Genomic DNA, 45,385 nt, shown 5'->3' with positions numbered 1-45,385 from the left:
GGCCCTGGCGCCGGCGGTGGCCCGACCTGCTGACCGATCGCCGAGAGACCGGCGCGGACCTGCGCGACTTCCGCGGTGACGTGTGCGAGACGCGCATCGAGGTCGGAGAGAATTCGGTGCAGGTCGGGTTGCTGGGGATTCATCTCCGGATCATCTCTCACACGGGCCTCGACGTCCATGGACTCATCGCCGCGCGGGATCCGCGGGCAGGGGTGGCGACCAGACCCCAGGCTGGCGAGAATGGCATCAGCGCATTCAAATGTTCTTCGATCGAAGGAGTAGTGCGATGACCAGACTTGTCGTCTTTGGAGGAACCGGCTTCACCGGAAGTCACGTGATCACTGAAGCCGTGCGGCGCGGGATCGACGTCGTCGCGGTCGCCCGTCACGAACCGAAAACGCAGACAGAGGGCGTCACGGTAATCACCGGTGACGCCGGCGATCCGGAGGTGCGCGCCCAGGCCCTCGAGGGTGCTGACGCCGTTCTTCTGGCTATGTCCCCGGCCGGGGCCATGCTCGAGCAGCTGCGCGGACTCTACGCGGACATCGCAGATCAGGTGCCCCGCGAGGCCCGGGTCGTGGTCATGGGCGGCTGGAGCTCGCTGCACGGATCCGATGGGAAGCGACAGATTGAGAACTGGCCGGACGACGGCAGCACCGATCACCGCTCGTACGAGGTCCTGGGTGCGATCGCCGACGATCTCCAGGCCCGCGATGACGAGCTCGCGTGGACTTATCTCACGCCGCCGAACTGGTACGGCGCGAAGGTGCCTGATCAGCGGGTTGTCGGTTCGTACCGGCTCGGCGGTGAGACACCCCTGGCACCCCGAGATGGTGAGGACCACACCTGGATTTCCGGCGAGGACATGGCCCGGGCGATCCTCGACCAGTTCGACACCCGGGACACGGTCCGGTCAATGGTGAACGTCGCCGCCTGACCCGCCTGCTCACCCCCCGGCTCCCGCCGCGACTACTCAAGCGGCGGGAGCCGTGGACCCGGACGATGCGCCCGCGGGACTACCGGGCGTCGGCGAGAATGTCCTGGAGCCAGCTCGCATTGCCGATCTCCACGACCTCGCCGTTGTAGGCGACGGTCGGGGTGGACACATTGCTGGTGATCTCGCGGATGGAGTCCTGGGCATTATCAGCGGTGTCGGAGGCCTTATCCATACCCCCGTTGGTCTGAACGTTGCCGATGCACTCGACCGCGTCGCCGTCAGCACCGGCGGTGGCGGCGATGTCGGCAAGTTCCTTGGCGCTGAGGTCCCCCCCGCCCTCAGCGGGCTGCTGGGCGAAGAAGGCGTTCTTGACGTCCAGCAGCGTTGAGACCGACTCGTTGGCCGCCACGCACTGGATGGCGGCCAGTGCGCGCGTCGAGTACTCGCCCGAACCGGAGGACCGGTCGAGGAAGTTCAGAGTGTGGAATTCCGCCCTCAGCTGCCCGTCCTCGACAGCGGACGCGATCTCTTCGCCGTACTGAGCTTCAAAATTGCCACAGGCCGGGCACATGTAGTCCTCCCATACCTGAATCGTCGGGGCGGCCTGTTCACCCACGGCGATCACGCCGGTGCTCGTGATCTCGACCTGGGGGTCGGCTGTCTGCCCGAACGTGATCGGGTTCGATTCTCCACTGCTTTTGGCGTAGAAGATCACGCCGCCGAGGACCAGTACGGCTATCGCGACCAACGCGAGGATCGTGATGAGCATGCCCCGGTTGGACGAGGTCTGCAGGACCTTGGTGCTCTTGTGACCGGTGGATCGGTTACTCATGGGCGGAAAGGTCTCCTTTGGCGGCGATACGGTCGAGCGTCGGCCTCGAGCGGCCGCGGACGGAACTCACTTTACGGGTTCGGCGACAACAGGCAACGGGCCCCGAACCCGACAAGGTGCGGCAACCAGCCTGAAGGGGTCGAACCGCCCCCGGCAGACCGACGTCCGGGTCTAGGGCTGTGCCGGCCCCGCCACTATTTCCTCCCCCTGTTCGGCGGAGATCGCGACCCCGGTCGGCGCAGAGCCCTCGCCGGTGTAGTGCACCCCGTCGGACCCGCGGCCCAGGGCCTTGATCCCCTGGCGGACATCCCAGCGGCCCACCGCATCCGCGAGCTCGACAGACACCACCTCGTCACCGGAGGTGGTGATCGCACCGCCAACGGTCAACTCGCCCACCGAGCCACCGGGTTGGACGCTGAGAGCTATCGCTTTCAGGGTGGTCTGCACACCCTTGACCAGGCTCAGTCCCTCTCCGCCCCGCGTCGACAGGTCGCGCGAAATGGTGAGCTTGGGCAACGGGCGGGAGAGCTGCACCCCGATAGATCCGTCACCGTGGGTTTCGATCGACTCAAAGGTTGCCTCGCCGAGGGAGCCGTCGTAGAGGTTGAAACCGCGTGCGCCCTTCCCGTAGGTCTGAATCGATGCGCGGACCTCCAACGTGACGATATCGCTGAAGTTGACGAATCCGATACCACTGGGGCCGTGAGAGACGACCGGTTGGTGCGCGGTCCACGTGGTCACATCACCCCAGTTGTCGAGCACCATGTCGTTCTGCCCGAGCGTGGTGACAGGCCCGTAGTTATCAACGGTGTCCACGATCGCTCCGCTGATGACAAAGACACCGCCGCTGATGAGATCCGGGGTGCCTTCGGCGATGCCGCCGTCGGTGTAGATCTCACCTGTGGTCAGCGAAGTCAGCTTCAGGGTTCCACCGGAGGCCTTCCCGTCATCCGTCCCGTGGCCGCCGACAAAGACACCACTTCCCTGTATCGGAGTCCGCTCTGACCCCGCGGACACGTTCGAGATCTCCGCGGTGATCTCCACTGCCGGGTCTGATTGGCGAGTCCATACCGTCAACCCGCCCTGCATCGCCTCGACGCCGAACCCTCGCGGCCGGTCGACACGACCCCGCAGGTCAGCGGCCCGCACCGTGAGTCCGTCAATCTCGACATGTCCGGAACGGACCGCGTCCGTAGCGATGATCGCCACCTGCCCGACGGTGGTCACCCCACGCAGTGTCACGGTGCCCCAGTCCTGCTGGGTGGTGTCGGCGTAAATCGCCACCTCGTGCTCGGGAACCACCACCTGGACGTCCTCCAGAGTGTTGTCCCTGGTCAGCATCACCCCCTTTGACCCGAATTCGAGCCGCCCTCCTCTGAGGGTCACGCCGGGTGCGAGAACGATCCGTGGACTACCGGAGATGGCGCCTGAGATCTCGATGACGCGGGCGCCGTCGTCGATAGCGGCCTGAAGCTCCTGAGCGTCCTTGACGATTCGCGAGTCAGTCACTCCAACACCCTTTACTCGAGCAGATCGATAATTCGAACGCGACCGCGGCTCTACTCGACCCATGGGGCGAAGGGCGCGACCGGGAAGCAGGCCACCGGGGCGGGATCGCCGGGCTCGAGGGCGTTCAGCGCGAACCGCAAGGCGCGCTCGCTGTACAGGGTCGCCACATGCTCGGACATGTCTTCGGCGCAACCATCCTGCAGGTGGATGTTTGTCACATTGGGCCCTGCGTAGTACTGGCGGACGAAGGGGGTGACAACCTGGTCGTACTCGCTGACGATGCTGACCATCTCCACGCCCGGTATCCCCACCGCGCCGTCCGGGTACACCTGGCGCGCGACATCGGAGTCGAAAACCTGCTGGATCAGAGCCGGGGTGGTGCCTTCGATGCTCCCGTACACAGCTGGGCCGATGATCGGAATCAGCGACCGCAGGAACGCGATCGTGCTCAGAGTGGTGCCCGTCGATGGCGAGATACCGACTTTGGTGTGAACCTTCTCGGCTCCACCGAGGAATTTCAGATAGTAGTCAGGAGTGATTCCGCCGCCCTGGGAGTGCCCGACGAGATCCACTTCGGCTGCCCCGGTGGCCGCCAGAACCCGATCGACGGTGTCCGCCAGGGTCTGGGCACCGGCGGGGATGTCACCGAGAGCCTGCGCCGGGAAGTTCGGGTCGGGAGTGATGTTGCCGTAGTTGAAAGTGAACACGCAGTAGCCGGCGTTGCTCAGCAGTGGGGCGCCAGCCTGCCAGGCCAGAGCCTGTGTGGTGACAGTCGGATTAACCAACACAACCGGGCGAGGCCGCTCCGGGCTGGGCTTGCAGTCCCAGTCGTTCGCTCCCGGCGGCGGCTTCATGGGATCGAGGCTCGCAAGTACGCCCGCCTGGATGGAGAACGGGACGGGCAGGGGCCCCTGGGCGGGATCGGCTGCCGCGGGCGCGGCCGCGCCGAGTCCCAACATGACTGCCGAGGCTGTGGCCACCGCTGCTCGGATCGCACCGAGTCGTGAGCGACGCCGCGTCGAAGCACTACCGTCTCGCGAGTCTTCGTCCGAGCCTGGGTGATTGTCCTGAATCCTCGCGATAGCCATCGTGATCTCTTCTCGTAGTGAGTCCGGCGCGGCGGGCCGTTACTGCTAGGTGACGTGGCTACAGATGCTAATCGCCACCTCAGTTCGCGATGCTAAAACGCCCATATTTTTCTGCGTTTCCGCAACCTGGTCCGGGTCAGCGCCCTAGCCGGGCCTGCCCACTTGGCCCGATCGGACGGAATCGCAGCACCAGGACCACCCCGACCGCGCTGATGGCCATTCCTGCCACCGCCGGGACGGTGATCGGGACACCGAACATGAGCCACACCCAGACCATGGTCGTGGGCGGGGTGAGGTAGAGCAGCACGCTGGCGACGGTGGCGCCGCGCGTGCGGGTCACATAGACGAACAGGGCGTAGCCGCCAAGCGTAGAAAGGAATACCAGCCACAGCACCGCTACCCAGAAGTCGATCTCAACTGGGACCGCCGCCTGCCCGGCCACCACCGAGATCATGACCAAGGCGATAGCCGTGACCACCATCTGCATGGTGATGGATTGCAGCAGCGTCTCTGTGGGCCTGAGCCTCTGGGTGAGAACGGTGCCGGTGGTCAAACTGAGCATCCCGGCCGCCGGGAACAGATAGGCCCACCACTGCGCCGAGCCGTTGCCCAGGTCTCCCGAGACCACCACCGCCACGCCCGCGACACCGAGCACCATGCCGACCCACATGACCGGCGTGATCCGTTCACCCAAGATCTTCCCTGCCACCGTGGCCACCAGCAGGGGCTGAAGAGATGCGATGAGGGCCGCGGTCCCGCCATTGACGCCGCGGTTGACACCCTCGAAGATCAGGAACAGGAAGCTGGCTTGGCTGAGCAGCCCCAGTATCGCCTGCCGACCCCATGCCCGGCGATCCGTCAGATTTACTCTGAACACCATGCAGCCGGTCAGCAGCAGCACAGCCAGAACCGAGAAGCGCCAACTCAACAATTGTAGTGGAGTGCCTCCGGACCGGATTCCAAGCTCGGCCCCCACGAAGCCCGAACTCCACATGATGACCAGAGCCACCGACGCCAGATGGCTGCCGTTGCGGCGAAAGGCGTCTCGGGCCGGAGCGGGCATGTGCTGAGGCTACGAAGCGACCGACCTTGTCGTCGTCGTACCGGTCACCCCACCCCCGCACGGACCTCCGCACCCCGGAGGGCCTGGCCCTAGAGGACGTAACCGTACGAGTACCGGTCACTTTCGAGGTGGTTCCCTCAAGTGCTCGCACGCCCGGGTCGGCTGTGGTGAAGACTGACTCCGCCGCCTGCGCCAAGTGTCCTGCTTCGCCGCTACCGTGAGCCATATGCCGTTGCACCACGTCACCGTGGATCTGGATCCCGCGACCGTTGACGCGTTGATCGGCTCCCCCTACTTTCACGCCGGCTTTCGTGCCTTCGCCGATCCCGGGATCGCTGCCCGCTACCGACTGGCGCCGACACCGCCGCTACGCGCGGGAGACACCGTCCAGTGGCCGATCCGTTCCGCCCGGGTTCGTCGCTCCCGCAGCGAACCGTCGCCGAGCAACTTCAGTTCGTGGGCACGGTCCGAGATGCGGCGGCAGCGTCGTCACACCCGGCCAGCCCGCACCTACTCCGTTGTCGCCCGTCAGCCCCTGCGTCTTGAACTCCGCGACTCCCGTGGGGCCGAGGTGGCGATAGCAATTGAGCCCTACGGTTCCGACGAGGGTTCAGAGATCAGGATCGAATCCGATCTGCCGACCCGTACGACCGATCTCCTACTCGCCTACCTCGACGCTGAAGGCCGGGACTGGGCACACTTCCTACGCTGCGGTATCCACCCCCTCTCCAGTGACCCGCACAGCGATTGGGTCCGGGAGCACCGAGAGTTCGTCAACATGCCCACTGGCCCCGTCGCCAATACCGCCGGCCCAAAATCGGGAGGTTTTGAGGCATCGCTTCTGATTCGCCACCCAGGTCACACCGATACGCGAGCGGTTTCCTGGGACGAGGTCGCCAGAGCGAACGGCGTGGCGATATCGCCGTCGTCGATGTGGTGGGAAATCGCGGTCACAGACGCCAAAGCTCCACCCCAGGACCCGTTTGACGCCAGCGATGACCGCTTCGGGTGGCCCCGCGACGGCGCGGAAGGACTTGGAGAGCTCGGCCCTCTCTTCGAGGTTCTCGCCCGCAACACCTCGACACCGAATGTGGCGTTCGGAGCAATCTTCGATACCGGAAGCCTGGCCTGGGACTCATACGGGCCGGGCCCCGACCACTCCGTGACCTCTTACTCCACGGACCCGAGCGCGAGCTTCAATCCCGAACTCACCGTGGTCCCGGCTTCGCAGATCTGCTCGCCCGAGGTGACGGTCCTGCGCACCATGCCCGTGGTCCAGACGACGGTGGCAGGCGTTCCCGCCATGGCGGACCTCGCCTACGGGCGGGCGCACGGCGTCGACGCCCTCTGGCCGGACGGGCGGGAATGGCTCCTGACGACAGACATCGACTGGGGATTCTCGATGCTCGGCTGCAACCGGAGTACCGCCGAAGCGATCCTCGGCACCGGCGGGATCGAGGCCGTCGAATTGGGCTCGACGGTCGAGTAGGGCCGCCGAGTCGTTCAACTGGTTCCGAAACAGCGTGGACAATCCGCCGCCGACGGGCTCAGTTCCGGGCTAGCGGCGCGGTCGTCGTTGTCGTCGTCGTTGTCGTCGTCGTTGTCGTCGTCGTCGTACCGGTCACCCCCGCGATCAACGGGTTTTGTCGTCGCCACTGCGCAAAATTGATTGGAATTTCACGCTGGCAACGTCAAAACTCTCCGGCCCATAGGAACACGGTTCGAGAGCGCACTGAGGCCGGTGATCACGTTCCTGCGCGCGCAACCCGGATGCGCGAATGCGATTGATGATTCGCGACCGCGTGTCTCGATGCGGTGGTCGGGTCGATCGGCGCAGACGGCGCAGTCGGAGGACACTGGAACCATGAGCACACACGACCAGACCGACGCGCCGCCACTTCCCAAGTGGATCAGGAACCATCTCGACCAATACGCGGCCGACCCGGAGAAAGCGCGACTGTTCGACGCCAGCGCGGTCGGAGGGTACGAGAACACGCCCACCCTTCTGCTGACCACCCGCGGTCGCCGCACCGGCCGGACCCTCACCATGCCGCTGATCTACGGCGAGTTCGACGGCTCCTACGTGGTGATCGCCTCCAAGGGCGGAGCACCGACCCACCCAGGCTGGTTTCACAACCTCACGGCCGAGCCGAGCGTCGCGATCCAGGTGGGCTCCGAGCACATCGAGGTGACCGCGCGCGTGGCCGACGGCGATGAACGAGCGCGACTGTGGGCGGCGATGGCGGAGCTCTACCCTCCGTACCTCGAATACGAGAAGAGGACAGATCGGGTGATCCCGGTGGTGGTGCTGGAACGGCGCTGACGGACGCGGGCCGCGCCGCCCACTTCGACGCCGACGACGACCCCCGCCGCCGAGAAGACGAACGCCCCCACCGGACCCGGCGGGGGCATTCTACTGTGCGCCCGAAGGGATTCGAACCCCTAACCTCTTGATCCGTAGTCAAGTGCTCTATCCGTTGAGCTACGGGCGCATATTCATCTGTCGTGCCAGATCACCGGTCACCCGGATCTCCGACATGGCGGAGGCGAGAGGATTTGAACCTCCGGTCCCCTTTTAGGAGGACAACTCATTAGCAGTGAGTCCCATTCGGCCGCTCTGGCACGCCTCCTGGAGGCTCTGCTGAGCCAACGAGGGATAACAGTACACACTGCCCGAGCCAGTGCGCAAAACGGCCCGACACCCTTCGGTAATCCGCTGGTCCTAGTCTGTACTCATGTCCCCCGACGTGCGTACCGACCTCGACGACATCCCCGCCTACGTCCCCGGCGCGACCGTGCCCGGAGCGGTGAAGCTGGCGTCCAACGAGACCACCGCCGGACCACTGCCGAGCGTGGCGACCGCGATCGCCGAGGCCGCCGCCGGAGCCAACCGGTACCCGGACATCACGGCACGGGCGCTCGCGGAGAAGCTCGGTGAGTTCCTGGGCGTCGCCCCAGAGAACGTCACCTCCGGCTGCGGCTCCGTGGCCCTGTGCCAACAACTGGTGCAGGCGGTGTGCGCGCCCGGCGACGAGGTGATCTTTGGCTGGCGGTCGTTCGAGGCGTACCCGATCATCTCCCGCATCGCCCACGCCGTCCCCGTGCAGGTGCCCAACCGGACGGACGGGTCCCTGGACCTGGATGCGATCGCGGATTCCGTCACCGACCGGACACGTCTGATCTTTGTGTGCACGCCTAACAACCCGACGGGGCCGGCAATCAGTCGCACCGATCTGACTGCTTTCCTCGACCGCGTCCCCGAGCGGGTCACCGTGGCGCTGGACGAGGCGTACTTCGAGTACATGCGCTCGGAGGATCCCGTGGACGGGGTCGCCGAGGCGAGGGCTCGGCCCAACGTGGTCTCGCTGCGCACGTTCTCCAAGGCGTACGGCCTGGCCGGTCTGCGGGTGGGCTATCTGGTTGGCCCCAGCGAACTGGTTGTTCCGGTGGCCAAGATGACCGTCCCGTTCTCGGTGAGCTCCCTGGCCCAGTCCGCGGCCATCGCCTGCCTCGAGGCCGGCGACGAGCTGCGCACCCGGACCGACGCCGTGGTGGCCGAACGCCTCCGGGTACGCGACGCGCTGCTCGACCTCGGGCACACCGTTCCCGACACGCAGGCCAACTTCGTGTGGCTGCCGCTCGGCCAGGATTCCGATAGATTCGACGCGCACTGCCGCGAGCGATTGGTGATCATCCGTCGCTTCAGCGGCCAGGGGGTACGGGTATCCATAGGCAGTCCTGGCGAAAACGACCGCTTTTTAGCCGCGGCCAGGGAATTCGTGACCGTAATGTGACCCTCCCGGCGGGGTCCCGTGACCTCCCGAGGGCACCATGGGCGAGGTTCCGGGGAGCGCGCGTCGTCACGCCCCTCACCTAGTCGAGCCCGCCACCGGGCCGGCACATGAGGAGTCAGATTGCTTCAGCTGGGTTCAGCGCGTGAGGTGAACTCTGCGGCGGCCCACCCCCCGGGCCGCGATTCCCGCAGCGGGACATCTCGCCGAAACACCTGGACAGCCAGCCGCAACTCGCAGACCCGCACCTTTCCGAACCAGCTGTTCCGCCACGCCTCGCTTGTGACGTTTGTGCTGATAGCTGTGGGTGTCCTGATCCTCACTCTCGTCACCGCTCCCAGAGGTGCTGCCCAGACCGGCGAAACCGGCCGCCCATGGAGCCCCCCGGCAGAGACCAAGACTGTACGGATACTGGGCATCGGCGAATTCTCCGGTGCACTCGCCCGACCCGTGGGTTTCCAGGGCGAACTCCGCGACGGGTCAGGCAACGTGCGCCCGGCCGGTGGCGGACCGCACCTCGCCGCGACGATCGAGAAGCTCCGCGCGCAATCCAACGATTCCCTCCTCTTGGCCACCGGCGATTCGATCGGCGGGACCGCGCCCGAAACCGCCCTCCTGGGCGATCGTCCGACCATCGAGTTCTTCAACCGCCTGGGCGTGAGCGGCGCCGGCATCGGACGGCGCGAGCTCGAGAAAGGCGCGGACCACGTCCGCTCACTCGTGAGGCCCTCATGCCGGACCGAGCAGGAGTGTCGCGTCGACCCACCGCTCCCACCGTTCCGGGGCGCGGCCTTCCCGTTCCTGGCCTCCAACGTCATCCCGTCTCCCGACGCGACAGCCACGTTCCCGTTCGCCATTCACCGGGTCGATGACATCCGTGTGGGGGTGGTAGCGGTGACGCTGCCGTCAGATTCTTCCGCGGCGACCACCACCAGGCTGTCCGACCCGGCCCGCGCGATCGACGAGGCCGTCGACGCGCTGCAGTTCCTCGGCGTGGAGACGATCGTCGCGATGGTGCAGACCGAAGCCGTTCACGGCAACCTCGACCCCGGCGCCTGCCCCGAAGAGCTCACCGAGCTCGACCTGGTCAAGCGCATCAACCCGGAAGTGGACGCACTCATCGTGGGCGCATCCGGCGGACCCGCCACCTGCCGGGTCTTCGACTCCAACAGCGACGAACGGGTGGTGGTGGCTCCCGCCTCCCACGGCCGCTCGGTCACCGTGGTCGATCTCGCCGTGGACTCCTCCACCGGTGAGGTGATCCGCCCCCAGACCTCCGTGTTCAACCAGACCGTCAACCTCGATATCGAACCTGACCACGGCACTGAGGAGCTCCTTCGCCAGGCCCGGGCCGCCGCCGCTCCAAAGGCCCGCGAGACGGTCGGCTCCGCGGTTGAGCCTGTCCCGCTCACGATGGACGCCAACGGAGAATCGCCGCTGGCCAACCTTATCGCCGACGGCCAGCTCGCAACTGCCCGTGGCCGGGGCGCGCAGCTCGCATTATCCAATCCTGATTCGCTTCTCGTGGACCTGCCGCAAGGGCCGTTGGACTACGCGACCCTCCACAATGTCCAACCGTACGGGGACCGCCTCTACCTGGTCACGCTCACCGGCGAGCAGCTCTACGCTGCGTTCAACCACTTCGCTGACGACGTCGGCCGGAACGGTCCGGCCGTGTCCTCAAACGTGCTCTACACAGTGGACACCCGCCTCCCTGAGGGACGGCGGGTCACTGAGGTTCTGCTCGACGGCGCCCCCCTCGACCCGCAGCAGCAGTACACCGTTCTGGTCAACGAGTTCCTGTCCTCCCCCGAGTGGAACGGCTCCCCGTTCGCCGAGAACGGCGAACGCCGGGAGTCCGGAATGACCGATATCGACGCCCTGCTCCAATACGTCGCCGACGATGGTCCGCTGAGTTCTCCGGGCACCGGGCGTATCCGGGTGATCCGCTGACCACGCACACCGCTGGCACTGGCCGATGATCACTGTGGTGCTCACCCCCGCCCCAGCAGGCGGATTCCATTTTTTCCGTCGGCAAATTTAAGATCGACGTTGCATCATGCCGAGCGAGCATGATCAGCTTGGCTCCGGATCTCGTACGCAAACAGCTGTAGTTGACGGTCAAGTTGCCGAGGAGGTCATGCGCGTGGCGCAGCGGAGACCACTTTCACGCTCCGCCTCTGCCGGTCTCTCGCTGGCGATGGTCGCGGTAGTCACCTCGGGCTGCATCACCGGTGGCGCGGCGCCGGTCCGCATCACTGAGCCGGATAGGCCTGCCCGACTTGACGAAGTCACCGTTCAGCGGTTTGAGTACCCCACCCATGACGACGGCGACCCCGAGCACAACTGGGCCGACCTGTACCTGCCGGCAGGTGACCAGGACGTCGACTCCATCCCTCTGACAGTGCTCCTCCACGGAGGCGCGTGGGCGAGCAATGTGGACGCGGACACGTTCGCTCCGCTCGCCCGCGAGCTGGCTCATCGCGGGGTGGCGGTCTACAACATCGAATACCGCGGGATCGGCTCCGGTGCCGCCTGGCCCACCATGTACCTCGATGTCGCATCCGCCCTGGACCACGTGGTGGAAGTGGACAAGAAGTTTCCGCAGATCACCACCGAGGACGAGGTGGTGGTGGGCCACGGTGTCGGCGCGCAACTCGCCGTGTGGAGTGGCACCCGGCACCAGTTGGACGACGACGAGGTGGGCGCGAACCCCGAGTTCCGCCCGACCCGTGTCGTCAGTATTGCCGGACCCCTGGACCTGACATACGCGGCGACGCACGGCGACGGGCGCATAGCGACCGCCCTCGGCGGGACCCCGGAGGAGAAGTCGGATCGCTACACGATGGTCGATCCCATTCAGAACATCGATCCGAGTACTCCGGTGGTCGCGATTCACGGCACCAACGACACCACTGTCGCGCCAGAGAACTCCCGCCGCTACGTGGAAGCCGTGAACAGAGCCGGCGGCAAAGCGAAGTTGGTCGAGCTCGATGAGCAGGACCACGCGTCGATCGTCTCCAGCGACTCCCGCGCCTACCCACGTGTGCTCGAGATCATCCGCCACGTCGCCGCCGCCGCACTCAACGAGACCACCGCCGGCTGACCTCCCGGCGACACCCGGCCGCGCCCCGGCCCGCCCACCCACAGCCGCGCCCCAGGCCCGCCCACCCACAGCCGCGCCCTCCAGAATCATCTGGACGCGATATATCGGGGCCCGATGACTCTGAGCGGCGCGGCTGCGCAAGGGGACGCCACTGCAAACGAGTGATGTCCCGGACCGTCTGCAACCGACGATCCAGGACATCACATTGGCGGAAGTGGAGGGATTTGAACCCCCGGTGCTGTTTAGGCACGCTCGCTTTCAAGGCGAGTGCATTCGGCCGCTCTGCCACACTTCCCCACCGTCGACCGCGACACACGCGGCCGCGTGGTTCCACGTGGAACCACCCTGCACGGCGCAGCCCATGCTAGTTGACCCGCCGCTCGCACAACCAGTCCGGGCCGGGTCAGCCGAACCGGGACATCGTTCGCGGACACGCTCCTCCGTCGACGCGGCTACCGTCAGAAGGCATGAAGGCCATCGAGTACACCAACGGTCCCGACTCCCTCACCCTCACCGAGGTCGAGGATCCCATCCCCGGACACGGCGAGGTGGTGATCGACATCGCCGCGACCGCTGTCAACCGCGCAGACCTGCTGCAGACGAAGGGCCACTACCCACCGCCACCCGGCGCGTCGGAGGTCCTGGGCCTGGAGTGCTCGGGCCGCATCTCCGCTGTCGGCGAGGGCGTCGAGGGCCTGGCGATCGGTGACGAGGTGTGCGCCCTCCTCGCCGGCGGCGGGTACGCCGAGAAGGTCGCCGTGCCGACCGGACAGGTGATGCCGGTGCCCGTCGGGGTGTCGTTGCACGAGGCTGCGACGCTGCCTGAGGTGGCGTGCACCGTGTGGTCCAACCTCGTCATGACGGGCGGACTGGGACGCGGACCCCTCACCTCTGATGCCCACTGGGGCGACCTCGCTCTGGGCCCGCCGCGTGTCCTGATCCACGGCGGCGCGGGCGGGATCGGATCGCACGCGATCCAGGTGTGCCGCGCTCTCGGCGCCCGGGTCGCCACCACGTGCGGCGGTCCTGAGAAGGCGCAGAAGTGCCGGGACCTGGGCGCGGAACTGGTGATCGACTACCGGGAGGAGGACTTTGTCGAGCGTGTAGGAGAATGGACCGACGACGACGAGAGGGGCCGTGGCGTCGACCTGATCCTGGATGTGATTGGCGCGAAGTACCTCGAGCGGAATGTCGCGTCGCTGGCGGCGGACGGTCGCCTCATCGTGATCGGGCTCCAGGGCGGAGTGAAGGCCGAGCTCAACCTGGGCAGGCTTCTCCCCAAGAGGGCGGGCATCCTGGCCACGAACCTCCGGGCTCGACCCGAAGACGGTCCAGGCGGAAAGGCCGGCATCTGCAGGGAGGTCGTGGATAACGTCTGGCCGATGATCGCGGCCGGCGATGTGACCACGAGCGTTTCCCGCGAGATCCCGTTGGCCCGGGCTGCGCAGGCTCTGGCACACCTCGAGTCCGGGGATTCACACGGCAAGCTCCTGCTCACCGTCAGCTGAGCGGAGAGTTCCTTGCGGACGTCACCCGTCGGTTCAGAGCTCGTCGAGCGCCTCGAGGGTCGTGTCGCACCAGTCCAACCAGAGTCGCTCCCCTTCGATCCCGAGCGTGAGAACCCGGTGCTGGAGGATTGCGCGCGGGTCGGCGGGGTCGACGGCGTCGAAGTCCCGTCGCTCGATATCCAGGTACCTCTGGAGGATCTCCCGTCGACGCCGGCGATGGTGGTCGAGCGCCCGGCGAAGCTCGTTGGTCCTGCCCGTCACGGCCGCGGCTCGCACCCGGACGGCGAGGGTCGATCGCGTCGGCTCTGGCTCGTCGTCCTCGCCGATCCAGTTTTCGAGGAGTTCGCGGCCGCTCGCCGTCACCGCGAACCGCTTGGGTTGCCCTCGCTTCGGCGGACCCTCCTGTGGTAGCTCGCGGATCAGTTCCGCCGACGCCAGCCGGTCGAGCTCGCGGTAGATCTGCTGATGCGTGGCTGGCCAGAAGTACCCGATGGATTTGTCGAACCGCCGGGCAAGTTCGATGCCGGTCCCCGCACGCTCGCTGAGGGAGGTGAGGATCGCAAATTTCAGTGACACTGGAGACGCCTCAGCGCACGCCGACGGTGGCGGTCGACAGCGCCTCGGCCGCCTCACGGTACTCATCACGCAGGCGGTCGACCAACTCACGGACGGTGCACGTCGAGGTGACGGCGCCGACGCCCTGACCGGCGCCCCAGATGTCGCGCCAGGCCTTGGAGCTGGTCACGTCGCCGGAGCCGAAGTCCATCGCGGTGGGATCCGATTCGGGCAGCGCATCCGGGTTCAGGCCCGCGGCCTCGATGCTGCCTCGCAGGTAATTGCCGTGGATGCCGGTGAAGAGGTTGCTGTAGACGATGTCGGACGCGGAGCTGTCCACGATCATCTGCTTGTAGTCCTGCGGCGCACGCGACTCCTCGGTCGCGAGGAACGCCGAGCCCACGTAGGCCATGTCCGCGCCGGCCGCGCGCGCGGCGAGAACCGAGCGACCATGGGCGATCGCGCCCGAGAGCAGCAGAGGCCCGTCGAACCACTCGCGAATTTCCTGGGTCAGCGCGAACGGTGACTGGGTGCCCGCATGCCCACCGGCGCCGGCGGCAACGGCGACCAGCCCGTCGGCGCCCTTCTCGATGGCCTTGCGGGCAAATTTGTTGTTGATCACGTCGTGCAGCACGATCCCCCCGTACGAGTGGACGGCCTCGTTGACCTCTTCGCGGGCGCCGAGAGAGGTGATGACGATCGGCACCTCGTATTCGACGACCGTGGCCAGATCCTCGGCGAGCCGGTCGTTGGACCTGTGGACGATCAGATTCACGGCGAACGGCGCCACGAACCCGTCCGGGTTCGCCTCTGCGTAAGCCGCGTTGCTCCGGATGATCTGGTCGAGCCACTCCGCGAGCGCCGACTGCGGGCGGGCGTTGAGCGAGGGGAACGCGCCGATCACGCCAGCCTGACACTGCGCGGCCACGAGCTCGGGGCCGGAGTAGATGAACATGGGCGAGCCGAGCACCGGGACGGAGAACGGACCGGAGAGGGCGGAGGGGAGAGCCACGGCATTTCCTTTCGCAGGGATACCCCGACGGTACGTTCGCCGGACCGTTCATGCAACTAGTTGCACAGACGCCGCTTCGCCACGAAGAGGATTTCTCGCGCATCGGTCAAGTAGATCTGCGCGAAATCCTCTTGCCGGCAACGCGCGCGGGGTCGGCGCGAGCGGGAGGGCGGCGCGAGTCGGGGTCGGCGCGAGCGGGAGGGCGGCGCGAGTCGGGGTCGGCGCGAGCGGGAGGGCGGCAATCGTGCGCCCTCAGCGGGATCAGGCCGGGTAGAGCTCGTCCGCCATAACCTCGGCCGCGACGACCATCGAGGCCACGACCGCGGGAGGGAATCCGCCCGAAGTCGGCATCTCCGGGACGCCAGCGGCCCCGGAGAGGTCAGCCGCCGCGACGAGCGCCCACGGGGAGCCGGCGGCGGCCAGCGAGCCGTGCTTGACATCGTAGTAGTCGGAGCCCGTGCGGATCGCCACCCCGGAAGCGCCACGGGCAGCGGCGAACAGATGCGGGTGAAAGCGAGTGCTCAGCCAGACCTGGCCCGCCCGGGCTGGCAATCCGGTAGCCCACAATTCTTGAAACGGCACGAAGCGAGCGGCGGGCAAGTCGAGTTCTGCCAGTGCGCGGCCGAGGTCGTCGTCGTGGTTCCCAGAACCCCCATCGCCAGCGGCGTCACCTCCGGTTGCGGCGCGAGCCCGCGCACACAGCAGGTCCCAGACCACCCGATCGCCGCCCGGGATGGACTCCACCACGGTCATCCGCTCCCCCGGCACCGCCCACGCAACGACGACCCGCGCCATCGCCTCGGCCAGTGTCACCGGGTCCACGAGGTCCGACTGCGCGCACAACACCAGGTCGCGGCAGGTGTCAGGGTCGAGCGAATAGACGGGATGGTCGGCAGGAACTGCCAGGTCGGCCCCGGCGAGGGCGAGCCAGCCATCGTCGCCGGCCAGGCTCACGGGAACGCCGGTCTCGGCCAGGAGGTCGCGGGACTCTGCGTCGCGGACGATTACCCGATCGAAGTCACGTAAGGCGTCGGCGAGCAGGTCGACCCGGCCCGAGGGCATCAGCCCCTGGCCCGTCGCCACCACGCGCGCACCGGACAGCCGCCCGGCCTCGCCCGCTCCGGCGGCCACGCCCAGATGATGCGGCCACTGTTCATTGACGTAACCTCCGCCAATCAGATGCACCACCGCTGCACCCCGCAGCAGGTCCACACCCGAGGCCAGCGCGGGCCGCACCCCGAGGTCAGACACCCCTCGGCGGCAGAAATCGATAGCCTCGGCGGCAGCGAAGTGCTCACCGGCCAGCCGCCACAGCGTGTCCGTGAAGACGACATCAGGGTGCTCGGCATCGTGCAGGACCGCTGCCTGTCCCGGAGTGTGACAGTCCACCACCACCGGCGTGCCCGGCAATCGATGCCGCAGGTAGCGCAGCCATCCGGCCAGCAATTGCTCGTCGCCGTGATTCGGATGCCCGGCCGGCGCCACCAGGTACACCGGCCGCTGCTCCGCACCGGGGCGACCCCAACGGGCATCCGCGGCCGCGCGGGTCCCATCCACACGCTGCCGTGCCCGGCGCCGCATCCCCGCTACCAGTCGGCCCGGCAACGACCCGGCGGACGCCCCGACGGTCGTGGTCACAGCCGGAGGTGCGCTGGGATGGGCGGCGACCGGATCCGTTGGCGCGTCTTGATGCGGCGGCGTCATGCATCCAGAGTGCCCCACCCCACCCTGCCTCGGCGCGCCCGGGTGCGGGGCCGGTGCGCGGCGGCCCGTCCGGGCATACGACGGTGGTTCGAGAGCCGGGTGGCGGGTCAGATCTTGACGACCATCTTGCCGGTGTTGGCGCCCTTCATCATGTCGAGGAATGCGTCGGCCGCGTTGTCGATCCCCTCCACCACCGTCTCGTCGTACACCAGGTCGCCGGAGGCCACCCAGGGCCCGATCTTCGAGGCGAAATCCTTGAAGTGGTCCATGTATCCGCCGACGGTGAAACCCTGCAGCGTCAGCCCCCGGGTGATGGCGTTCGACAGGTTGTCCGGCCCTGCGGACCGTTCGGTGGCGTTGTACGCGCTGATGGCACCACACAAGGCCAGACGCCCGCCGTCGTTCATCAGATCGAGTGCGGCTTCCAGATGGTCGCCGCCCACGTTGTCGAAGTAGACGTCGATCCCCTCACCGTTCTGCGTGCCGAAGTGCTCGCGCAGCATCGAGCGGACGGGGCCGTCCTTGTAATTGACGGCGGCATCGAACCCGTACCGCTCGGTCACGGTCGTGACCTTCTCCGCGGAGCCGGCCGACCCGACGACCTTGGAAGCGCCCTCGAGCCGTGCGATCTGCCCGACCACTGACCCGACCGCGCCCGCCGCGCCCGAGACGAACACCGACTCCCCGGACGTGAAACCCCCGATGTGCATCAGACCCACGTACGCCGTGAATCCGGTGAGTCCCAACACCCCGAGGTACGCGGAGGCCGGGACACCCTCGACCTCGTCGACAACCCGAAACTGCCCGCCGTCATCCTGGGCTACGTCGCGCCACCCCAGATCGTGCAACACCAGGGAGCCGACGGGGTGCGCGTCGGAACGCGACTCCACCACCCGGCCGACGGCGCCGCCGGTCATCGTCTCGCCCACCGCAAACGGTTGGACGTAGGAACGGCCCTCGCTCATCCGGCCGCGCATGTACGGGTCCACCGAGAGGAACTCGTTGGCCACTCGGACCTCGCCTTCGCCCAGGCTGGGCAATTCGACCTTCTCGGTGCGGAAATTCTCGTGTGTGGGCCAGCCCTTCGGGCGTGCCGCGAGCTGAATCTGTGTACTTGTCGTCATCACTCATGTGTACGCTCCCTCGCGGCGGGGCTGCCACCACGCCGACCTCTAGTAGGCTTCGCCCTCGTGCAGGACCAGCCCTTTCCCGATCCCACCGCGGCGACGCTCCCCGACGAGCGTGTGCGCGGTGAGATCGTCAACGACTCCCACACCTTCCGCCGGGCCGTGGCCGACCTGCGGCAGGGCCTGAACCAACGTGAACTGTGGCTCTCGCTGGGCTGGCAGGACATCAAGCAGCGTTACCGCCGCTCCACACTGGGCCCGCTGTGGATCACCATCGCCACCGGCGTTATGGCCGTGGCCCTGGGCCTGCTGTACTCGATCCTCTTCCAGATCCCGCTGGCCGAGTTCCTCCCCCACGTCACCGTGGGCCTCATCATGTGGGGGTTCATCTCCGGCTGCATCAAGGAGGGCTCGGAGGTCTTCATCGCCAACGAGGGCCTGATCAAGCAACTCCCCAGTGCGCTGAGCGTGCACGTCTACCGGCTGGTGTGGCGACAGTTCCTGTTCCTGCTGCACAATCTGGTTATCTGGGTGGTGCTCATGGTGGTCTTCCCGCGCCCGCTGGGTTGGGAACTGCTGCTCTCGGCCCTCGGGCTGGCAGTGCTCATGGTCAACGGCGTATGGGTGGCCATGCTGTTCGGCATCCTCGCCACCCGCTTCCGTGACATCGCCCCGCTGCTCGACTCGATGGTCCAACTGCTCTTTTACATGACCCCCATCGTGTGGACCACGCAGACGCTGTACGAGCAGGGCGGCGACATCGCCGACCGAGCCCGCATCGCCGAACTCAACCCGCTCTACCATTACCTGGAGATCGTGCGCGCGCCCATGATCGGAGAGCCCGTCGCCGCCTATCACTGGTGGATCGTCCTGGGCTGCACCGGCGTGGGCCTGCTGCTGGCCTTCCTCGTCCTGCGCCAGTTCCGCGCCCGAGTCCCCTACTGGGTGTAGGAGGTACATCCCATGAGCTCCGCTGCACCCACTCCGGGAGGCCCGTCCATCGACTGCGTCGACGCATGCGTGGACTTCCCCATCTTCGACGCCAAATCGCGCTCCCTGAAGAAAGCAGTTCTCGGATCCGCGGGAGGCGCCATCGGGCGGAATGCGTCCAACGTCGTCGTCGTCGAGGCACTTAAAGACATCACCCTCTCTCTCCGGGAAGGCGACCGCATCGGCCTGGTCGGGCATAACGGCGCCGGCAAGTCCACGCTGCTGCGCCTGCTGTCCGGCATCTACGAACCCACCCGCGGCGCCGCACGGATCCGCGGGCGCGTGGCCCCCGTGTTCGACCTCGGCGTGGGCATGGATCCGGAGATCACCGGCTACGAGAACATCATCATCCGCGGCCTGTTCCTCGGTCAGACGCGCAAGCAGATGAAGGCCAAAGTCGAGGAGATCGCCGACTTCACCGAGCTCGGCGACTACCTCGACATGCCGCTGCGCACTTACTCCACCGGCATGCGGGTGCGCTTGGCGATGGGCGTGGTGACCTCGATCGATCCCGAGATCCTGCTGCTCGACGAGGGTATCGGCGCCGTGGACGCGGAGTTCATGAAGAAGGCGCGCGTGAAGCTGGCCGAGCTGGTCTCCCGCTCCGGCATCCTGGTGTTCGCCTCGCACTCCAACGAGTTCCTGGCCCAGCTGTGCGACTCCGCCATGTGGATCGACCACGGCCGCATCCGCCAGCACGGCGGAATCGAGGAGATCGTCACCGCCTACGAGGGGCCGCAGGCCGGCAAGTCGATCGCCGCGTACATGGACAGGATGGCAAGTGAAGGCTGAGCCCGCGCAGCCCCGGCGCGTCGTCGCCGTGGTGGTGACGCACCGCCGCCTCGAGCAGCTCCGCGAATCGCTGGACGTGGTGTGTGGCCAGACCCGACCGATCGATCATCTGGTGGTGGTGGACAATGCCGACCAGCCCGAAGTCCGCGCCCTGGTCGAGTCCCAGCCGGTCGAGGTCACCTACATCGGCTCCCGGCACAACCTGGGCGGCGCGGGCGGGTTCGCGCTCGGCATGCTGCACGCCCTGGCCACCGGCGCCGACCTCGTGTGGTGTGCCGACGATGACGGCCGCCCCGAGGGTCCCGAGGTCCTGGCCACGCTGCTGAGCTGCATGGACCGTCATGGCCTGGCACAGGTGTCGCCGGTGGTGTGCGATCTCGACGACCCCGACCGCCTGGCTTTCCCCCTCCGCCGCGGCCTCGTCTGGCGCCGGCTACGCAGCGAGTTATTTGCTGACGGCGAGTCAGTGGGCACCGCTGACTCCCTGCTGCCCGGCATCGCGTCCCTGTTCAACGGCGCCCTGTTCACCGCCGACTGCCTGGACCTGGTGGGCGTGCCCGACCTGCGGCTGTTCATCCGTGGCGACGAGGTGGAGGTCCACCGCCGCCTGGTGCGTTCCGGACTGCCCTTTGGCACCTGCCTCACCACCGCGTACCTGCACCCGCAGGGCTCCGACGAGTTCAAGCCGATCCTCGGCGGTCGCATGCACACGCAGTTTCCGGACGACCCGGTCAAGCGCCATTTCACCTATCGCAACCGCGGGTACCTGCTCACCCAGCCGGGCATGCGCAGGCTCATCCCGCAGGAGGTCGTGCGCTTCGGCTGGTACTTCTTGATCTCGCGGCGCGATCCGGCGGGCTTCCGAGAGTGGCTGCGACTGCAGCGCATGGGCGCCGGCGAGCACTTCGACAAGCCCTGACCGGGGGGCGCATGATGGGCGTATGACCGACTGGATCGTGATGCAGGACCGCGCCGCCGAGCTCTACACCCGTCTACTGCCCGCCATCGCAGACTGGGACGCGCCGTCGCCGTGCAGCGAGTGGACAGCGCGTGAGGTGCTGGCGCATGTGGTGGACGAACAGCTATGGGTCCCGGGCCTGCTCGCGGGCGGCACGGTGGACGAGGTGACCGACGATCTTGCGGACCGCCTCCGCCGCCTGCGCGACGCTTCCGGCCCTGAGCTCGTAGGGGAATGGGAGGCACTGCGCGCTCCGGTCGCGGCGGCGTGGCGTGGGACCCCCGACGACGACGACGTCAACCTCTCCTACGGAACCGCGCCGGTGCGGCATTATCTCGCGCAGCAGACTTTTGATCTGGCGGTTCATGCCTGGGATCTGGCCGCGTCGCAGGGCGTGGAGCTGCGGTGGGGCGATGAGCTTGCGCGGGCCGTGGTGGAGTTCGTGCGGTCCGATCTCTCGGATGACCCGGCGCCTGACCTGTTCGATCCGCCCGTGCCCGGTTTCGACGACCCCGCTGCCTCCGACCAGGACGAAGCACTGGCGCTGACCGGCCGTGATCCGTCTGCATGGCCGACGACCCGCCCGTAGCGCCAGCGTCAGCACCAGCGCCAGCACCAGCCCCAGCCCCAGCGCCAGCACCAGCCCCAGCGCCAGCCACGAGACCCATCGGATTGCGGCGCACCTATGGGATCCTATGGGTCTGGCGCAATCCGATAGGTCTCGCGAACGCCTAAGATAGCCATTACTCGAAAATCCGAGCCGCACGCGTCGGGAGCAGTAGTTCAGGCCCGTTGGCGGAGCCTCACCAGCCAAAAGCAGTGTCCCCGCCGCGGCGGGGCGTCCACATTCCGTGCGGATCGTCGATTGGCCCGGTGCGCACCGGCGGGTACACATCCGTCCGCGACCACCGGCTACGCAACGCCGACGCCGCGCGTTCGCTCACCGAATCCTCGACAAGTGCGGACCGGGTCAGCTCGCCGCCTGCATCCGCTCCCGCGCCTGCCACTGTCTCTGTCTCTGTCGCAAATGCTGCGAGAGACGCGGTCGCTGTACCGTCCGCAGTTACTGCGGACGCTGCTGCTGTCGCAGTCGAGGTCGCGGCCGCCGTCGCGGACTCAGTCCCAGCGGTGTGGCCTGCACCTGTGATTCGAGTGCTGGCGGATTCGCGGACAACGATCACCGTCCAGCCGGCCCGACGCAGCTGCATGCGACTGCGGCCGGGAGCTGCCCAGCCAAGCGGTGTGGGGCCCCCACCCGGTGTGAGCACCACGCAGCGGGCTACCGGATCCGCCAACGGAAGCTCGAGTGTGCACTTGCCCAGTCGAATCGTGTAGCCGTGGCGGAAATCGCCACAACGCGCCGCGGCCAGCGCGAGACGGGCTCGGGTCGACGCGGTCGACCCAGATCGCAGATCCACCGCCGCCGCAACCCGAATCAGTTCCCGAGCCCCCCGACCGGCCGGATGCTCCGCGACCGCGGCGAGCTGCGCCGGCAACTCAGGAACCGTCGCGCAGAGCCGCTCCACCGAGACCACTGCGTCATCGAACTCCAGATCTCGTGCCAGGTCCCGGCAGGTGCGCAGTGGAGTGGTGACACGCAGTCCATCCACCTCTGTCACGGCGGACGGGGGCATCGACCCGTAGCGGTAGATGCGCCCCTCACGGGTTTTGCGGGTCCGCGGCAACCAGATCTCCGGCAGGGCCTCATCTGGAGCTGAATCGTCGCCCCAGAAAAGCGCTGCACTGCGCCCCCGCAGAACGCCTTCGGGCCATACGCGGGCGAGTGCACGACTGCGCAAGCCCAGTTCGTCAGACTGATCCGCGCGGCGGTACATGCCGTGCCAGATCCTGCGATAGTGCGTGCGACCCGGCGCATCCGGCACGGCCGCGGCCAATTCGGCTGTCGTCATCGGCCCGGGCGGCAAGCCTGCGGGAATCTCGTTCGTATCGGCCGCCACCTCGCGCCGCAACTGTGTCGGGGACGTCCGGTTCAGAGCAGGTGAATTCATGCCGCCTACTCTGCGTCACCGACGCCTCCGTCCCACCGCGAACCAGAGGCCGTCGAGCGCGAACTGTGGATAACTCCGAAATGTGGAATTCTCGTGCTCCGGTCCGCAACCGCCTCGCCGCCGAACAGAGGATTTCGAGCAATCGCACTCGGTCGATGCGGCCATTTTCCTCTTCGCGGCGGATGAGGGAGCGGCGGAGGAGGGAGCGGCGGGAGCCGCGGGATCAGAGTCCGTAGAGGCGGGCCCAGTTCTCGCGCGTGGTGAGCCGGTTCTGCGCCCGCCGCCACTGCTCCTGCGCTGCCGGGGCCTCGCGGACGAACCGCGCCAGCAGTGCGACCAACCGCTTATGCAGCTCGGTCACACGAGCCGGGTCCACCTTGCGGTAATGCACTCCGGTCTGGGAGGCATCGGTCACGTAGACCTCGTCGAACAGCGAGACATGCCACCAGGCGGCGTCCTCATACGGGATCGCCACCACGCCACGGCGCTGTCGTCCGAGCTTCTGGACCAGCAGTCGCTTTGCGAGAACTTGGTCCTCGCGGTCCTCGCGTGGGATGCCGATCTTGCGCTCGACAGTGATCCCGGCGGGCAGCGCTTCCACTCCGAGCTTGACCGTCTCCGGATATCCAGAGCGCTCCTCGCGGACAGCTGCGAGGGCCTGCTGACCGCCATCGCCCACGCCGTTGGGTCCGTCGGGTCCGTCGAGGAATGCCTCGATACCCCGCATCCGGGTGGCGGCCAGGCCGTACTGCATGGCCACGATCGCCCGCAGGATGCTCCGGCACAGCTTCTTCGCCATGTCCCCGGCATCGATGCCCTGCCGGATTGCGGCGGTGGCCAGGGCGTTGCGGTGAGAGAAGAACTGGCCGAAGTCGTCGCCGTCCTTCCAGTAGAAGTCGGCGTGCCACACGGCCGCGCCCTGCAGGGTGCACGTGGGCATTCCGGCCTGACGGCAGCGTAGGCCGTACTCGATGTCGTCCCACTGGAAAAAGTACGGCATCGGCAGGCCGACCTTCTCCACGACCTCGCCGGGGATGAGACAGGACCACCACGCGTTGTACTCGGCGTCGATCCGTCGCTCTTGCCTGTTCTCCACCACCGACTGGTCGCGCAGCGCCCACCCGTCGGCGTCGAGACCGCCCTGCAACTCGCTCAGGTTCGTCCGCTCGGCCGACACCAGCAGGTAGTCCGGGTTGAACAGGTACAGCATCTGCGCACCCACCAGCATCGGCTCACGCGTCACGGCGGCGAAGGCGAACAGCCGTAGGACCGTTTCCGGCTCCACACGCACATCGTCGTCCATGAGCAACACGTCCACCGGGCCGGTGGAGCCCGGAGCGGTGGCCTCGAACATCCCGCGGCTGAAACCACCGGCTCCGCCGAGGTTGGGCTGACGCAGGTAGTGCAGACGATCGCCGAACTCCCCGGCCGCGTGCTGGAACTGTTCGCGCGTCTCCACGAGATCGGTGCCCTGGTCCGTCACGTAGAGGTCGTCGATCAGGTCCGCGACGAGGGGGTCGGAGGCGAGCGAGTCAACAGTGGCCGCGCAGTCATCAGCCCGGTTGAACGTGCAGATAGCCACTGTGGCGCGGCGGGCGGGCCTCGTCGTCGTTGTACTCCACGTGACCTCAGAGACGGTGGCCACGGCGTCCACGGCGTGGAATTCCACCCACATGGCGCCGCCGTCCGTGAACGCGTCCACCGGCACGTCCAGCACAGCCATCCCGTCACCGTGGTGGTGGACCACATCTACCGTCCGCACGTGCGACCCGATATCGGAGGCCCGCACGAGCACGTCCACCCGGCCGGCCGACTCCACGGACACCCGCACCGTCAGCCCGGTCACGAAGGTCCACCGTTGCCAGTAGGAGGCCTCGAACCGACCGAAGTAGGTGTTGGTGTCGACGATCGCGCCGGCGTCCAGGTGCAGCTCCGAACGGGTGCGGCGCACTACACCCCGCACGATTCGCGAGTAGAGATCGTCGTTGACCCACCGCTGCGGGCCGGAGAACAGACTGCGCTGGAGCAGCAGGTCGCGGTCGGGCCGGGCGGCTCCGGAGTCGGTGTCTTCGGCGGTCACGGTGGTGGCGTCCATGGGACGATGCGCTCCTGGGAGTCGGTTATGCGGTGGCGTCCAGGCTAGTCGCAGGGTCCGACGGTGCCGCCTCGACGACCGGCGAGTCGGTGTTCGGTGGTTGCCCGGATGGCGTCACCGCAGGGATCCCGGGCGGGGGCAGCACCGGTGGATGATCCGCAGGCACCGGCAGGACCTCATACAGGCGCGCGCCGGGGTTGGCCTCCACCAGACGCAGATTCGGATTGAGGTGCAGCCCGATGAACCCACCCGGACGACCCGGCCCGCCCACCGACCCGGTTCCGACGATCACCCAGCGCACGTCCTGCCGCACCATCTCCCGGGTCACGATCGGATCGAAGCCATAGCGGTTGACCGAGGTGTACAGGACCATCCGGTCGGCCCCTACCTGCGCGACAGGGTCGTCGGCGAGCGGCGCTCCGAACACCACCGGCACACCGTGCAGCGCGTACACCCAGGCGGTGCCGTCGAACGGGTCGCCAAGAACCACCCCGCCGTCGTACCTCTCCCCCAGTCCGTCCAAGACGACCCGCTCATCGGCGGTGACCGCCGGCCCGTCTCCATAGCCCCACACACGCATGTCGCGGGCGAGTACGCCGTGTCCGGACGCTGTGAGCAGCGCGAGCACCGCTACCACCGCGACCGCCGGCCGGGCCGCCGGTCTGCGCACCGAACCGCGCGGGACGAGCGCCCGTACGCCCGCGCCCGCGAGCACCGCGGAGGGTAGGACGAGTAGTGAGGCGAACCGGTTGACGTCGTCCCACCAGAAGCCGGTGGCCTGCCGGACCCAGTCGCCCTGCACCGCGGCCGCCAGCACGTACAGCACGCCAAAGACCAGCAGCGCGGTGAAGGGTGCGGCCAGCGGTCGACGACGACGTGGGTCGGTCACGGCCGCCACGAGCCCGACGAGCACCGCCACCGCCATGCCCATCGAGGCCACCGCCGTCGGTCCGAGGTCCAACACCCCGGCCACCGCACGCCCCACACCCACCTCGCGCGGCCACGAGAAGCTGGCGAGCGATTCGGTGGTCCCCGCCGTCACCATGCGCACCGACCAGCCCACATACGCCCCCGCCGGCAGCGCGGCCAGGACGAACCCGCCCACCACCACCAGTCGCGAGCGCAGCCCGGGAGCGGTGACCAGCCCCGCGACCGCCTGCGCGGAAAGGGGAATCACCGCCGCCAGCGCCACCGACGGGTGCACCGACCACGCCCCCGCCATCCCCGCGCCCAGCAGCAGCGCGTGCGCCGGCATCCGTGGTCGCCGCGCGGCGAGCTGCTCGCCCAGCAGTATCAACCCCGGGATCACGGCCACGCCGAGCGCGTAGGGCAACAGCGGTCCGTGTGCCAGTGCCAGGTACGGGAATGTCCACGCCGACGCCGCGACCACCGCGGAGGCCACCGCCGCGAGCCGGGAACCGCCGCAGAGCCTGCCCGTGAGGACGGCGACGCCCAGGACAAACACGACCCCGGTCGCCGCGGAGACAGCGTTCAGAGCCTCCGGCAGCGCGCCCCCTGGTAGACCGACCAGCAACGCCGCGAAGGCGTGGTAGGTATCCGGGTAGAAGAAATGCGGATTGGCGGGCTGGCTCACCGGGGCCAGGTCAGTGACCCCGGCCCGCCCGGTCTCGGCGATGAACCGGGTGGCACCGCCGTGAAAGATGGCGTCCCAATTCTGGGGGATGGCCGTCAGACCGTGGGTGGCGATGAGGACCTGGATCGCGGGGACCGCGGCCAGTACGACGACGACGAGGTCGATCACCCCAGGGCCCGGCCCGCCACTGCGGGGTTCGTCGTCGTCGTCCCTCCCCTCGCCACGCCGCCACGTCCCTCGGTCGGTGGCCCGGGCGGCGATACCCACCATGCCGGCGGCGGTCAGGGCGGCGAGCGCGGTCAGCCCGGCCGAGAGGAGGCCCCATCGCAGGTCCGCCGCGGCGGTGACCGCGCTGCCCACCGCGACCACGGCCAGAGTCAGCGCTGGTCCGGCCGCGACGGCGTCCCGCCACCGGATGCCGGCGGCCCGGCAGATCGCCGCGCCCGGCACGATCAGCAGCACCACCGCGGCGAGCAGGATCAGCGCGACCATCATCAGCTCAGCGCACGCGGAAGATCACGGTCCGCTGGACGATGAAGTTGGTCACTGTCGCCACTCCCTGGGCGATCACATAACCGACGGTGCTGGCCCAGAACATGCCCCAGCCCATCCCCTCGAACCATGGCACCAACACCATGAACAGGCCCCACTGGACGCCGAACATCACCGCGTACAGCCCCATCGTGGCCACGAACCGGGCCCGGGACGGCTCCGCCTGGAACGTCCACCGTCGGTTGAGCGCGTACGCGGTGAGCGTGCCGGCGACGAACGAGAGCGCTTTGGCCGCGCCGTGGCCCATGCCGGCCAGCATGAACAGTTGCAGCAGGCCGTAGTCAACGACTGCCGACAGAACCCCGGTCAGAAAGAACCGGATGACCTGGGTCTTCAGATCGGAGGGCTGGTTCGGGTCGGTCTCGTGCCGCGATTCGAGCGGGTCAACGGCACCGCGCAGCGAATCGAGTACGGAGTCCTCCGGCTGGTCCGCCGACGCGTCGTGTGGGGGTCTGCCGTTGGATGTCGTCACGCGGCCAGCGTAGTGCGAGGGTCTAGGAATCGGGGGACGAGGGACGGCGGTATCCGCGGCGCAGCGCGGACGACGGTCGCGCGCCCCGGAAGTGGTGCGCGTCGCAGTCCTCCCAGTCGCGTGCCCACGAGGGGTCTTTTGCGCTGGCGAGCAGCTCGCCCTCGTCCAACCAGACGTACAGCTCCTCGTAGGTCATCACACGGGCCGGGTCGATCCTGCGTAATACGTGCTCGGGGCCCAGTTCGCCGAATGAGGTCAGACCCATCGAGGCGAGCATCCGCATCGCCGACCGCACGGTGGCCTGTTGATACCGCATCACCCGGGGCCCCTTGTCGGCCACGACCACGGCGCGGCTACGCCGCGGGTCCTGGGTGGCCACCCCACTAGGGCAGGTGTTTGTGTTGCACCGTTGAGCCTGGATGCAGCCGGTAGCCATCATCATCGCCCGCGCCGAACTGCAGAAGTCTGCCCCGAGAGCGATACGCCGGATGATGTCGTTGCCGCCGCTGATCTTGCCTGCGCAACCGATGGCCACGCGGTTGCGGAGACCGGTACCCACCAGCGCGTTGTGGACGATCACCAGGCCTTCTGTCAGCGGTGTGCCCACGTTGTCCTCGAACTCCACCGGAGCGGCCCCGGTGCCGCCCTCAGACCCGTCGACCATGATCCAGTCCGGAGTGACGCCCGTCTCGAGCATCCCCTTACACATCGCCAAAACTTCTCGGCGGTCCCCCACGCACAGCTTCAGGCCCACGGGCTTACCGCCGCTCAGCGACCTCAGCCTTGCTACGAACTCCATCATCTCCACGGGGGTGGAGAAGGCCGAGTGGGCTGCCGGACTGACACAGTCCTGCCCCTGCGGAACGTCGCGTGCTGCCGCGATCTCCGCGTTGACCTTGCTGGCGGGCAGCACCCCACCGACGCCGGGCTTGGCCCCCTGGCTGAGCTTGACGGCTATCCCCTTGACCTCGGGTCTGGCCGCCTTTTCGGCAAAGGTGTCGGGATCGAAGTGGCCGTCGGAGGTCCGGCAACCGAAGTAACCTGAGCCGAATTCCCAGATGATGTCGGCGCCGTGCTCGAGGTGGTACTTCGTCAGCCCACCTTCGCCGGTTTCCTGGGCGAAGCCGCCGTGCCGTGCGCCATAGTTCATCGCCACGACCGCATTAGCGGACAACGCGCCGAAGCTCATAGACGAGATGTTGAGCAGCGCGATGTCGTAGGGCTGCGTGCAATCAGGGCCACCGAGTCGCACCCTGGGCGGGACATCCGCGGGTTCGAGCGGATTGATCGAGTGCAGGATGTGGTCGTATCCGGCCGAGGTGACGTCCTTCTCCGTGCCGTACGCATCCTCGGCACTGATTCCCTTGGCCCGCTGGTAGATCATGGTGCGGGTGGTGCGGTCGAAGGGCCGGCCGTCGTCATCGCGCTCGATAAAGTACTGCTGGATCTCCGGACGAAGCGCCTCCATGGCGAAGCGGGCGTGGCCGATGACCGGATAATTGCGCAGCATCGAGTGTCGCTGCTGGAAGAAGTCGCGGACCCCGAGCGCGGCGACGGCGGCTGCTCCCGCGGCTGCCACGCCGAACCCCGCTCGTCCGGACAGATGGTGACGGTCCATGGATCCTCCGTTCCCACTTATTTCCGAGTCGGTGTGCCCTCGATGATCCATGAGAACACCGCACGGGTCCGTGCCACCACCGAACATCGCTCGTGCGCCCAACATCAGGCTTGTCCCGTAAACCATGACGTGCGATAGTTTGTCCATCGCGCGCACACCAGCGCGATTCTGGTCGAACCGTCCGCCGGCACATCCGCCGAGTGTGTTCGATTGTCGCGGTAGCGATCCGCTGCGGCCACCCCATCTCCCTTCGGCGTACACACCACATGGTCCGCGCCAACACCCCGGGTGCGTCGACATCGCCTCCACCAACGCATCTGAGCAGAGCCGGTCGGTGCACCGATGTCATTGACGCGCCGCCGTCCCTGCTCCTTCCGACCAGGAGGACCTCATGTCCAAGTTCACCGCCACCATCGAGACCGCGGCCGTTCTCGACACCACTGCCGTCGTGTTCTCATACACGCCCACCGGCCGGGCTGTCGCGGCCTCTGCCTCGCCGCGCACCCCGGCCCCGCGGACGGTCACCCCGTCGTGCACGCCCACCGGGCGCATCGTCTCGGCAACGTCTCCGGCACCTGTGGCCGCGCCCCACTCGGGCAGCGCTACCGTCGCTTCCTCCGGGGAGGCCGCCGCCTAGCGTTCTCGCACGGGCCCAGGTCGGAACCCGTCCGCGTCATCCGCGTCGCGGACGGGGCGGGTGTGTATACCGTGAGCGCATGAGGTCGCGGCGCCCCCTCCGTCCCGGTCGCGTGATGGTCGCGGCATCGCTTGCGCTGGTCTGCGTGTTCGCCGGCGCTCCTGCCGCCGGCGCGCAGTCCGCGGCGGCCCCGCCCGATGAACGCATTCCGGAGCGCTACCTGCCGAGTCCGTCGCCGGACCCGTGGTATTCGTCCCCACCTCCAGTCGACTCCGCGACCGCGCCCGGCACGATCCTGGACACCCGGCCGGTGACGATCCCGCCACACAACGTCCGCAACTTCGGCCGCGGCTGGCAGGTCCTCGTCCGGAGCAACAACTCGCACGATCGCCCGGAACAGATCATCTCGACGATCATCGAGCCCGCCACCCCGTGGCCCGGGCCCGGCCCGCGACCGCTGGTCTCGTTCAACGCCACGATCGACTCGCTCGGTCTGGAGTGCATGCCGTCACACGTGTTGCCGCACGAGTTCAGCCTCGAGATGCCTCCCTTCCTGCAGATCCTCGCCGACCGCGGCTACGGCCTGGTCGTGACGGACTTCGAGGGCCCGAAGGCCGCCTACGCCGCGGGTCGGGCCAACGGTCGCGCGGTCCTGGACGGCATCCGGGCGGCCCGGTCGTTCGTCGCCCCCGGCGATGCCGCGCCGCTGTTCGGCGACTCCCGAGTCGTGCAGGTCGGCTACTCCGGCGGCGGCATCGCCACCGGCTGGGCCGCCCAGCTCCAGCCGGTCTACGCACCCGAGCTCACCGGCGTTCTGGTGGGATCCTCGGTGGGCGGCGTGCCCGCCGACTACGCGGAACTGTTCGACACCATGGACGGGACCCTCGGTTCGGGTCTCTACCGCGCAGCGATACTCGGGCTCGCCCGGGAATACCCGGAGCTGTACCCACTGCTCAACGACACCGGCGACGTTCTGGCCCACCTGAGTCGTGATTCCTGCGCCGCCGCCAACACCGCCGCCGGAATCTTCCACACACCGCTGTCCCTGCTCACGAGCGTCGACCCACGGACCGACCCGACCGTGCTCCGGGTGCTCGCACGGAACCGTCTCGGCACCGCGAACCCCCGGAACGGGGTGGACCCCCGCGAGGTGCCCACCGGGCCGGTGCAGGTCTGGCACGGCGATTCGCTCGTCCCGATCGGCCCCGGCCCGGGCTCGGAGCAGGGGCCCGGCGACCTGTTCATCCCGGAGTGGACCGCCCGGCGTCTCGCCGACGAATGGTGTGCAGCCGGCGCGGACGTCCAATACACGCCCGTTGCCGGCGAACACGTCACGGCCGCGTACACCGCGGTGGGCCCGGCCCTGGACTGGGTGGACGACCGCGCCCGCGGCATTCCGTTCACAACAGGGTGCCGCTAGCAGCCGCCTCCGGATGATGGCCCGGCCTCACACCGCGGGATCGCCCGGCCGGTCGTCGCGACGCCGCCCCTGGACTACCCGGTGGGCCCAGCTGGGCAGAGAGCCATCGCAACCGCCTCCGGATGCGCTGGCTCTCGTGCTCGCGCTGGCTGACTGCACACCGGACCCAGGGGTGCGCTGCCGAAATGGACCACAGAGGGCGCGCAGGTCACAGCCGCAGCGCACCTGAGGCCGGAGGCGCTAGCCAGCTGCACGCACCTTCCGCGGCGGGCACTAGTGAGCGGCCGGGCAGGTCCTAGAGCGCCGGGGTGCAACGCCACTGCCGGGGTGACGTGACCGCATCGGGCGAGTCGGCCTGCCGGTGCCGTTCATGCACCCGGGTCTCCCCGAGCGGTAACCTCGACCACGTGAGCACCGTGCAGAACAACACCCCGGCCCCGTCCTCGCTGGATACCGAACTGAAGCGTCTCACCGGCTGGGGCCGTACCGCCCCGGCGATGAGTCATGTGCTCACGCCACGGTCGGTGGAGGAGATCTCGGCGGCCGTCGCGGCCGTCAACGATTCCAATGCCTCGGCCCCCGCACACCTGCAGCGCGGCGTGGTGGCGCGCGGGCTCGGCCGCTCGTACGGCGACAGCGCCCAGAACTCCGGCGGACTGGTCCTGGACATGAGCCGGTTCAAGCGCATCCACGAGCTCAATGCCGACTCCGCAACCGCAGTGGTCGACGCCGGCGTGAACCTGGATCAGCTCATGCGCGCGGCGTTGCCCTTCGGCCTATGGGTGCCTGTCCTCCCGGGCACCCGTCAGGTGACCGTCGGCGGTGCGATCGGCCACGACATCCACGGCAAGAACCACCACTCGGCCGGCTCATTCGGCAATCACGTCACCCGTATGGAACTGCTGGTCGCGGATGGCCGGATCCTCACCCTCGAGCCGGGCGGCACCTCCGACGACCCGCAGGGCACCCTCTTCTGGGCCACCGTCGGCGGCAACGGTCTGACGGGCGTGATCCTCAAGGTCTGGATCGCCATGACCCGCACCGAGACCGCGTTCTTCCTGGCGGACACGGACCAGACGGCCTCTCTCGACGAGACCATCGCGCTGCACACCGACGGTTCGGAGTCCAAGTACACCTACTCGTCGGCGTGGTTCGACGCGATCAGCGCGCCGCCCAAGATGGGCCGCGCCGCCGTCTCACGCGGATCGCTGGCCACGCTCGCGCAGCTGGAGGAGTACGCGCCCAAGCTCGCCAAGGATCCGTTGGCTATGAACGCCAAGCCGCTGCTGACGTTCCCGGACGTGTTTCCCAACGGCCTGGCCAACAAGTTCACGTTCATGCCGATCGGCGAGATCTACTACCGCATGGGCGGGACCAGCAGGAACCAGATCAAGTCGCTCCCGGCGTTTTATCACATGCTCGATCTGTTCGGAGAGTGGAACCGAGCCTTCGGCACCAAGGGTTTCCTGCAGTACCAGTTCATCGTCCCGCCCGGCGCCGTCGAGGGTTTCAAGGAGATCCTCGGCGACATCCAGCGCTCCGGCCATTACTCGTTCCTCAACGTATTCAAGCTGTTCGGCCCGGGCAACCAGGCGCCGCTGTCCTTCCCCATGGAGGGGTGGAACGTGTGCGTGGACTTCCCCATCAACGACCGTCTCAACGCGTTCGTCAATCATCTCGACGCCAAGGTCATGTCGATGGGCGGTCGTTTGTACACGGCCAAGGACTCGCGCGTCCCGGCCGACCGCTTCCACGCGATGTACCCGCAGATCGACTCGTGGATCTCCACCCGCCGGGAGATCGATCCCCACGGTGTCTTTGTCTCCGATATGGGACGCCGCCTCGAACTACTCTGACCCCACCGGACCCGCGTTCGGAGACCGTCACGCACGAGAGGGAACGAGATGGCACACGACGTCCGCATGATCATGCTCAGCACCGAGGACCTGGACGCGTCGATCGCGTTCTACGAGTCGGTGGGGATGACGGTGAAGTTCCGCGACGGCACGCACTTCGCCGCCCTGGACGGCGGCTCGATCACCCTCGCTCTGGCTACCAAGGTCGATCACCCGATACCGGGCCAGGTCGTGGTGGGAATCAAGACCGACGACGTCGACGCAGCGGCCCGCGACGTGGAGGCGGCGGGCGGGGTGATCGTGGCGCAGCCCCACGACGACGCCCATGAACGACGCGCCGTGGTCTACGACGTCTCCGGGAACGGTCTGGTGTTCTACAGCCCACTGCAGCGGTAGCGTCGGATGCCGTCGGTAGACTATCGCCCATGATCAATGCCGTCGGCGTCCCCCAGACCCTTCTCCTGCTTGGTGGAACCTCGGAGATCGGCCTGTCGATCTGCGCGGAGTACCTCCAGCAGGGCCCGATGCGCGTGATCTTGGCCTGCCTGCCGAACGATCCGTCGATCGAGGACGCGCGCGCCGAGATGACCGCCGCCGGTGCAACGTCGGTGCAGGTGGTGGACTTCGACGCTGCGGCCACAGAGACCCACCCGGCCGCGTTCGAGCAGATCTTTGCTGATGGGGACGTGGACGTGGCGATCGTCGCGTTCGGTCTGCTGGGCGAGAACGAAGAGCTGTGGTCCGACCAGCGCAAGGCCGTCCAAATCGCGCAGGTCAACTACACCGGCGCCGTCTCGGTGGGCGTGCTGCTGGCGGAGAAGATGAAGGTGCAGGGGTACGGCCGGATCATCGCCATGAGCTCGGCCGCCGGGCTGCGGGCCCGCCGCTCCAACTTCGTCTACGGCTCCACCAAGGCTGGACTGGACTCCTTCTACACGGGCCTCGGCTACGCGCTCTCCGAGTACGGGGTCGACGTCCTGGTCATCCGGCCCGGCCAGGTACGCACCCGCATGTCCGCGCACGTCGACGAGGCTCCGCTGACCGTCAACAAGGACGAGGTGGCCCGCATCGCGGTCAAATACTCGGGTCGCGACAAGGGCGCGGTCTTCGCCCCGGCCGCATTCGGCGGTGTCATGGCAGTGCTGACCCACGTGCCGCGCCCCATCTTCCGCAAGCTCCCCTTCTGACGATGCCGGTGGCGCTTCGAGGGCTCGGCCTGGCAGGTGCGGCGACGCTCCTGGCCGCCCTCGTCACCGGAGTCGTCCTCGTCGGCTTCTCGCTGGTCTCGTTTCCCGCCTACGGAAACTCCAACGTTCTGCGGGCGTTGACGGTGGTGGGCCAGGCCGCCGCGATCGCCCTGGTGGCGGTGGCGATCCTGTCCGCCCGCGCGGGCGAGCGACCGGCCCTGAGCAGCATGGCGAACACCGACATCGTCGCTGACGGCAGTGGGCGTGGGCGTCCGGCGCTGGTCCGCCTGGGCAAGCTGGCCGCACCCAGCGGCTCCGCGTTGCTGGTGGCCGTCACTCTGGGCATCCCGTTGGCCGCATCGCGACTCTACCTGCACGGCGTGAGCGTCGACCAGGAGTTCCGCACCCAGTTCCTCACCCGCTCCACCACGTCATTCGGCCTGCCTGACATGGCCTATGCCGACCTCCCGTCGTTCTACCCCTCGGGCTGGTTCTGGCTGGGCGGACGCTTCGCCAACCTCGCCGGCCTGCAGGGGTGGGCGGCATACAAACCATGGGCGATCCTCTCCCTGGCTGTCGCGGCGGCATTGGTCACCGTGCTGTGGACCCGTCTCCTGCGCACCGACCTCGGCGCCGTTGTGGGCCTGGTGTCCACGTCGGTGATGTTGGCCTATGCCAGCCCCGAGCCGTACGGGGCCGTCGTGGCGCTGTTCATCCCACCCGTGCTGATCCTGGCCTGGCACGCGGTTCACCCCACCTCGCGGGGGAGCGGTCGGGGCGCCACCCTGGCAACCATGCTGTTTCTCGGCGCCTCTGCCAGCACGTACACCCTGTACACGGGTCTCGCGGCGGGCACCGTGACGCTCATGGCGGTCGTCGCGACAGGTGCCGCCATGCTCGATCGCCGGCGCATCGCCCGAGCCGGGGGCGGGGGCGGAACCGGAGCTGAGGCCGGTGCCGGGCAGCCATCGATCCCGATCTGGCTGCCCGCGGCGCGTCTGGCGGTGATCGGCTTCGGGTCGAGCGCCATAGCACTGATCGTGTGGGCCCCCTACCTCGTCGCGACCCTGCGGGGCACGCCCACGGAGTCGGGCACCGCGATGCACTACCTCCCCGATTCCGGCGCCCGCCTGCCACTGCCCATGACCGCGGGCGGCCTCACCGGCTGGGTCTGCCTGGCCGGCCTCATCTGGATCGTGGCCCGCGCTTGGAACTCCCGTCGCGCGCAGGCACTGGGTCTGGGCGTGGTGGCCGTCTACCTCTGGTGCCTCGCCTCGATGGCGGTCACTGTCCTGGGCACCACCATGCTGGGATTCCGGCTGGAGCCGGTGCTCATCCTGCTGCTCGTTGTTGCCGGCGTGTTCGCGCTCGCCGAGATCGCGGGGCTGATCGTCCACGCCGCCGGCCGGCAGGCCGGTGCCGAGCGGCCGGCCGCGGAGGCTGCCCGGCTGCGTCGGGGTGCCACCGCCTCCGTGGGCGTGGTGGCCACGCTCGCCGCGCTCGCCCACGCGCAGGGCATCCCGGATCATCTGCACGAGGAGATCCGACTCGCCTACACGGACACCGACGGCGCCGGCGAACGCGCGGACCGCTACCCTCCCGGGCCCGAGTCCCATTACGCAGAGGTCGACTCGGTCATCCTGAAGGCGTTCCCCGGACGCGAGCGGACCGACCTCGTCGTCGTCAGCACCGCCGACGCCTTCCTGTCGTACCACCCGTACCTGGCCTATCAGGCGGTGACCTCGCACTACGCCAACCCCCTCGGCCACTACGCGGACCGCAACGCGGCCATGGTCGGCTGGGAGGAGGCCACGAGCGGCGAGGAACTATTCGCGATGATGTCCGACACCCCCTGGCGAGGCCCGGACGCGATCGTCGCCCGCTCCTCCGGCGATGGCTACACACTCCGCCTGGCCGAGGACACCTATCCCAACGACCCGAACGTCCGCCGCTTCGGGGTCACCATCCCCGCCGAGGCTGTGGAAGGCCCCCATTTCGAGGTCCACGACGTGGGTCCGTTCGCTGTGATCGTGGTCAGGTGATCGTGAGATGACGACACGAACCGCGGGGGACCGTGCACGGTCCGGCGACGACGACGAGGTCCACGACGCCGACCGTGAACGACCACTCGGACTACACCCCTACCCCGGCATGGACCGCGACCGCCGATGGGCGGTCATCACCGGGTTCCTCGGGGCGTTCCTGGCAATCCTGGCCGGCCTGCTCCCCGTCGAGCAGGACACGACCCGTGTGGACTGGACGGCCGGGCCCGACTACGCGTCGGTCACGGCACCGCTGGTCTCCGGCCGGCCACTCGATCTGACCATCACCGCGCCCTGCGGACCCCTGGCCGAGGTACCCGCCAACACCATCATCTTCTCGACGCTGCCCGACGGGGCACCCGGCCGGATCTCGGACGGGCTGGTCGTCCAGCGCGTCACCAACGCTGCCGGCGACTCGGTGCTCGAGGTGGCGGTCCGCAATATCACTCTGCTCTCGGTCCCGGTCTCCACGCTGCGCGACCCCGCCTGCGAAGCGCTGCGTGTGCGGGCCGAGACCGGCATCCTCACAGCCGAGTTCACCGGTCTCGAACCAGATCCCGACGGTGTGGAAGACCCGGTCAGCGCCGCCGTCCCCGGCACCATGCGTCCGCAGGTCACCGGCGTGTTCACCGACCTGACCCCCACCACCGCACCCGACGGCCTGGGCGAGTCGACGGTCGAGGTGACGGTCGACTCCCGCTACTCCTCCAGCCCCACCACGATCAAGCTGCTGCTGATGGTGATCGGCGTCCTGGCCACCCTCGCCTCCCTGGTGTTCCTGCACCGTCTCGACCGAATCGACGGACGCTCCGACCGGCGATTTGTTCCGCGTTCGTGGCTGCGACTGTCGGGGGTCGACGGCGTGGTGATCGGCGTCCTGGCGTTCTGGCACCTCGTCGGCGCCAACACCTCCGACGACGGCTACCTGCTCACCATGGCCCGCTCCGCCGGCCCCAGCGGGTACATGACCAACTACTACCGCTGGCTGGGCTCACCCGAATCCCCGGTCGGCTGGTACTACGAGATCCTCCGTCTGTTCGCCGAGGTCTCCACCGCCAGCCCGTGGATGCGACTGCCCACGCTGCTGTGCGGCATCTTCGCGTGGCTGATCATCAGCCGCGAGGTGGTGCCCCGACTCGGCCGCCTGGCCCGCACGTGGCGTGGACCGCGTTGGACCGGCGCCGCGGTGTTCCTCGCGTTCTGGATGGCGTTCAACAACGGACTGCGCCCCGAGCCCGTTATCGCCCTGGGTGCCCTGCTCACCTGGTCCCTGGTCGAGAGGTCCATCGCCACCCGCCGGCTCGTGCCCGGAGCCGCCGCGATCGGCGTGGCTGCGTTCTCCCTCGGTGCCGGGCCCACCGGCCTCATGTGCGTGGCCGCCCTGGCCGCGGGTGCCCGCGAGTTCATCGGCATGGTGCGCAAGCGTGCGCAGGTGGTGGGTTGGGCGCCGATCCTCGGTCCCGTCCTCGCCGTGGGTCTGGCGCTGCTCTACACGGTGTTCGCGGACCAGACGATGGCCGCCGTGCTCGAGGCCACCCGCATCCGCACCGAGCTCGGACCCAGCCTGCCCTGGTACGGGGAGAAGGAACGCTGGGAGGCACTGTTCGGGGTGTCCGCCGACGGTGGCGTGGCCCGCCGCTTCCCCGTTCTGCTCATGCTCATGTTCCTGGTGCTGGTCTCAGCGGTCATGCTGCGGCGCGGCAGGATCCCCGGCGCAGCGACCGGGCCGTCCCGGCGACTCGTCGGCGTTATCGCGGGATCGCTGCTGTTCCTCGTGTTCACCCCCACCAAGTGGACCCACCACTTCGGCGTCTTCGCCGGACTCGCGGGCGCACTGGCCGTCCTCGCCGTGATCGCCCTGCGTTCCTCGTCCGTATCCCTTGCGCGCAGTCGCTGGCTCGTGTGGGCGGCGCTGTGCCTCGTCGTGGGCCTGTCCACCGCCACCAACAACACCTGGTGGTACGTCTCCGACTACGGAATCCCCTACTCGGACTCCTTCCCCGCCGTCCTCGGGGTCCAGGTGCAGTACGTGGCGTTCATCGGCGGGTTCGTGTGCCTGCTCATCGCCGGGCTCATCCACTCCGGGGTCGTGCCCGACGAGCCCGGGGCAGCCCTCTGGCGTCGCCTCACCACGGTGGCGCCGTTCCTGCGCCGGTCGGCGGACACACCCGCGGCGCGCCTGCGAGATCAGGGCCGCACCTCGGCCGACGCCGTCGCTCTCTCGACTCCCGGCGGCCCGCACGGCCGGGTCCGGTCTCCCGACCGTAATCCCGGCATCGGCGGTGCCCCGTTGACGGCCGTGGCGTTCTCGGTGGTGATCTTCGAACTCGTCTCCGCCGTGACCGCGGTATTCGTCCAGACCCCCGCCTACACCGTCGGGCGCGCCAACATCCGGGCGTTGTCCGGCGAGCCGTGCTCGCTGGCGGATTCCGTGCTCGTCGAGGAGGACTCCAACGACGGACTGCTCCGGGCGGTCGGGGCGGGCCCCGACATCTCGCTGGGCGCCGGTGTGGTCAACGGGTTCGCGCCCAACGGCCTGCCCGACTCGATTACCGTCGACAGCACCGAGTCGTCCGGCTCCCTGGCCCAGTCCGACTCCGACGAACGCGACCCGGACGACGGTGTCGACGCGGGCACCACCGGCGGCCGCGGCGCGGTCACCGTCAACGGCTCGACCGTGGCACTGCCGTTCGGGCTCGACCCCGACACCACCCCGGTCCTCGGCTCCTACCGACGCGGCCCGCAGGTCGCCGCCGATCTCACCTCGGCCTGGTACGAGCTGCCCGCTCGAAGCCCCAACCGGCCGCTGCTCGTGATGGCCGCCGCCGGCCGTATCGGCCCCGACTCGCTACGGATCGAATATGGTCGCCCGGGCCGCGTGGGCGCCGCCGGCCCCACCGACTTCGAGGTGTTGGGTTCCATGGCCCCCGTCGACATCGGCCCCGCCCCCGCCTGGCGAAACCTGCGGATCCCGCTCGACCAGATCCCCGATGAGGCCCAGGTCGTGCGCGTGGTAGCGGAGGACGGGAGCCTCGACCCAGACCGCTGGCTCGCGGTGACCCCTCCACGGAACCCGCGTCTGAGGACCCTCCAGGAGGTCGTAGGTTCGGACGACCCCGTCCTGATCGACTGGGTCGTGGCGCTCGCCTTCCCCTGCCAGCGGCCGTTCATCCACAACGGTGGCGTCGCCGAGATCCCCCGCTATCGGATCCTCGCCGACCGCGAATCCTCGTCCGCCGCCAACTGGTGGCAGAGTGCCGGCGGCGGCGGCCCACTGCTCTGGACCACCCAGACGGTCGAGGCGGTCACCGTTCCCACATACCTCGACCACGACTGGTCCCGCGACTGGGGATCGCTCCAGCGGTTCGAGCCACTGGACCCGGACGCGACCCCCGCCGAGCTCGTTCGGGGAAGCGAGCGCCGCTGGGGCTGGGCCGCACCGGGGCCGATGAACTGATCGTGGCCTAGAATCGGCGGTCGTGTCAGACTCTCCCGCCGCCTCCGGCCCGGTCGCCGCCGACGCCCGTGTCGCGAGGCTCCGCCTCGTGGCCATCGTCAGTGGCCTTCTGGGCACCCTGTGCTTCCTGTCTCTGCCTTTTCTGCCGGTCTCCCAGACCACCTCGACCGTGCAGTGGCCGCAGAACGGAACGCTGAATTCCGTCACCGCGCCGCTCATGGCGCACTCCCCGCAGTCCGTCACCGCGACCGTGCCGTGCACGCTCGTCTCGGAGCTGCCCGAGAGCGGCGGGATCCTGCTCTCGACCGCCCCCGCGGGCGGTGAGGAGGCCGGGGAGCGAGCACTGTTCGTCCGCGCGTCCTCTGACACCGTGGACGTGGTCTCCCGCAACCGGGTGATCGTCTCCGCCCCGCGCGAGCAGGTTGCAGCCGGGGACTGCACGCAACTGCGGGTGATGGCCGGGCCGACCTTCGTCGAGGCGGACTTCGAAGGCATCGAGGGCGCCGCCCGTCGCGTCGACGCCAATGACCTGCGGCCGATGGTCGTGGGTGTCTACACCGACCTTGCCGCCGACACCGCCGCTCCCGCCGGCCTCGACGTGACCGTCGACGTGGATTCGCGCTTCACCACCGACCCCACGGCCCTGAAGTGGGCGGCCATCGTGATCGGCCTCCTGTCGACCGCCGTGGCCCTGTGGGCGCTGCACGGCCTCGACCAGACCGACGGTCGTCGATCCCTGCGCTTCCTCCCCCGCGGCTGGTTCCGAATCCGCCCGCCGGACGTCGCCGTGGTCGGCACCCTCGGTATCTGGCACTTCGTCGGTGGCAACACCTCAGACGACGGCTACATCCTGACCATGGCCCGAGCCGCCGACCCGGCCGGCTACATGGCCAACTACTACCGTTGGTACGGCGTGCCGGAGTCCCCGTTCGGCTCGCCCTACTACGACCTGCTGACACTGTTCTCACACGTCTCCACTGCCAGTCCGTGGATGCGCCTACCCGCGCTGATCGCAGCCATCCTCTGCTGGCTGGTCATCAGCCGCGAGGTCCTGCCCCGACTCGGCCGAGCCGCCCGCACCACCCCGGTGGCCGTGTGGAGTGCCGCCGCGGTGTTCCTGGCGTTCTGGATGGCGTTCAACAACGGCCTGCGCCCCGAGCCCGCCATCGCCTTGGGAGCACTGCTCACCTGGGTGTCCGTCGAACGCGCCATCGCCACCCGTCGAATGTTGCCGTTCGCGGTGGCCGTGATCATCGCCTCGTTCTCGCTCGCCACGGGCCCCACCGGACTCATGGCCGTTGCCGCCCTCATCATGGGGTTGCGTGCCGTCGTGCGCACCGTGGTGGTGCGTGGCCGCCAGGTGGGCTCGTACCTCGCCCTGGTGGCCCCGATCCTGGCCTCCGGGACGATGGTCTTCATCAGCGTCTTTGGCGTGCAGAGCCTCGCCTCGGTTCTCGAGGCCATCCGCGTCCGCGGCGAGATCGGCCCCAACCTGCAGTGGTTCGAGGAATTCGTCCGCTATTACTACCTGATGATCCCGACGGTCGACGGCTCGCTCGCCCGCCGTCTGCCCGTTCTGCTGGTGCTCCTGTGCCTGGCTCTGGTCATCGGCACCCTGTTGCGCCGCGGCAAGGTGCCCGGCGCCGCCTCCGGCCCGGTGTGGCGTCTCGTCGGTGTGGTGGTGGGCACCGCGTTCTTCATGATGTTCTCCCCCACCAAGTGGACGCACCACTTCGGTGTCTACGCAGGCATCGGCGCGGCAGTCGCCGCCCTCGGTGCACTCGCGATCTCGGCCTCCGCCGTCCGCACCGCCCGCAACCGCACGCTGTTCTTCGGTGTGATCCTCATGGTGTTGGCGGTGGCGTTCGCCGGCCCCAACGGCTGGTGGTACGTGTCGAGCTACGGACTCCCATGGTGGGACAAGGCCCCGAGCGTCCGAGGCGTCGACGCGGCCACCGTGCTCCTGGGGCTGGCGGTGCTCACCTTCGCCTACGCCGGGTGGCAGCACCTACGCCGCGACTACACCGGGGACCAGGCCCCCAGGACCTCTGAAGGCCGCCGCAGGATGCGGACGTTCGCGGCAGCGCCCATCGCCGTCGTCGCCGGTCTTCTCGTGGTGTTCTCCATCGCCTCCTTCGCGAAGGGCGTCCAGAAGCAGTTCCCCGCGTACACGGTCGGTGCGGGCAACCTCTCCGCACTCGCGGGTAATCCCTGCATGCTCGCCGACCGCGTCCTGGTGGAGCCCGACGCCAACGCCGGGATGCTCGACCCGCTCGACGCCACCCCTCTGCCCGACGGCAGCATCGACCCGCGGGACCGCGCAGCCGCAATCGACGCCGGGGAGAACACCGCCTTCTCGCCCGACGGTGTGGCACCCGATCTGTCCGCGGACGCGGTGGTGTCCGACCCCGGCGCCGCCAACACCACCTCCGACCCCGGCGGCGGCCCGGCCGTGAACACCGGTCAGAGCGCCGGCACCGGAGGCGGCAGTGGCACCGAGGGAGTCAACGAGTCCACTGTGGCGCTGCCGTTCGGACTCGATCCCGCCACCACCCCGGTCCTCGGATCCCACCTCGTGGGCCCGCAGCGCGAGGCGAGCCTGGAGACCGGCTGGTACCGACTACCCGAGAACCGGGAGTCGCACCCGCTGCTCGTCATCTCGGCCGCCGGGCGGATCGGACGCTACGACGCCGACGGCCTCTTCAAGTACGGCCAGGACGTGGTGGTCGAGTTCGGCCGGTCCGGCGAGCCCGGTTCCGGTGCCGAGATGGTGGGCGAGCCTGTCGTGCCGTTCGACATCGGCCCCGCCCCCACCTGGCGAAACCTGCGCGTGGACATGAACGACGTCCCCGCCGACGCCGACGTGATGCGCATCCGCGTCGACGACCACGACCTCACCCCCGACCAGTGGGCAGCCATCACGCCGCCCCGTGCACCCGAGCTGGTGACTGTTCAGGAGATGGTCGGATCCGATTCGCCGGTCCTGCTCGACTGGGCCGTGAGCCTGCAGTTCCCGTGCCAGCGGCCGTTCTCGCACCACGCGGGCGTGGCGGAGCTCCCGGAATTTCGGATCATGCCGGACCGTCCTCTCGCCGTGAGCGCCACGAGCACGTGGATGTCGTACGAGGGCGGCGGTCCGCTCGGCTGGGTGGAGACCGTCCAGCGGGCACGCACGATGCCCTCGTACCTGCGCCACGACTGGAACCGGGACTGGGGCTCGATCGAGGCGTACACCCCCCTGGGCACCTTCCAGGACGAGCCTCCGACGCCCGCTGAGGTCACCACCGGCACCGAGACGCGCTGGGGCTGGTGGAAGCCCGAGGGACCGATTCTGGTAACCGACCCGGAGTAGCACCGGCAGGGGCGCGGCTCACGCTGGTGCCGCCCCCCGCCGGGCCTCGAGCTGACGGGCCGCAAGTCGCTCGCCACGGGTCGCGGGTCGCCGCTCAACGGATCCGCCACCGTTCATGAACTCGGGCGGCCGCTTCGGCGGTGGCGAGAGTTCATGGACGGTAGCGCCTATGCGTCAGCCGTACAGGCGCGGGTGCGGATGCCCGGGCGGGACGGGCCGGCAAACGCGGCGTGAGCAGGCGCGGGTGCGGATGCCCAGGCGGGCGCGGCGGGACGAAGCGGGACGAGGAGGAAGTGGCGGGCGACGGGCAGAACCGGCCGGCCGCCGGGTCACATCGGGGCGATCGGGTGCTTACGCGGGAGTTCGTTGCGGACCTTGTCCCGCAGCTGATTGAGCGCACCGCGCAGCACCAGACGGGTCTGCGACGGCTCAATCACGGCGTCGATGTAACCCCGCTCTGCGGCGGTGTACGGGGTCGCGATGAACTCGTTGTACATGTCGATGAGCTGCTTGCGGAGTTTCGGTCCCTCCTCGGGGCCCGCCTCCTCGATCTGACGGCGCTGCAGCAGATCGACCGCGCCCTCGGCTCCCATCACGGCGATGCGGGCCGTGGGCCAGGCGAAGTTCAGGTCGCCACCGAGATTCTTGGACCCCATCACCGCGTACGCCCCGCCATAGGCCTTGCGGACGACAAAGGTGACCTTGGGGACGGAGGCGGCGACCACCGCGAAGCCCATCTTGGCGCCACGGTGGATGATGCCGAGCTTCTCCTGCTGCACGCCGGGCAGGTATCCGGGCGTGTCGACCAGATAGACGATCGGGATCGAATAGGCATCGCAGATCGACATGAAGCGTGAGGCCTTCTCCGAGGCATCGATGTCGAGCGCCCCGGACAGGTGCAGCGGTTGGTTGGCGACCACACCCACGGACTCACCGTCGACGCGGGCGAAACCGGTGATCATGTTGGGGGCGAACTGCCCCGACGTCTCCATGAACTCCCCGTCGTCGAACATGCGGATCAGCACGTCGTGCATGTCGTACGCCGCGTTGTCCGAGTCGGGGATGATCGAGTCGAGTTGCAGGTCCGACTCAGTCGGCTCGGGCTCGAGGCCCGGATTGATCAGTGGCGCCTTCTCGGCGGCCGAGGACGGCAGGTAGCTCAGCAGGTTACGCACGTACATGAATGCTTCGTGCTCACTCACGGCCACGTGGTTGACGTTGCCGTTCTTGGCCTGCACCAGGGCCGACCCGAGATCCTCCATCGAGATCTCCTCACCGGTGATCTTTTTGATGACGTCCGGGCCGGTGATGAACATGTACGCCTGATCCTGGACCGCGACCACGAAATCCGTGGTCACGGGCGCGTAGACGGCGCCGCCCGCGCACTTGCCCAGCATGATCGAGATCTGCGGGACGTGCCCGGACGCAGGGTACTGGCGCCGCGAGATCTCCGAGTAGTAGGCCAGCGAGGTGACGGCGTCCTGGACACGGGCGCCACCGGAGTCGTTGATGCCGATGATGGGGCATCCGACCTTGATGGCGAAGTCCATGATGGCGCAGACCTTCTTCCCGAAGGCCTCCCCCACGGACCCGCCGAACACCGTGTTGTCGTGGGCGTACACGGCCACCGGGCGGCCATCGATGGTCCCCCGGCCGGTCACCACGCCATCGCCGAACGGATTCGTGGCGTCGCCGGGGGCCTTGGCCAACTGGCCCATCTCCACAAAGCTCCCCGCGTCGAGGAGTTCGTCGATGCGGACCCGCGGCGGGGTCAGACCCGCGGCATCCCGGCGGGCCTTGGCCCGTTCGCTACCCGGGTCCTGGGCCTCCTCGGTCTTGACCCGCAGTTCCGCCAACTTCTCCGCGGTGGTCTTCGCCGTCACGCGTCCGATTCCTTCCGTACTCCCGCGTCGAGCTCGGAGAGCCGACGCGCCAAATGCTTACCGACCGTACCGACAACCGGCTCGTCGACCACCGCGAGGTGGTCTCCTCTCAGTTGTACGATCTCGAGATCAGTGACGATCCCGGCCCAACCGCCGTCTGGATCGACGTGTGCGTAGCGCGGCTCCAGCTCGATCGCGCCGCCGTGCATGCGCTCAGCACGGTAGAGCACGAAAGGCAC

Annotated in this window: 36 protein-coding genes and 3 tRNA genes (1 of these 39 running past the window's edge); 20 read left to right on the top strand and 19 right to left on the bottom strand. The window is 68.3% G+C overall.

Features of this window, described 5'->3' with window-relative positions:
• Together ON04_RS16605 and ON04_RS02225 are read left to right on the top strand one after the other, a co-directional pair.
• Positions 1–290, top strand: a 290-nt coding sequence (locus ON04_RS16605) for a hypothetical protein (RefSeq protein ID WP_010539945.1), incomplete at its 5' end; no start/stop codon positions are given.
• The gene (locus tag ON04_RS02225; RefSeq protein ID WP_010539944.1) at positions 287–937 is read left to right on the top strand and encodes an NAD(P)-dependent oxidoreductase; all 651 of its coding nucleotides are present in this window, start codon (positions 287–289) and stop codon (positions 935–937) included. The genes ON04_RS16605 and ON04_RS02225, both read left to right, overlap by 4 nt.
• Before the next feature lie 79 nt (positions 938–1,016).
• Here ON04_RS02225 and ON04_RS02220 read toward each other — a convergent pair whose 3' ends face one another.
• The 4 genes from ON04_RS02220 to ON04_RS02205 all read right to left on the bottom strand — a co-directional run bounded on the left by ON04_RS02220 (position 1,017) and on the right by ON04_RS02205 (position 5,429).
• On the bottom strand, positions 1,017–1,769 hold the full coding sequence (locus ON04_RS02220; RefSeq protein WP_010539943.1) for a DsbA family protein: 753 nt from the start codon (positions 1,767–1,769) through the stop codon (positions 1,017–1,019).
• Positions 1,770–1,940: 171 nt separating this feature from the next.
• A complete protein-coding gene (locus ON04_RS02215; RefSeq protein WP_010539942.1) occupies positions 1,941–3,278 on the bottom strand; it encodes a hypothetical protein in 1,338 nt (445 codons plus the stop codon).
• 50 nt (positions 3,279–3,328) lie between these two features.
• Positions 3,329–4,237 carry an esterase/lipase family protein gene (locus ON04_RS02210; RefSeq protein ID WP_238529208.1) on the bottom strand — a complete coding sequence of 303 codons (909 nt, stop codon included), beginning with the start codon at positions 4,235–4,237 and terminating at the stop codon, positions 3,329–3,331.
• Between the two features lie 265 nt (positions 4,238–4,502).
• Positions 4,503–5,429, bottom strand: coding sequence for a DMT family transporter (locus tag ON04_RS02205; protein WP_010539940.1), 927 nt, complete (start codon positions 5,427–5,429; stop codon positions 4,503–4,505).
• 226 nt (positions 5,430–5,655) lie between these two features.
• Between ON04_RS02205 and ON04_RS02200 the strand changes: the two genes are divergently transcribed.
• Positions 5,656–6,918, top strand: a complete 1,263-nt coding sequence (locus ON04_RS02200; protein WP_010539939.1) for a hypothetical protein — start codon at positions 5,656–5,658, stop codon at positions 6,916–6,918.
• Between the two features lie 14 nt (positions 6,919–6,932).
• Here ON04_RS02200 and ON04_RS16600 read toward each other — a convergent pair whose 3' ends face one another.
• Entirely contained in the window at positions 6,933–7,085 is a 153-nt protein-coding gene (locus ON04_RS16600) for a hypothetical protein (RefSeq protein WP_158217808.1), read from the bottom strand.
• Between the two features lie 208 nt (positions 7,086–7,293).
• On the opposite strand from ON04_RS16600, the gene ON04_RS02195 reads away from it, so the two are divergent.
• Positions 7,294–7,752 (top strand): nitroreductase/quinone reductase family protein, encoded by a 459-nt coding sequence (locus ON04_RS02195; protein WP_010539938.1) that lies wholly within the window; start codon positions 7,294–7,296, stop codon positions 7,750–7,752.
• A 96-nt stretch (positions 7,753–7,848) separates the two neighbouring features.
• On the opposite strand, the gene ON04_RS02190 is transcribed toward ON04_RS02195, so the two are convergent.
• Together ON04_RS02190 and ON04_RS02185 are read right to left on the bottom strand one after the other, a co-directional pair.
• Positions 7,849–7,921 (bottom strand) — tRNA-Arg (locus ON04_RS02190).
• A gap of 46 nt (positions 7,922–7,967) precedes the next feature.
• Positions 7,968–8,059: transfer RNA gene (locus tag ON04_RS02185), tRNA-Ser, on the bottom strand.
• 105 nt (positions 8,060–8,164) lie between these two features.
• On the opposite strand from ON04_RS02185, the gene ON04_RS02180 reads away from it, so the two are divergent.
• The 3 genes from ON04_RS02180 (at position 8,165) to ON04_RS02170 (ending at position 12,326) form a co-directional block, all read left to right on the top strand.
• Positions 8,165–9,223 carry a pyridoxal phosphate-dependent aminotransferase gene (locus tag ON04_RS02180; RefSeq protein WP_010539937.1) on the top strand — a complete coding sequence of 353 codons (1,059 nt, stop codon included), beginning with the start codon at positions 8,165–8,167 and terminating at the stop codon, positions 9,221–9,223.
• 279 nt (positions 9,224–9,502) lie between these two features.
• A complete protein-coding gene (locus tag ON04_RS02175; protein ID WP_238529207.1) occupies positions 9,503–11,173 on the top strand; it encodes a bifunctional metallophosphatase/5'-nucleotidase in 1,671 nt (556 codons plus the stop codon).
• A 187-nt stretch (positions 11,174–11,360) separates the two neighbouring features.
• Positions 11,361–12,326, top strand: coding sequence for an alpha/beta hydrolase family protein (locus ON04_RS02170; protein ID WP_010539935.1), 966 nt, complete (start codon positions 11,361–11,363; stop codon positions 12,324–12,326).
• Positions 12,327–12,532: 206 nt separating this feature from the next.
• Here the strand turns inward: ON04_RS02170 and ON04_RS02165 are convergent.
• A tRNA-Ser gene (locus ON04_RS02165) sits at positions 12,533–12,621 on the bottom strand.
• A gap of 172 nt (positions 12,622–12,793) precedes the next feature.
• Between ON04_RS02165 and ON04_RS02160 the strand changes: the two genes are divergently transcribed.
• Positions 12,794–13,834 (top strand): NAD(P)H-quinone oxidoreductase, encoded by a 1,041-nt coding sequence (locus ON04_RS02160; protein WP_010539934.1) that lies wholly within the window; start codon positions 12,794–12,796, stop codon positions 13,832–13,834.
• A 33-nt stretch (positions 13,835–13,867) separates the two neighbouring features.
• Here ON04_RS02160 and ON04_RS02155 read toward each other — a convergent pair whose 3' ends face one another.
• From ON04_RS02155 to ON04_RS02140, 4 genes are all read right to left on the bottom strand, one after another.
• Positions 13,868–14,410 (bottom strand): PadR family transcriptional regulator, encoded by a 543-nt coding sequence (locus tag ON04_RS02155; protein WP_010539933.1) that lies wholly within the window; start codon positions 14,408–14,410, stop codon positions 13,868–13,870.
• 10 nt (positions 14,411–14,420) lie between these two features.
• On the bottom strand, positions 14,421–15,401 hold the full coding sequence (locus ON04_RS02150) for an NAD(P)H-dependent flavin oxidoreductase (protein WP_010539932.1): 981 nt from the start codon (positions 15,399–15,401) through the stop codon (positions 14,421–14,423).
• Between the two features lie 261 nt (positions 15,402–15,662).
• Positions 15,663–17,039, bottom strand: a complete 1,377-nt coding sequence (locus ON04_RS02145) for a polysaccharide pyruvyl transferase family protein (protein ID WP_238529206.1) — start codon at positions 17,037–17,039, stop codon at positions 15,663–15,665.
• 173 nt (positions 17,040–17,212) lie between these two features.
• On the bottom strand, positions 17,213–18,229 hold the full coding sequence (locus ON04_RS02140) for an NADP-dependent oxidoreductase (protein ID WP_010539930.1): 1,017 nt from the start codon (positions 18,227–18,229) through the stop codon (positions 17,213–17,215).
• A gap of 66 nt (positions 18,230–18,295) precedes the next feature.
• On the opposite strand from ON04_RS02140, the gene wzm reads away from it, so the two are divergent.
• From wzm to ON04_RS02120, 4 genes are read left to right on the top strand one after another with little or no spacing between them, the layout of a single operon-like run.
• Entirely contained in the window at positions 18,296–19,183 is an 888-nt protein-coding gene (gene wzm / locus ON04_RS02135) for a galactan export ABC transporter permease subunit Wzm/RfbD (protein ID WP_010539929.1), read from the top strand.
• 12 nt (positions 19,184–19,195) lie between these two features.
• Positions 19,196–20,014, top strand: coding sequence for a galactan export ABC transporter ATP-binding subunit Wzt/RfbE (gene wzt, locus ON04_RS02130; protein WP_010539928.1), 819 nt, complete (start codon positions 19,196–19,198; stop codon positions 20,012–20,014).
• Positions 20,004–20,933: a galactofuranosyltransferase GlfT1 gene (glfT1, locus tag ON04_RS02125; protein ID WP_010539927.1), complete on the top strand. Its 930-nt coding sequence runs from the start codon at positions 20,004–20,006 to the stop codon at positions 20,931–20,933. The genes wzt and glfT1 overlap by 11 nt, the downstream gene beginning before the upstream one ends.
• 22 nt (positions 20,934–20,955) lie before the next feature.
• Positions 20,956–21,561, top strand: a complete 606-nt coding sequence (locus tag ON04_RS02120) for a TIGR03086 family metal-binding protein (protein ID WP_010539926.1) — start codon at positions 20,956–20,958, stop codon at positions 21,559–21,561.
• 214 nt (positions 21,562–21,775) lie between these two features.
• On the opposite strand, the gene ON04_RS02115 is transcribed toward ON04_RS02120, so the two are convergent.
• The 5 genes from ON04_RS02115 to ON04_RS02095 all read right to left on the bottom strand — a co-directional run bounded on the left by ON04_RS02115 (position 21,776) and on the right by ON04_RS02095 (position 29,312).
• Positions 21,776–22,981: a hypothetical protein gene (locus ON04_RS02115; protein WP_010539925.1), complete on the bottom strand. Its 1,206-nt coding sequence runs from the start codon at positions 22,979–22,981 to the stop codon at positions 21,776–21,778.
• 223 nt (positions 22,982–23,204) lie between these two features.
• The gene (locus ON04_RS02110; protein ID WP_010539924.1) at positions 23,205–25,076 is read right to left on the bottom strand and encodes a glycosyltransferase; all 1,872 of its coding nucleotides are present in this window, start codon (positions 25,074–25,076) and stop codon (positions 23,205–23,207) included.
• A gap of 25 nt (positions 25,077–25,101) precedes the next feature.
• Entirely contained in the window at positions 25,102–27,165 is a 2,064-nt protein-coding gene (locus ON04_RS17160; protein ID WP_010539923.1) for a DUF6541 family protein, read from the bottom strand.
• 4 nt (positions 27,166–27,169) lie between these two features.
• On the bottom strand, positions 27,170–27,694 hold the full coding sequence (locus tag ON04_RS02100) for a GtrA family protein (RefSeq protein WP_010539922.1): 525 nt from the start codon (positions 27,692–27,694) through the stop codon (positions 27,170–27,172).
• A gap of 22 nt (positions 27,695–27,716) precedes the next feature.
• Positions 27,717–29,312: an FMN-binding glutamate synthase family protein gene (locus tag ON04_RS02095; protein WP_010539921.1), complete on the bottom strand. Its 1,596-nt coding sequence runs from the start codon at positions 29,310–29,312 to the stop codon at positions 27,717–27,719.
• A gap of 391 nt (positions 29,313–29,703) precedes the next feature.
• Here ON04_RS02095 and ON04_RS02090 point away from each other — a divergent pair, with 391 nt between their 5' ends.
• From ON04_RS02090 to ON04_RS02055, 8 genes are all read left to right on the top strand, one after another.
• Positions 29,704–29,949 (top strand): hypothetical protein, encoded by a 246-nt coding sequence (locus tag ON04_RS02090; RefSeq protein WP_010539920.1) that lies wholly within the window; start codon positions 29,704–29,706, stop codon positions 29,947–29,949.
• Positions 29,950–30,028: 79 nt separating this feature from the next.
• Positions 30,029–31,369: a lipase family protein gene (locus ON04_RS02085; protein ID WP_010539919.1), complete on the top strand. Its 1,341-nt coding sequence runs from the start codon at positions 30,029–30,031 to the stop codon at positions 31,367–31,369.
• Between the two features lie 407 nt (positions 31,370–31,776).
• Positions 31,777–33,225: a decaprenylphosphoryl-beta-D-ribose oxidase gene (locus tag ON04_RS02080; RefSeq protein ID WP_010539918.1), complete on the top strand. Its 1,449-nt coding sequence runs from the start codon at positions 31,777–31,779 to the stop codon at positions 33,223–33,225.
• A 48-nt stretch (positions 33,226–33,273) separates the two neighbouring features.
• Complete coding sequence (locus tag ON04_RS02075) at positions 33,274–33,621, top strand: VOC family protein (protein ID WP_010539917.1); 348 nt, start codon at positions 33,274–33,276, stop codon at positions 33,619–33,621.
• 29 nt (positions 33,622–33,650) lie between these two features.
• Positions 33,651–34,412 (top strand): decaprenylphospho-beta-D-erythro-pentofuranosid-2-ulose 2-reductase, encoded by a 762-nt coding sequence (locus tag ON04_RS02070; protein ID WP_010539916.1) that lies wholly within the window; start codon positions 33,651–33,653, stop codon positions 34,410–34,412.
• A 2-nt stretch (positions 34,413–34,414) separates the two neighbouring features.
• Positions 34,415–36,454: an arabinofuranosyltransferase gene (locus ON04_RS02065; protein ID WP_033443964.1), complete on the top strand. Its 2,040-nt coding sequence runs from the start codon at positions 34,415–34,417 to the stop codon at positions 36,452–36,454.
• 7 nt (positions 36,455–36,461) lie between these two features.
• Positions 36,462–39,911, top strand: coding sequence for an arabinosyltransferase domain-containing protein (locus tag ON04_RS02060; RefSeq protein WP_010539914.1), 3,450 nt, complete (start codon positions 36,462–36,464; stop codon positions 39,909–39,911).
• A gap of 22 nt (positions 39,912–39,933) precedes the next feature.
• On the top strand, positions 39,934–43,263 hold the full coding sequence (locus ON04_RS02055) for an arabinosyltransferase domain-containing protein (RefSeq protein WP_010539913.1): 3,330 nt from the start codon (positions 39,934–39,936) through the stop codon (positions 43,261–43,263).
• A gap of 329 nt (positions 43,264–43,592) precedes the next feature.
• Here the strand turns inward: ON04_RS02055 and ON04_RS02050 are convergent, their stop codons facing one another.
• Positions 43,593–45,146 (bottom strand): acyl-CoA carboxylase subunit beta, encoded by a 1,554-nt coding sequence (locus tag ON04_RS02050; RefSeq protein WP_010539912.1) that lies wholly within the window; start codon positions 45,144–45,146, stop codon positions 43,593–43,595.
• Positions 45,143–45,385: the final stretch of a polyketide synthase Pks13 gene (pks13, locus tag ON04_RS02045; RefSeq protein ID WP_010539911.1), read on the bottom strand. It continues 4,758 nt past the right edge of the window; the window shows 243 of its 5,001 coding nt (coding positions 4,759–5,001); its start codon lies off the right edge, out of view; its stop codon occupies positions 45,143–45,145. The genes ON04_RS02050 and pks13 overlap by 4 nt, the downstream gene beginning before the upstream one ends.

Source organism: Dietzia alimentaria 72 (assembly GCF_000226215.1).
Lineage (GTDB): Bacteria > Actinomycetota > Actinomycetes > Mycobacteriales > Mycobacteriaceae > Dietzia > Dietzia alimentaria.
This window is presented reverse-complemented; position numbering and strand designations above follow the sequence as displayed.

What these genes read in the sequence shown, in the direction of transcription:
- ON04_RS02225 (WP_010539944.1), top strand. Translation starts at nt 287, where the DNA reads ATGACCAGACTTGTCGTCTTTGGAGGAACCGGCTTCACCGGAAGTCAC.
- ON04_RS02220 (WP_010539943.1), bottom strand. Translation starts at nt 1,769, where the DNA reads ATGAGTAACCGATCCACCGGTCACAAGAGCACCAAGGTCCTGCAGACC.
- ON04_RS02210 (WP_238529208.1), bottom strand. Translation starts at nt 4,237, where the DNA reads ATGTTGGGACTCGGCGCGGCCGCGCCCGCGGCAGCCGATCCCGCCCAG.
- ON04_RS02205 (WP_010539940.1), bottom strand. Translation starts at nt 5,429, where the DNA reads ATGCCCGCTCCGGCCCGAGACGCCTTTCGCCGCAACGGCAGCCATCTG.
- ON04_RS02200 (WP_010539939.1), top strand. Translation starts at nt 5,656, where the DNA reads ATGCCGTTGCACCACGTCACCGTGGATCTGGATCCCGCGACCGTTGAC.
- ON04_RS02195 (WP_010539938.1), top strand. Translation starts at nt 7,294, where the DNA reads ATGAGCACACACGACCAGACCGACGCGCCGCCACTTCCCAAGTGGATC.
- ON04_RS02180 (WP_010539937.1), top strand. Translation starts at nt 8,165, where the DNA reads ATGTCCCCCGACGTGCGTACCGACCTCGACGACATCCCCGCCTACGTC.
- ON04_RS02170 (WP_010539935.1), top strand. Translation starts at nt 11,361, where the DNA reads ATGCGCGTGGCGCAGCGGAGACCACTTTCACGCTCCGCCTCTGCCGGT.
- ON04_RS02160 (WP_010539934.1), top strand. Translation starts at nt 12,794, where the DNA reads ATGAAGGCCATCGAGTACACCAACGGTCCCGACTCCCTCACCCTCACC.
- ON04_RS02140 (WP_010539930.1), bottom strand. Translation starts at nt 18,229, where the DNA reads ATGACGACAAGTACACAGATTCAGCTCGCGGCACGCCCGAAGGGCTGG.
- wzt (WP_010539928.1), top strand. Translation starts at nt 19,196, where the DNA reads ATGAGCTCCGCTGCACCCACTCCGGGAGGCCCGTCCATCGACTGCGTC.
- ON04_RS02120 (WP_010539926.1), top strand. Translation starts at nt 20,956, where the DNA reads ATGACCGACTGGATCGTGATGCAGGACCGCGCCGCCGAGCTCTACACC.
- ON04_RS02115 (WP_010539925.1), bottom strand. Translation starts at nt 22,981, where the DNA reads ATGAATTCACCTGCTCTGAACCGGACGTCCCCGACACAGTTGCGGCGC.
- ON04_RS02110 (WP_010539924.1), bottom strand. Translation starts at nt 25,076, where the DNA reads ATGGACGCCACCACCGTGACCGCCGAAGACACCGACTCCGGAGCCGCC.
- ON04_RS17160 (WP_010539923.1), bottom strand. Translation starts at nt 27,165, where the DNA reads ATGATGGTCGCGCTGATCCTGCTCGCCGCGGTGGTGCTGCTGATCGTG.
- ON04_RS02095 (WP_010539921.1), bottom strand. Translation starts at nt 29,312, where the DNA reads ATGGACCGTCACCATCTGTCCGGACGAGCGGGGTTCGGCGTGGCAGCC.
- ON04_RS02090 (WP_010539920.1), top strand. Translation starts at nt 29,704, where the DNA reads ATGTCCAAGTTCACCGCCACCATCGAGACCGCGGCCGTTCTCGACACC.
- ON04_RS02085 (WP_010539919.1), top strand. Translation starts at nt 30,029, where the DNA reads ATGAGGTCGCGGCGCCCCCTCCGTCCCGGTCGCGTGATGGTCGCGGCA.
- ON04_RS02075 (WP_010539917.1), top strand. Translation starts at nt 33,274, where the DNA reads ATGGCACACGACGTCCGCATGATCATGCTCAGCACCGAGGACCTGGAC.
- ON04_RS02070 (WP_010539916.1), top strand. Translation starts at nt 33,651, where the DNA reads ATGATCAATGCCGTCGGCGTCCCCCAGACCCTTCTCCTGCTTGGTGGA.
- ON04_RS02065 (WP_033443964.1), top strand. Translation starts at nt 34,415, where the DNA reads ATGCCGGTGGCGCTTCGAGGGCTCGGCCTGGCAGGTGCGGCGACGCTC.
- ON04_RS02060 (WP_010539914.1), top strand. Translation starts at nt 36,462, where the DNA reads ATGACGACACGAACCGCGGGGGACCGTGCACGGTCCGGCGACGACGAC.